The 57,671-nt window shown below is 58.0% G+C and carries 46 protein-coding genes, 1 tRNA gene and 2 pseudogenes (2 of these 49 running past the window's edge); 21 read left to right on the top strand and 28 right to left on the bottom strand.

The annotated features are described in order from the left end of the window. Positions 1-823, bottom strand: the 5' portion of a protein-coding gene (locus ACFO5Q_RS05540; RefSeq protein WP_197421323.1) for an MFS transporter. The gene continues 473 nt to the left of window position 1, outside the view; the window shows 823 of its 1,296 coding nt (coding positions 1-823); it begins with the start codon at positions 821-823; its stop codon lies off the left edge, out of view. 172 nt (positions 824-995) lie between these two features. On the opposite strand from ACFO5Q_RS05540, the gene ACFO5Q_RS05535 reads away from it, so the two are divergent. The 5 genes from ACFO5Q_RS05535 to ACFO5Q_RS05515 all read left to right on the top strand — a co-directional run bounded on the left by ACFO5Q_RS05535 (position 996) and on the right by ACFO5Q_RS05515 (position 7,034). Beyond that, entirely contained in the window at positions 996-3,122 is a 2,127-nt protein-coding gene (locus tag ACFO5Q_RS05535; RefSeq protein ID WP_068152645.1) for a molybdopterin-dependent oxidoreductase, read from the top strand. Between the two features lie 85 nt (positions 3,123-3,207). Further along, positions 3,208-4,098 carry a sulfotransferase domain-containing protein gene (locus tag ACFO5Q_RS05530; protein WP_068152642.1) on the top strand — a complete coding sequence of 297 codons (891 nt, stop codon included), beginning with the start codon at positions 3,208-3,210 and terminating at the stop codon, positions 4,096-4,098. A 271-nt stretch (positions 4,099-4,369) separates the two neighbouring features. Next, positions 4,370-5,749: a beta-1,3-glucanase family protein gene (locus ACFO5Q_RS05525; protein ID WP_068152639.1), complete on the top strand. Its 1,380-nt coding sequence runs from the start codon at positions 4,370-4,372 to the stop codon at positions 5,747-5,749. A gap of 186 nt (positions 5,750-5,935) precedes the next feature. After that, positions 5,936-6,547, top strand: a complete 612-nt coding sequence (locus tag ACFO5Q_RS05520) for a hypothetical protein (RefSeq protein WP_156432070.1) — start codon at positions 5,936-5,938, stop codon at positions 6,545-6,547. 58 nt (positions 6,548-6,605) lie between these two features. Continuing rightward, positions 6,606-7,034: a hypothetical protein gene (locus ACFO5Q_RS05515; RefSeq protein WP_068152635.1), complete on the top strand. Its 429-nt coding sequence runs from the start codon at positions 6,606-6,608 to the stop codon at positions 7,032-7,034. Between the two features lie 90 nt (positions 7,035-7,124). Here ACFO5Q_RS05515 and katG read toward each other — a convergent pair whose 3' ends face one another. Both katG and ACFO5Q_RS05505 read right to left on the bottom strand, forming a co-directional pair. Further along, positions 7,125-9,365, bottom strand: coding sequence for a catalase/peroxidase HPI (gene katG, locus ACFO5Q_RS05510; RefSeq protein WP_068152632.1), 2,241 nt, complete (start codon positions 9,363-9,365; stop codon positions 7,125-7,127). 270 nt (positions 9,366-9,635) lie between these two features. Then, positions 9,636-9,992: a YigZ family protein gene (locus ACFO5Q_RS05505; protein WP_068152628.1), complete on the bottom strand. Its 357-nt coding sequence runs from the start codon at positions 9,990-9,992 to the stop codon at positions 9,636-9,638. Between the two features lie 167 nt (positions 9,993-10,159). Between ACFO5Q_RS05505 and ACFO5Q_RS05500 the strand changes: the two genes are divergently transcribed. After that, positions 10,160-10,411: a helix-turn-helix domain-containing protein gene (locus tag ACFO5Q_RS05500; protein ID WP_068152626.1), complete on the top strand. Its 252-nt coding sequence runs from the start codon at positions 10,160-10,162 to the stop codon at positions 10,409-10,411. A 91-nt stretch (positions 10,412-10,502) separates the two neighbouring features. Beyond that, positions 10,503-12,224 (top strand): SulP family inorganic anion transporter, encoded by a 1,722-nt coding sequence (locus tag ACFO5Q_RS05495; protein ID WP_068152623.1) that lies wholly within the window; start codon positions 10,503-10,505, stop codon positions 12,222-12,224. A 157-nt stretch (positions 12,225-12,381) separates the two neighbouring features. Here the strand turns inward: ACFO5Q_RS05495 and ACFO5Q_RS05490 are convergent, their stop codons facing one another. The 3 genes from ACFO5Q_RS05490 to ACFO5Q_RS05480 all read right to left on the bottom strand — a co-directional run bounded on the left by ACFO5Q_RS05490 (position 12,382) and on the right by ACFO5Q_RS05480 (position 14,268). Continuing rightward, on the bottom strand, positions 12,382-12,891 hold the full coding sequence (locus ACFO5Q_RS05490; RefSeq protein ID WP_068152620.1) for a hypothetical protein: 510 nt from the start codon (positions 12,889-12,891) through the stop codon (positions 12,382-12,384). A gap of 85 nt (positions 12,892-12,976) precedes the next feature. Continuing rightward, the gene (locus ACFO5Q_RS05485; RefSeq protein ID WP_068152617.1) at positions 12,977-14,020 is read right to left on the bottom strand and encodes a helix-turn-helix transcriptional regulator; all 1,044 of its coding nucleotides are present in this window, start codon (positions 14,018-14,020) and stop codon (positions 12,977-12,979) included. Between the two features lie 171 nt (positions 14,021-14,191). Beyond that, positions 14,192-14,268 (bottom strand) — tRNA-Met (locus ACFO5Q_RS05480). 249 nt (positions 14,269-14,517) lie between these two features. Between ACFO5Q_RS05480 and ACFO5Q_RS05475 the strand changes: the two genes are divergently transcribed. Beyond that, complete coding sequence (locus ACFO5Q_RS05475) at positions 14,518-14,985, top strand: OsmC family protein (protein ID WP_068152615.1); 468 nt, start codon at positions 14,518-14,520, stop codon at positions 14,983-14,985. Between the two features lie 20 nt (positions 14,986-15,005). On the opposite strand, the gene ACFO5Q_RS05470 is transcribed toward ACFO5Q_RS05475, so the two are convergent. Continuing rightward, entirely contained in the window at positions 15,006-15,245 is a 240-nt protein-coding gene (locus tag ACFO5Q_RS05470; RefSeq protein WP_068152611.1) for a hypothetical protein, read from the bottom strand. A gap of 39 nt (positions 15,246-15,284) precedes the next feature. Continuing rightward, the gene (gene arsB, locus ACFO5Q_RS05465; protein ID WP_068152608.1) at positions 15,285-16,358 is read right to left on the bottom strand and encodes an ACR3 family arsenite efflux transporter; all 1,074 of its coding nucleotides are present in this window, start codon (positions 16,356-16,358) and stop codon (positions 15,285-15,287) included. 189 nt (positions 16,359-16,547) lie between these two features. On the opposite strand from arsB, the gene ACFO5Q_RS05460 reads away from it, so the two are divergent. Then, positions 16,548-17,843, top strand: a complete 1,296-nt coding sequence (locus tag ACFO5Q_RS05460; RefSeq protein WP_068153463.1) for a M20/M25/M40 family metallo-hydrolase — start codon at positions 16,548-16,550, stop codon at positions 17,841-17,843. Positions 17,844-17,861: 18 nt separating this feature from the next. On the opposite strand, the gene ACFO5Q_RS05455 is transcribed toward ACFO5Q_RS05460, so the two are convergent. Beyond that, positions 17,862-18,983: a site-2 protease family protein gene (locus ACFO5Q_RS05455; RefSeq protein ID WP_068152603.1), complete on the bottom strand. Its 1,122-nt coding sequence runs from the start codon at positions 18,981-18,983 to the stop codon at positions 17,862-17,864. 156 nt (positions 18,984-19,139) lie between these two features. Here ACFO5Q_RS05455 and hrpB point away from each other — a divergent pair, with 156 nt between their 5' ends. Continuing rightward, the gene (gene hrpB / locus ACFO5Q_RS05450; RefSeq protein ID WP_068152601.1) at positions 19,140-21,602 is read left to right on the top strand and encodes an ATP-dependent helicase HrpB; all 2,463 of its coding nucleotides are present in this window, start codon (positions 19,140-19,142) and stop codon (positions 21,600-21,602) included. Positions 21,603-21,688: 86 nt separating this feature from the next. On the opposite strand, the gene ACFO5Q_RS05445 is transcribed toward hrpB, so the two are convergent. Next, positions 21,689-22,801: a zinc-binding dehydrogenase gene (locus ACFO5Q_RS05445; protein WP_068152598.1), complete on the bottom strand. Its 1,113-nt coding sequence runs from the start codon at positions 22,799-22,801 to the stop codon at positions 21,689-21,691. Between the two features lie 182 nt (positions 22,802-22,983). Further along, positions 22,984-25,061 (bottom strand): annotated as a pseudogene (locus ACFO5Q_RS05440) (DEAD/DEAH box helicase). A 396-nt stretch (positions 25,062-25,457) separates the two neighbouring features. Here ACFO5Q_RS05440 and ACFO5Q_RS05435 point away from each other — a divergent pair. Further along, positions 25,458-26,498 (top strand): hypothetical protein, encoded by a 1,041-nt coding sequence (locus ACFO5Q_RS05435; RefSeq protein WP_156431898.1) that lies wholly within the window; start codon positions 25,458-25,460, stop codon positions 26,496-26,498. Positions 26,499-26,502: 4 nt separating this feature from the next. Here the strand turns inward: ACFO5Q_RS05435 and ACFO5Q_RS05430 are convergent, their stop codons facing one another. Beyond that, positions 26,503-27,117 (bottom strand): TetR/AcrR family transcriptional regulator, encoded by a 615-nt coding sequence (locus ACFO5Q_RS05430; RefSeq protein WP_068145231.1) that lies wholly within the window; start codon positions 27,115-27,117, stop codon positions 26,503-26,505. Positions 27,118-27,390: 273 nt separating this feature from the next. Here ACFO5Q_RS05430 and ACFO5Q_RS05425 point away from each other — a divergent pair, with 273 nt between their 5' ends. After that, on the top strand, positions 27,391-28,569 hold the full coding sequence (locus ACFO5Q_RS05425) for an alkane 1-monooxygenase (RefSeq protein ID WP_068145228.1): 1,179 nt from the start codon (positions 27,391-27,393) through the stop codon (positions 28,567-28,569). Between the two features lie 46 nt (positions 28,570-28,615). Here ACFO5Q_RS05425 and ACFO5Q_RS05420 read toward each other — a convergent pair. The 3 genes and pseudogenes from ACFO5Q_RS05420 to ACFO5Q_RS05410 all read right to left on the bottom strand — a co-directional run. Beyond that, positions 28,616-29,056 (bottom strand): annotated as a pseudogene (locus tag ACFO5Q_RS05420) (DEAD/DEAH box helicase); the annotation flags it as partial. Positions 29,057-29,457: 401 nt separating this feature from the next. Further along, positions 29,458-31,218, bottom strand: a complete 1,761-nt coding sequence (locus tag ACFO5Q_RS05415) for an amidohydrolase (protein WP_156431993.1) — start codon at positions 31,216-31,218, stop codon at positions 29,458-29,460. A gap of 38 nt (positions 31,219-31,256) precedes the next feature. After that, on the bottom strand, positions 31,257-31,823 hold the full coding sequence (locus ACFO5Q_RS05410; RefSeq protein ID WP_068149560.1) for a phosphohydrolase: 567 nt from the start codon (positions 31,821-31,823) through the stop codon (positions 31,257-31,259). A 182-nt stretch (positions 31,824-32,005) separates the two neighbouring features. On the opposite strand from ACFO5Q_RS05410, the gene ACFO5Q_RS05405 reads away from it, so the two are divergent. After that, positions 32,006-33,196: an MFS transporter gene (locus tag ACFO5Q_RS05405; protein ID WP_068149563.1), complete on the top strand. Its 1,191-nt coding sequence runs from the start codon at positions 32,006-32,008 to the stop codon at positions 33,194-33,196. A 21-nt stretch (positions 33,197-33,217) separates the two neighbouring features. Here ACFO5Q_RS05405 and ACFO5Q_RS05400 read toward each other — a convergent pair whose 3' ends face one another. Then, positions 33,218-34,642 carry an aldehyde dehydrogenase family protein gene (locus tag ACFO5Q_RS05400; RefSeq protein WP_380084311.1) on the bottom strand — a complete coding sequence of 475 codons (1,425 nt, stop codon included), beginning with the start codon at positions 34,640-34,642 and terminating at the stop codon, positions 33,218-33,220. Between the two features lie 10 nt (positions 34,643-34,652). Beyond that, positions 34,653-35,537 (bottom strand): fumarylacetoacetate hydrolase family protein, encoded by an 885-nt coding sequence (locus ACFO5Q_RS05395; RefSeq protein ID WP_068149569.1) that lies wholly within the window; start codon positions 35,535-35,537, stop codon positions 34,653-34,655. Between the two features lie 169 nt (positions 35,538-35,706). Between ACFO5Q_RS05395 and ACFO5Q_RS05390 the strand changes: the two genes are divergently transcribed. Further along, positions 35,707-36,510 carry an acetoacetate decarboxylase family protein gene (locus tag ACFO5Q_RS05390; protein WP_068149572.1) on the top strand — a complete coding sequence of 268 codons (804 nt, stop codon included), beginning with the start codon at positions 35,707-35,709 and terminating at the stop codon, positions 36,508-36,510. After that, entirely contained in the window at positions 36,507-36,839 is a 333-nt protein-coding gene (locus ACFO5Q_RS05385; protein ID WP_068149574.1) for a DOPA 4,5-dioxygenase family protein, read from the top strand. The genes ACFO5Q_RS05390 and ACFO5Q_RS05385 overlap by 4 nt, the downstream gene beginning before the upstream one ends. An 85-nt stretch (positions 36,840-36,924) precedes the next feature. On the opposite strand, the gene ACFO5Q_RS05380 is transcribed toward ACFO5Q_RS05385, so the two are convergent. Genes ACFO5Q_RS05380 through ACFO5Q_RS05370 form a run of 3 tightly spaced genes read right to left on the bottom strand, consistent with a single transcriptional unit; the run spans position 36,925 to position 40,998 of the window. After that, the gene (locus ACFO5Q_RS05380) at positions 36,925-38,385 is read right to left on the bottom strand and encodes an aldehyde dehydrogenase (RefSeq protein ID WP_068149578.1); all 1,461 of its coding nucleotides are present in this window, start codon (positions 38,383-38,385) and stop codon (positions 36,925-36,927) included. An 18-nt stretch (positions 38,386-38,403) separates the two neighbouring features. Then, on the bottom strand, positions 38,404-39,699 hold the full coding sequence (locus tag ACFO5Q_RS05375; RefSeq protein WP_068149581.1) for a type I glutamate--ammonia ligase: 1,296 nt from the start codon (positions 39,697-39,699) through the stop codon (positions 38,404-38,406). Positions 39,700-39,717: 18 nt separating this feature from the next. Continuing rightward, entirely contained in the window at positions 39,718-40,998 is a 1,281-nt protein-coding gene (locus ACFO5Q_RS05370; RefSeq protein ID WP_068149584.1) for a cytochrome P450, read from the bottom strand. 174 nt (positions 40,999-41,172) lie between these two features. Between ACFO5Q_RS05370 and ACFO5Q_RS05365 the strand changes: the two genes are divergently transcribed. Continuing rightward, positions 41,173-42,072 carry a DODA-type extradiol aromatic ring-opening family dioxygenase gene (locus ACFO5Q_RS05365; RefSeq protein ID WP_068149588.1) on the top strand — a complete coding sequence of 300 codons (900 nt, stop codon included), beginning with the start codon at positions 41,173-41,175 and terminating at the stop codon, positions 42,070-42,072. 93 nt (positions 42,073-42,165) lie between these two features. On the opposite strand, the gene ACFO5Q_RS05360 is transcribed toward ACFO5Q_RS05365, so the two are convergent. Both ACFO5Q_RS05360 and qhpR read right to left on the bottom strand, forming a co-directional pair. After that, positions 42,166-42,999 carry a type 1 glutamine amidotransferase gene (locus tag ACFO5Q_RS05360; protein ID WP_068149901.1) on the bottom strand — a complete coding sequence of 278 codons (834 nt, stop codon included), beginning with the start codon at positions 42,997-42,999 and terminating at the stop codon, positions 42,166-42,168. Between the two features lie 96 nt (positions 43,000-43,095). Beyond that, a complete protein-coding gene (gene qhpR / locus ACFO5Q_RS05355; protein WP_068149590.1) occupies positions 43,096-44,106 on the bottom strand; it encodes an AraC-like transcriptional regulator QhpR in 1,011 nt (336 codons plus the stop codon). 118 nt (positions 44,107-44,224) lie between these two features. Here qhpR and ACFO5Q_RS05350 point away from each other — a divergent pair, with 118 nt between their 5' ends. From ACFO5Q_RS05350 to ACFO5Q_RS05335, 4 genes are all read left to right on the top strand, one after another. After that, positions 44,225-45,274: an AraC family transcriptional regulator gene (locus ACFO5Q_RS05350; protein ID WP_068149593.1), complete on the top strand. Its 1,050-nt coding sequence runs from the start codon at positions 44,225-44,227 to the stop codon at positions 45,272-45,274. Between the two features lie 86 nt (positions 45,275-45,360). Next, the gene (locus ACFO5Q_RS05345; RefSeq protein ID WP_068149597.1) at positions 45,361-46,605 is read left to right on the top strand and encodes an NAD(P)/FAD-dependent oxidoreductase; all 1,245 of its coding nucleotides are present in this window, start codon (positions 45,361-45,363) and stop codon (positions 46,603-46,605) included. Between the two features lie 7 nt (positions 46,606-46,612). Next, positions 46,613-46,933 (top strand): 2Fe-2S iron-sulfur cluster-binding protein, encoded by a 321-nt coding sequence (locus tag ACFO5Q_RS05340; protein ID WP_068149599.1) that lies wholly within the window; start codon positions 46,613-46,615, stop codon positions 46,931-46,933. Positions 46,934-47,066: 133 nt separating this feature from the next. Next, a complete protein-coding gene (locus tag ACFO5Q_RS05335) occupies positions 47,067-49,391 on the top strand; it encodes a TonB-dependent receptor (protein ID WP_082719956.1) in 2,325 nt (774 codons plus the stop codon). 158 nt (positions 49,392-49,549) lie between these two features. Here ACFO5Q_RS05335 and ACFO5Q_RS05330 read toward each other — a convergent pair whose 3' ends face one another. Next, complete coding sequence (locus ACFO5Q_RS05330; RefSeq protein WP_068149906.1) at positions 49,550-50,182, bottom strand: protein-methionine-sulfoxide reductase heme-binding subunit MsrQ; 633 nt, start codon at positions 50,180-50,182, stop codon at positions 49,550-49,552. 153 nt (positions 50,183-50,335) lie between these two features. Beyond that, positions 50,336-51,298 (bottom strand): protein-methionine-sulfoxide reductase catalytic subunit MsrP, encoded by a 963-nt coding sequence (msrP, locus tag ACFO5Q_RS05325; protein WP_068149605.1) that lies wholly within the window; start codon positions 51,296-51,298, stop codon positions 50,336-50,338. Positions 51,299-51,725: 427 nt separating this feature from the next. Here msrP and ACFO5Q_RS05320 point away from each other — a divergent pair, with 427 nt between their 5' ends. After that, a complete protein-coding gene (locus ACFO5Q_RS05320; protein WP_068149611.1) occupies positions 51,726-52,334 on the top strand; it encodes a PAS domain-containing protein in 609 nt (202 codons plus the stop codon). A gap of 95 nt (positions 52,335-52,429) precedes the next feature. Here the strand turns inward: ACFO5Q_RS05320 and astB are convergent, their stop codons facing one another. The 4 genes from astB to ACFO5Q_RS05300 all read right to left on the bottom strand — a co-directional run. Continuing rightward, the gene (gene astB / locus ACFO5Q_RS05315) at positions 52,430-53,764 is read right to left on the bottom strand and encodes an N-succinylarginine dihydrolase (protein WP_068149613.1); all 1,335 of its coding nucleotides are present in this window, start codon (positions 53,762-53,764) and stop codon (positions 52,430-52,432) included. Next, entirely contained in the window at positions 53,764-55,242 is a 1,479-nt protein-coding gene (astD, locus tag ACFO5Q_RS05310; RefSeq protein ID WP_068149617.1) for a succinylglutamate-semialdehyde dehydrogenase, read from the bottom strand. The genes astB and astD overlap by 1 nt, the downstream gene beginning before the upstream one ends. A gap of 10 nt (positions 55,243-55,252) precedes the next feature. Continuing rightward, a complete protein-coding gene (locus tag ACFO5Q_RS05305) occupies positions 55,253-56,299 on the bottom strand; it encodes an arginine N-succinyltransferase (protein WP_068149620.1) in 1,047 nt (348 codons plus the stop codon). Between the two features lie 114 nt (positions 56,300-56,413). After that, on the bottom strand, positions 56,414-57,671 hold the 3' portion of the coding sequence (locus ACFO5Q_RS05300; RefSeq protein ID WP_068149623.1) for a hydrolase. Its footprint extends 5 nt past the window's final position; only the last 1,258 of its 1,263 coding nucleotides appear in the window; its start codon lies off the right edge, out of view — the gene reads right to left on this strand; the stop codon is at positions 56,414-56,416.

The following is a 57,671-nucleotide window of genomic DNA, read 5'->3' as shown; positions in this document are numbered from 1 at the left end:
TGGCGATGGCCACAAAGCCGATCACGATCCGGCGGTCCATCCGGTCGGACAGGCGCCCGAATGGCCACTGTGTCACCACGCCGCCCAGCACCAGAAGCGTCATGAAGATGGCGATATCATCAGACACAAGCCCCTTGGCCTGCGCGAACACGGCACCAAGCCCCCAATATCCCCCGGTGATCACCCCCGCAGCCAAGGTGCCCACCACCCCAACGGGCGAGACGTTGTAAAGCCTTTTGAAGCTCATGCGGTCGGGTTCTGAAATTTCGGGGCTCGGTGTCGATGTCAGCGCGATCGGCACCAGCGCGAGCGACAGAATCACAGACACGAAAACAAACAGGTCATAGCCAGATGGCGGCGCCATCATCAGGAAGGCCTGGCCCGCCGCCGTCATCGCAAGCATCACGACAAAATAAATCGACACCACAGTGCCGCGGTTTAGGTTGCTGGCCCGGGCGTTGAGCCAGCTTTCCGCCACAAGGCAGAGGGCCGCAAAACAAAAGCCCGTCAGCGCCCGGAAGATGATCCAGCTGATGGGATCAACAAACACCGCATGGCAGATAGCCGCTGCCGACACCATGGACGCGAAGGCCGAAAAGGTGCGGATATGCCCCACCCGCGCCACCACCTTGGGCGCATAGAGGCTGCCCGCGACAAAGCCAGCATAATAGGCCGACATGATCACACCGATCAGCAGAGTCGGGAAATTTTCCATGCCCGCGCGAACACCCAGAAGCGAGGCTTGCAACCCCATTCCCAGATTGAGGGCGCCAGCCCCCAGAAGCAGGGCGGCAATGCCCAATAGTGTCGCGCGTAAGGTCACACATCCTCCTAAACTGAAACAGTCGATTCCTTTTTTCGGCATAAAGGCCTATCAGGCAAAACCGGATAAGGCAACGCCTGCCGATCCTAGCTTGAAACATCGCCCATTCACCATAGCTCACAAGTCTAAAGCATGATTTAATCATGACCATGTCAAGCGGGAGGGGAAGGCTGTGACAGACGTAAGGAAAACCCATTACCGGTCCTGCCATTTGTGCGAGGCCATCTGCGGTATCGCGATTGAGACGGAAGGCGACAGGATCGTCTCCATCAAGGGAGACAAACAAGACCCATTCAGCCGCGGTCACATCTGCCCCAAGGCCACGGCGCTGCAGGATCTGCACACAGACCCGGACCGCCTGACCAAGCCCATCAAGCGCGTGGGCGACGACTGGCATGAGATCAGCTGGGATGAGGCGTTCGAGCTGGTCGCGGACAAGATCACGGCGATCCAGGAAGCGCACGGCGAAAACAGCATCGGCTTTTTCGCGGGCAACCCCAGCGTTCACAATTATGGCACGCTGACCCACGGCGGGGAGCTCAGGCGCACGGTAGGCACGGAAAATCATTTTTCCGCCACGTCGCTTGACCAGTTGCCGCACATGCTGGTTGGCCACCTGATGTATGGCCACCAGTATCTGGTGCCGGTGGCGGATATCGACCACACCAATTTCCTGCTGATCATCGGCGGCAACCCGTTGGCGTCAAACGGCAGCATGATGACCGTGCCGGATGTGAAGAACCGGCTGAAGGACATCCAGAACCGCGGCGGCAAATTTGTGGTGATCGACCCGCGGCGCACCGAAACCGCCATGATCGCGGACGAGCATCATTTCATCCGCCCCGGCAGCGATGCGTTCCTTTTGCTGGCCATGATCCGGACTGTGTTCGAAGACGGCCTTGTGGACCTTGGCCCAATGGCTGACCATGTTGCGGGGCTTGAGGAAGTGCGCGAGGCCGTTAGGCCGTTTACGCCCGAGCTGGCGGCCGGGCAAACAGGCATCGATGCCGATGTGATCCGGGGCCTGGCGCGCACCATGGCTGAAACCGACGGCGCCGCAGCATACGGGCGCATGGGGGTTTCCACCCAGGCCTTCGGCACCCTCTGCCAGTGGGCAATCCAGGTCCTGAATATCATCACCGGCAATATGGATGTGCCCGGCGGCATCATGGTGCCGACGCCTGCGTTCGGCAATGTCACGCCCGGCGCGCGCGGTGCCGGCTATTTCGCCACCAAGCACAGCCGTGTCAGCGGCCTGCCGATCTTCTCGGGTGAATATCCTGCTGTGGCCATGGCAGAGGAGATCATGACCCCGGGCGAAGGCCAGATCAAAGGCCTGGTTACCATTGCGGCCAACCCCGCGCTTTCCGCGCCCAACGCGCAGGACCTGAACGAGGCGTTCGAGGGGCTGGATTTCATGGTGTCGATCGACATCTACCTGAATGAAACTACGCGGCACGCCGATGTGATCCTGCCGCCGACTTCGGCGCTGGAGCATGACCATTATGACATCAGCTTCAACCGGCTGGCGGTTCGGAACATCACCCGCTACAACGCGCCGGTGTTCGACCCACCTGAAGGCACAAAGCATGACTGGGAGATCATGATCGGTCTCGCCAGCGCCATCGCCAGACGCAAAGGGCAGGACTATAAGCCCCTGCCCGCACCCCATATCCTGCTGGATCAGGGGCTACAATATGGCCCCTACGGCAAGGCTGTAGGCGCAGAAATGGGCCTGACGCTTGAGAAACTGATGGAACATCCGCACGGGCTGGACCTTGGCCCGCTTCAGCCCAGCATGCCAGAGCGTCTCTCCGGCCCCGCAAAGCTTGATCTTGAGCTGATGCTTGATGACCTGAAGCGCCTGATGGACAGCCGCCACAGGGTGGCCGAAGGCGAACTGCTCTTGATCGGGCGGCGGCATGTCCGCTCCAACAACAGCTGGATGCACAACAGCACCCGGCTGACCAAGGGCCCGGCGCGCTGGCAACTGATGATGCACCCGGATGACATGGCGGCCCGCGGCATTGAAAATGAGGCGCGCGTGCGCATTGCCTCCCGCGTGGGCGCGGTGGAGACAGTGGTAATTGCCAGCGAAGACATGATGCCCGGCGTTGTCAGCCTGCCCCACGGCTGGGGCCACAGGGAAAAAGGCGTGAAGCTTTCGGTGGCCAGTGAACAGGCGGGCGTCAACTGCAACATCCTGACGGACGATAAGTTTTTTGACACCGTCAGCGGCAACGCGGCACTCAACGGTGTACCTGTATCGGTTGAACCAGCCAAGCCGCAAGCGGTCTAAAGAGCCATATAATGGTTCAGCACCACCGACTTGACCAGCTTTCCGCCATGTGCTTACGTAGAGCGCCATATGAAGGAGAGGTAACTTGGATAAATTTCAGGTGCTTTATCAGTTGGTGCAGCAGCTCCCCGAGCAAGATGGCGAGATAAATGCTCAACTCAAAGAAGCAATCGCCAGAAACCCGAGCAGAAACCTGATGACTACGATGAATTTTCCCCCGAAAGTTGGGGGAACTTTTCTGCGGACCGCACTTACGATATTGCTTAGAAAAAATTATACCGCCACCTTCAAGAGAGGGTCTTACGCATCCACCAACCAGGCCCGTGACCTCTATTTCCCCAGCTTGCTGCATTTCCACTTTGCCTCTGCACAGAAGCCCTTTGCCGTGATAACCCACAATCACATGATCGCCACACGGCCGGTCACTGCCTTGTGTGAACTTTTCAACATACGGCTGGTGATCAATACGCGGAACATATTTGATACGCTGGTCAGCCTCTATAACCACCAGCAAAAGCTTGAGGCTGAAGGCAAATATATTGACGACGCACTTTTCCTGCAAAGCGATCAGGACTATTCCGCCATGACGGAAGAGGAAAGGCGCTGGAACCTGATCAATGTTGGGACTGTCTGGTATTCTCGCTTTTACGCCAGCTGGATAAAGTACGACAATGACAGCAAAAACACTGAAAAACAGCCCATTCTCTGGTCGCGGTACGCGGAATTGGTTGAAGAGCCTCGCGAGCTCTTGCGGAAGATCGTCACGCATGTTGATCCCAAACACGAATATTCAGATGAAGAGATACAGGCCGCTCTTGATGAGAGCATGAAGCACAAGGCATCCCTCCGGTTCAACAAGGGCATAACCGGACGGGGAGATGCCTTCTTCTCTGACGACGAGAAGGAACAAATCCGCACCATCATGGCGCGGCGTGATGAGCATCGCAAAGTGCTGGAAAAACTGGAAATTCTCTGACCCCCCACGACACGTGCTGTTTTCGCCCCTTCCCCGAGAAAGATGGGCACCACGGATAAACCGTGTACCGGTGCGCGTGATCGCTGCATAGGCCGAAAAAGCCCTTCACACATTGCGGCCTGCCCCGTCGTCAGTGCGATAAAGGTATCGTGCTGGCGCGCAAACTCGCGCCGATACAACCTAATGTTTGTAATTAAAAGTAACTGGCGCTTTCCTGCCTGAATTTTTCGCGCAATGATTGCACCTTGGCAATCATTAGCAGGAGGACTTAATGGCCGCTCTGGACTTCACTTTCACCAACAACAGCAGCCTGCCGGAAGGCGACGTGTATATCGGTTTTATCCCAGGTGCCGGCGCACCGCTCGATATCACCAACACAAAGACAGGGGACGCGATCGCGTCCGTCTATTCCGTGACCGACGGCAACTGGTACACGCTTGAGGAGCTTTCAGACGGCATCAGCATCAGCCATTTCAGCGGCCGCATCTATGTGTGCTATGGCACGCCCTGGACGCCGCAATATGAAGGCTATGAACCCGGCCAGGCGGTCACAGACCCCAATTTCTACCTGCGCTACGACAAGATGGAAATCACCTTCAACGGCAGTCCATATGACGCCGCCAACCTGACCAGCATCGACTATTGGGCCATCCCCATGTCGCTCACCAGCTACAATTCAGGCGGCACAGTGGTTCAACAGGACAGCGGCCTCAAGGGAAGCACGACGTCTGAGCAGGTTTACACCGAGCTTAAAGCTCTGACGACACCGCCAGTCTCAGGGCTGCCGGGCCCCGGCGGGACTGACGGTGCGCCGCTTCCCGCTGTGGTGCCCGGCGATTTCAAGCAGTATGGCAAAGGCCCCAAACCAGGCACCAATTTTGCCCGCGTGATCGGCCCTTCGTCTTACCCTTCGGTCTATCCCACAATCGGTATTCCGGTGATGCCCTATAACCTGATGGAAGACTATCTTGGTTTCCTGAAGGAGACATACGGCCCCGGAACATCGGTGGGTGGCGTGGTGCCCAACCTTGGGGACGGCGTGATCGCCATCATCAAGGGCGAGTTCGCGGGCGTTGGCCCGAATGTGCCGCCATCAGGCCCGCAATCGAAACAAAACTACCAATATCTGGCCACGATCGACGCAGGCCTCAATATCCTGCTGACGCAGGCCGACCTGGTCGTTCAAGGCCCCGTAGAGAAATTTGTGCCCGTGAAAGACGGCACCACCATGCTGTTCAAGAAGGATGATCTTCTGAACCCAAGCGGTATCTATGGCGGCAATGCGCCCTATTATTTTGACGGCGCCAGCACGTCCACCGCGCCAGGCAACGATGTGTATGGCTGGATCAGCGGGGACCTGTTCTCCGGCATCAATATCGGTGCCGTTGGCAGCCAGACCAAAACCGATGGCGGCGTTGTCGGCTCCTTCTTCAGCCAGAAGTGGTTCACGCTGGACAGCAGCCTGTTCTTCGAAGGCATGCAGAAAGACAAGCCTTACTTCAACCAGTGGGCGGCCACGTTGGCGCCGCTGTCGGAGGCCTATAACTTCGCCTATTCCGACCGCTTCGCCCATGTGCTGGTGAACCTCAACCCGGCGAATGTGGCAAAGCTTGAACTGACGCTGGAGCCAACAAAGCTGACATACAGCTGACACTCCTGAAGCATGTGGGGCGATGGCGGCGCCCCATGTGCTCCGCCCCGGGGACGGCCTATTGCGGCCACCACCCCCGGGGCATTATTTTAGCGCCCGCAAAGCCCACTGCTGCCGAAAACCATTGCGCGCCCGCGCGGCTTTCGCTTTACTGGTCTAATGATCAGGGTGGAAAACAAGCGTGCCTTGGCGGCTGGAACGGCAGTGATCCTGGTGGGGTTGCACCTGTCCATCATCATGGGGAATTATTTCCTGCCCTGGACCGGCCAGCAAGACCTTATCGGCACGCGCTGGTTCTGGGATTTCTCCTTTTACCTGCAGGCCTTCTGCATCTGCCTGATGATCCCTTTTCATACCGGCCGTATCAGCCTGCTTGAAGGCTGGCGCAAGGCGCGCGCCGTCTGGCGCTTCTTTGTGGCGCTTGTGGGCGTATCGGCCCCGCTGTTCGTAATCATAACCGCCGCCTTGAACAACTGGCTCACCGTCACCCCACCCCTGGAGGCCATGATCCTTTTTGGCAACACGCTTTTCATCGTGTGGGTGTTTATCGATTATGCATTGCCGCTTGTGCTGCGCTGGCTGGCGGGGAAGAAAGCGCCAAGCGCCAGCCGCTACAGCCGCCGCGCGGAATATCTGATTCTGACGCCGCTTGTGATACTGGTGGTGATAACCTTGGGGAACCTGGTTTTCGGTGGGAACCTGTATCTGGCTGTATGGCCTTTTCTTCTGTATCTGCACAGAAGCCTTGGCTATTTCCTCGTGGCCATCACACCAGACCGGGAAACGGCAGCCGGATGATATTCATCAGAGGTCCATATAAGGCGGACTATTCTTCTTGCGGGAGGTACCAAAAACCATGAAACGCACAGTCACCACAGCCTTTCTCGCTGCCATACTCATAGGCCCTCAGGCCGCAGCCTTTTCGGGCGAACGCGAGCTTGAGATAACAGCATCGAGCATCGAAACCTTCCCAACCTTCAGCTTGGGCGACCTTGCAAGGCTGGGTACGTCAGCCCGCTATATCGGGTCTGTGGGGGAATGGCATATTTTCGGCGAACATCTGGTGTCGGATGAAGGCGGCATGCCCTTCAGTTCTGTCTATGGATATAAGGTGCCCGCATCCCTCCTCTCGGCTCAAGGCGGACGCACGATTGACCTGACAAAATCCTATTATGCCTTCGTGCAGGACTGCAGCAGCTTCACTGTTCGGCCTGTTGAGTGTGGCCGTGCACGCATGACGGTCGACAAAGGGGCCAAGTGCCTTTACCCCAAAGATGGCGACTAGCTTGCAACGGACCAGACATTGATGGTGGTTGCCAAGAAAAACGGCGGCGCATGATGCACCGCCGTTCCTGTTTTCTAACCTCTTGGGCGCTTAGAAGCGGTCCAGGTTCATCACTTTGGTCCAGGCTGAGATGAAGTCGTTTACGAACTTCTCTTCAGACCCGTCGAGGGCATAGACCTCAGACACAGCGCGAAGCTCGGTGTTGGAGCCGAAGATCAGGTCAGCCGGTGTTGCAGACCATTTCTTGTCGCCGGACGTGCGGTCGAAGCCTTCATAGATACCGGCGGTATCAGACTTCTTCCACTCGGTGCCCATGTCCAGGAGGTTGACGAAGAAATCGTTCGTCAGTTGGCCTGGCGTATCGGTGAAGACACCGTGCTTGGCACCGCCTGTGTTGGCATCCAGTGCGCGCATGCCGCCCACCAGCACCGTCATTTCAGGCACCGAAAGCTTCAGAAGTGCGGCTTTTTCAACCAGCATTTCTGCAGGCGACCGGTCGTTGCCTTCCGCGAAATAGTTGCGGAAGCCGTCTGCTTTTGGCTCCAGCACGCTGAAGGAAGCAGCGTCCGTCATCTCAGCCGTCGCGTCACCGCGACCTGGAGTGAACGGCACCGTCACCTTGTGGCCTGCCTTCGCAGCTGCATCTTCAATCGCTGCCGCACCGCCAAGGACGATCAGGTCAGCCATGGAGATTTTCTTGCCGCCACGAGCCTTCTTGTTGAAGTCAGCCTGGATACCTTCCAGCACGTCCAGCACGCGGGAAAGCTCAGCCGGATCGTTTGCAGCCCAGTCTTTCTGAGGCGCAAGACGCACGCGGGCACCGTTTGCACCGCCACGCATGTCCGTGCCGCGGAACGTGGAAGCAGACGCCCATGCTGTGCGCACCAGCTCGGCGTGGCTCAGGCCACTGTCGAGGATGGTTTTCTTCAGCTTGGATACGTCGCGGCTGGTCACCAGCTTGTGGTCAACTTCCGGAACCGGGTCCTGCCACACGTAAGTTTCGTCCGGCACCCAGGCACCCAGATAACGGGAAGTTGGGCCCATGTCGCGGTGCGTCAGCTTGAACCAGGCACGGGCGAAGGCTTTTTCGAACTCTTCCGGGTTATTCAGGAAGCGTTCGGAAACCTTGCGGTACGCCGGGTCTTCCTTCAGCGCCAGGTCGGTCGTAAACATGATCGGCTTGTGGCGCTTGTCCGGGTCGTGCGCGTCAGGCACCATTTCGCTGGTGGCGTCATCAGCAGGAACCCACTGGGTTGCGCCGGCCGGGCTCTTGGTTTGTACCCAGTCAAAGGCAAACAGGTTCTGCAGATAGTTGTGCGTCCACTCAGCCGGGCTGATCGTCCAGGCGCCCTCCAGGCCACTGGTGATGGTGTCTGCACCTTTGCCGGAACCATATTTGTTCTTCCAGCCCAGGCCCTGCTCTTCAAGGCTTGCAGCTTCAGGCTCCGCACCCAGGTTCGACCCTTTCGACGCACCGTGTGCCTTACCGAAGGTGTGACCACCGGCGATCAGCGCCACAGTCTCTTCATCGTTCATGGCCATGCGGCCGAACGTGTCGCGGATTTCCTGCGCGGCCAGAAGTGGATCCGGCACGCCGTTCGGGCCTTCCGGGTTCACGTAAATCAGGCCCATGCGCGCTGCGGAAAGCGCACCTGTGAGCTTGCCCATACGGTGGCGGCTTTCAGCGCGGCCAAGCCATTCGCCTTCGGGGCCCCAGTTTACTTCTTCAGGCATCCAGGCGTCTTCACGGCCAAAGGCAAAGCCCGCAGTCTTGAAGCCCATATGCTCCATACCGATGGTACCGGCGAGCACGATCAGGTCAGACCAGCTAACCTTGTTGCCGTATTTCTGCTTGATCGGCCACAAGAGACGCTGGGCTTTATCAAGGTTGGTGTTGTCCGGCCAGCTGTTGAGCGGCGCGAAACGCTGCATGCCGCCATCAGCACCACCGCGACCATCGATCATGCGGTAGGTACCGGCGCTGTGCCAGGACATACGAATGAAGAACGGACCATAATGGCCATAGTCAGCTGGCCACCAGTCTTGCGACGTGGTCATCAGCTCTTCCATGTCTGCGCGAAGCTCATCCAGGTTCACATCCTTGAAGGCTTCTGCATAGTCGAAATCAGCCCCCAGCGGATTGGCATCCGGCAGGTTGAGCCGGAGCGGATCCAGGTTCAGGCGGTTCGGCCACCAGTAATCATTGGTTGGCGCTGTTTTCATCTCCGCGCTCATGCCGCCATGGTTGTCCATGGATGCGGCTGCAGGCGCAGTGGCAAGGGCAGTGCCCATAGCCAGAACAGCAATCATTGGTAGAGTTCTCTTCAGCATTACCTACCTCCTTCAAGTTGGGCAAAAGGCTGCCAGCCAGCCTTTGCAGCTGAAACATACTTGTTGGAGAGTGTGGACCTGTCCCGTCTGCTCGCTTCTTCTTGTTGGTGGCGATGAAGACGTTCCTCACGCAGGCCTGCGCTCCCTTCATGGTAGAACAGATCATACACCTGTTTCATGACACTTGGGAAATTGGAAGACCAGATTCCTGCAATCGCCTAAATCGATTATTAAGCCTTTTAGAAATCGCCTTGAGCATTTTCGGCAGACTTAACCCAGATCCGCGTGATCCAGATAATAGCGCACGCTGTCCTGCACGTGGCGGAAGCGGTCGCCGCCCAGATGCTTGCCGCCGTACCAGCGGGTGACCACCACGATATGGTGCATCAGCCCCTCGCGCTCCAGCATCTGCGCCATCAGCATGCCGGCGCCGGTTTCGCCGTCGTCATTCTTCACCGGCCCCTCGGGCGTCATATAGGCCCAGGTATTGTGCGTGGCCTTGGCGAACTTCTTCTTGCGGCACAGCTGCTTGATGAAGGCCTTGGCCTCGTCCGGGCTGGCGCACGGCCCGCCCGACACGGCGTATTTGGACCCACGGTCCGATATGATTCCGTCAAAAATCTGCATGCAGCTGGGTATAGGCGGCATCGCCCCCAGGATCAAGAAGCCATAAGGATCAAGGGCGCGCCATAGGCGCTGCCCACATATCTTTACTTTTCATAAATATATTCATTTATTATATATCATTATAAATATTTCATACTGCTATATAGATACCTGAACAGGAAGCTTTCATGATCACATCCGGGCAAATGCGGGCCGCCCGCGCGCTTCTGGGCATAGACCAGAAAAAACTGGCCGAACTGGCAGGGGTGTCCGTGCCCACGATCCAGCGCATGGAAGCCAGCGACGGCAATGTCCGCGGCGTGGTTTCCACGCTCACCAAGGTGGTGGAAGCGCTGGATGCTGCCGGCGTCGACCTGATCGGCGACGGACAGCAAAGCACAGGCGGCGGGCGCGGTGTGCGGCTCAAGGCCGCCCCATAGCAGTATCGCGACACCACATTCAGCACGCGACGGCGCGCGCCGACAAGCATTCGACGACACCGCCGCCTTAACTCTAAGGCTTAATGGCACCATGACGACCACCACCCGCCCCTCATCAGCCCCGGCAAGCACCCGGCCAAGCTTCGCAGACCTCTTCACGCCCAAGCTTGTCACCATCTTCCGCGAAGGATACGGCCTCGGCCACCTGCGGGCCGACATGATCGCGGGCCTCACGGTCGCCATCGTCGCCATTCCGCTGTCGATGGCCATCGCCATCGCGTCCGGCGCCACGCCTGCGCAGGGGCTTTATACCGCCATCATCGGCGGCTTCATCATCTCGCTCCTGGGCGGCAGCCGCTTCCAGATCGGCGGCCCGGCGGGTGCCTTCATCGTGCTGGTCGCCGCTACCGTGCAGGCGCACGGCATGGACGGGCTGATCATCGCCACCATGCTCGCGGGGCTGATGCTGGTGGCCGCCGGATACCTGCGGCTTGGCACCTATATCAAGTTCATCCCCTACCCCGTCACCGTGGGCTTCACCGCCGGGATTGCGGTGATTATTTTCGCGAGCCAACTGAAGGAATTGCTGGGCCTCAGCCTCACGGGGGCAGAGCCCGGCCCGCTCGTGGACAAACTCATGGCGCTATGGCACGCGGCCCCGAGCGCATCGACACCCGCGATTATCCTGTCGCTCGCGACCGTCCTTGTCATCATCGTGCTGAAGCGGCTCAGGCCCAACCTGCCGGTGATGCTGATCGCCGTTGCGGGGTCTGCCGTCGCGGTCACGCTTCTGGGCCTGTCGGTGGAGACCATCGGCACCAAATTCGGCGGCATCCCGCAAAGCCTGCCAACGCCCGCGCTGCCGACCCTCACGTTTGAGAAGGTCATCACCATGCTGCCAAGCGCCGGGGCCTTCGCGCTTCTGGGCGCGATCGAAAGCCTGCTGTCTGCTGTGGTGGCAGACGGCATGACCGGCCGCAGCCACCGCTCCAACTGCGAACTGGTGGCCCAGGGTTGCGCCAATGTGGCGTCAGGCCTGTTTGGCGGCATCTGCGTGACCGGCACAATCGCCCGTACCGCCACCAATATCCGCGCCGGTGCGCACGGGCCGGTGGCGGGCATGATGCACGCGCTGTTCCTGCTGCTGTTCATCCTGATCGCCGCGCCGCTCGCCAGCTTTATCCCGCTTGCGGGGCTGGCCGCCGTGCTGGCCATTGTGGCGTGGGACATGGTTGAAAAACAGGCCTTCGCCACGCTTGTGCGCGCGTCAAAGGGCGACGCTGCGGTGCTTTTGGTGACCTTCCTTCTGACCATCTTCCGGGACCTGACGGAAGCCATCATCGTGGGCTTCGCGCTCGGCTCGCTCGTGTTTATCTACCGCATGTCGAAAACCACCATGATCGAACAGCACATGCCGCTCGTGGCCGAAGACACAGCCGACGCCAGTGCCGAGGACCGCGTGCCTTATGACAGCGCCAGCGCCACAGACCCCGATATGGTGATCTACCGCATTTCGGGCGCTTTCTTCTTCGGGGCTGCGGCCTCTATCGCGTCTGTGCTTGACCGCATCGCAGACCATCACCGCGCGCTGGTGATTGATTTCTCGGCCGTGCCGTTTGTGGATTCAACCGCTGTCAGCACCATCGAAGGCCTGGCGCGCAAAGCCGCGCGAGGCGGCATCACCGTGTATCTGACCGGCGCGTCACCAGACGTAGCCCAAACCCTCCGCCGCTTCGGGCATATCACAGAGGCCGTGCAGTTCGAGCCCAGCATCAATGCGGCGACGGAGAAATGGCGGCAGCGAGGGGAATAGGGACCAAAAAGCAAAAAACCGCTGGCCCAACTGGACCAACGGGTCTTTTGATTGGCAGCCGAGGACAGTTAAATATGAGGCGGTTGCCGGCGCACTTAATAAGACGCACACGACTACCCATTTCCGCCTTTCAGCGCGAATATTCTGGCTGATCCGTTTATTCGTTTTTTGCGTCCACCATCTGATCAAACCAAGCCTCAAACATGGGGGCGACGCTTGGAGCATAGAACAGCACTTCGGCTATATCTTTCCTGAGCGCAGTATGGGCGTGGGTGAAGGCTGTGGCCGAGCCTGCCTTGTGACTGGGAGTGCCAAACAGTTTGGTCATTCGGGCTTCAATCGCCTGTTCCTCTACCTTGTCTGTAAGCACCCAGACAAGCGCAAGCTCGTCATCCCGAAACACAAATTCCGCCAACCGGAGCTTTCCGCCGAAGGAAAGGCCCGTGCAATCAATCTGGGTTTGGGCGCGGCGGGTACCTGGAATCTCGATCGGGTCGATGTTGCGTTCGGTCGTGCTGCTGCACACGGCTGACAACACCGTCCGCATGGACGGAAGAGACTGGTCAAAATCAATAGCCTCAGGCTTGAAATCGTCTGCATGGGCAGTGGCTGTGGTGGCAATGGCTATCACGCCTGCGGTGATTATGTGTTTCAGGGTTTTCCTCATCGTCGAATCCTTTTTTCTGGTTATTGGATGAGGGATATATGCCGCTGGCGTGCGCCTATTGCGTCCAGAAACAGGAATTTGGACGCTATTCTTCACGCTGGCGCACGCGGTACTCGGTTGGCGTGATTCCCGAAACCTGTTTGAAAGCCAGATTGAAAGCGGATTTTGAATTGAACCCTGCATCATAGGCAATCCTGAGGAAATTACATTTTTCAGGGGCGGCCTCTTCAATCAGCTTCTGGGCGTGAGCAACCCGCAGGCGGCTCACGATCTGTGGGAACCGTTCGCCTGTGTGTCCGCGGATCAACGACGACAGGCGTCGAGGTTCGATGCCACTGGCATCTGAAAATTGCTCGAGCCGAAGCTGGGGCGTAAGGTAAAGTTTCGATGTTTCCAGAAGGCGCAGCGCCGCCTCGGCCTCCTTCACCTCCTCAGCACTAAGGGGCGCGGTTTCCTTCGCGGGTGGGACCGCCAGAAATTCACTTGTCCGCAGACCGTCAAACATCAGGTGATACCGGAAGCTTTGCAGGATCAGCCAGTTCATCACCATAAAGGCGCCCATCAGCGTGATGATGTAGAATATATCGCTGTTGGCGGCGGCGAAAACATAGCCCATGAAAATGCGCCCGGCGTCATAGAGGCCAACGATGATCAGCGCGATGAAGCCTTGGGCAAGCCAATCCAACCGCGCCTGACGCTCATTGGCCTGATTTTCGGACACGCTCCTGTGGTAGGCCCGGATATAACGGTAGGTGGCATAAAAATAGGCCGCGATGCTTGTGAAACCGAGCACGTCGAACAATAGGTTCGAGGGCGAAAAGGGCATGGCAGCCAGAAAGGGAATGCCGTGCACCAGGTCCCGCCTGCCCAGAAGCGGTGTCTCGTGCGTGATATCCCGCACATAGAGATACACAAGCGGCCCATAGGCGAAACCGAAGGCAGACGTGATGTTCGGAAAGGCGCCGAGGTTACCGGTTTCAGCCAGCAGGTTGAGGGCCATATGCAGCGCGAAGGCAAACAACAGGAGGGCAAAGGCCCTCAGCCGCGCGCGGGGCATGGCAAGCACGCCAAAAAAAGCGGTTTGGAAAACAAACAGAAGCTGGATGATATTTGCGGTGTCCAGTGTCATGTCGGATGGTCATGCCGGTTATATGGCGTCAGAACATGTGAGACACTTTGCCTCCATTGATCACCAAGGGTGCTATGCCGTCAGCGTGCCAAATAACAGATCAGGGGTCCACAAAAGATTGCACCAGCGCAAATACAAAAAGCCAGCCCCGCAAGGGACTGGCTTTTGAATTGGTAGCCGAGGAGGGACTTGAACCCCCGACACGCGGATTATGATTCCGCTGCTCTAACCAGCTGAGCTACTCGGCCAAAATATACAGGCTTCCGACGCGTCTGTAACAACTCAAGACTACTCAAAACGGCTACACTGCCGCCGAAAGCTGCGCCGGTATAAAATGCGCGCGGGCGAAGGTCAAGCCGATTTTTGACTGATTTTTGACAGGCATCGATTTTTTGGCGGAAAATGCCACTGGCCCCACGCCCATCTTGTAAATTGGCACTGGTGCGCAGGGCCGCGGGCGCGTAGTTTCGCCCTACCGAACCGCGAGGAGGCGAAACATGGCACAGCACACCTACAACACCCGCACCACTTGGACCGGCGCGCTTGAGCACGGCACAAAAAATTACAAAAGCTACAGCCGCGACTATACCATCAGCATGGACGGCAAGGCCGACATCCTCGGCTCATCAGACCCCGCCTTCAGGGGTGACCCGGCCCGCCACAACCCGGAAGACATGCTGGTGGCCTCCGTCAGCGCCTGCCACATGCTGTGGTACCTGCATCTGTGCGCGGTCAATAATGTGGTGGTGACAAGCTACACAGATGACGCCGAAGGCGTGATGGTGGAAGGCAAGGATGTGATCGCGAAGTTTGAGAAAATCACCCTCCGCCCGCGCATCACCATCTCAGGCCAAAGCGACATGGAAACGGCCATGAGCCTGCACGCGGTGGCCAACAAGGAATGCTTCATCGCCAACAGCCTGAATTGCCCGGTGGCGCATGAACCCGTGATCGAGCGGGGCTGACACGCGCCGCTCCCGGTTTTCTAACGTATGGCGGTTTCCAGCATCAGTTTGGCGGCGCACAGCTTGTAGCAATGCTCGAACTCCTCGCACGCCACGCAGTCGTCCCATTGTTCCATCTTCACGCTGACCGCCCGGTCTGCCGTCCCCAGCCCCATGGAGCTCAGCTTGAAATCGAAGGCCTTGCCCTTCATGTCTTCATTGTCATGGACATGCAAACTGTCGTGAAACATGGTGCCGTAACAGTCTTTGTGTTTTTGCATCTCGTCATCTTTCCTGGAATTCAGCCCTAAGGATACAGGTCAGTCGCCCTTCGGGAAATGACCCTGCGTTCGGTTCGCGAATGCCACCAGCGACAGCATCACAGGCACCTCCACCAGCACCCCGACCACAGTTGCCAGCGCAGCACCGGAATTCAGGCCGAACAGGCTGATGGCCACAGCCACGGCCAGCTCAAAAAAGTTGGACGTGCCGATCATGGCGCAGGGCGCCGCAATCCGGAACGGCACCCGCATGGCCCAGGCCGCCCCATATGCCACCGCGAAAATGCCATACGACTGGATCAGAAGCGGGACGGCGATCAGCGCAATCAAGAGCGGCTGCGCCAGGATCACCTGCCCCTGGAAGCCGAACAGCAGCACAACGGTGACCAAGAGCCCCAAAATCGAGAAGGGCTTGAGCCGGGCCGTGAAATCGGACACCGCCTCCTCGCTGGCGTTCCCGCGCAAAAGCCTGCGCCGGGTGAACCAGCCCGCCAGCAGCGGAACAACCACATAGAGAAGCACTGAAAGAACCAGTGTGTCCCACGGCACGGGAATGTCCGTCACGCCAAGCAGCAGCACAACAATGGGCGCATAGGCGAACACCATGATCAGGTCATTCACGCTGACCTGCACCAGCGTATAGTTCGGGTCGCCCTTCGTCAGGTGGGACCAGACAAACACCATCGCTGTGCAGGGCGCCGCGCCCAGAAGGATCAACCCCGCGATATAGGAAGACGCATCATCCGCCGTCATGAAATCGGCAAAAACATAGCCAAAGAACAGCACACCCAGCGCCGCCATGGTGAAAGGCTTGATCAACCAGTTGACCACCAGCGTGATCAGAAGGCCCTTCGGCTGGTCCGCCACATGGGTGATGCTGGAAAAATCGACAGACACCATCATCGGGTAAACCATCGCCCAGATCAGAACGGCGACCGGCAGATTGACATTGGCATATTCAAGCTTGGCCAGAAGGGCGAACACATCCGGCAACAGCTGCCCCAGAAGGATGCCAACACCGATGGCGAGCGCCACCCACAGGGACAGCCATTTTTCGAAAATGCCGATGCCCGCCCCTTCGGATTCGGATACGGATTTAGTCTCTTCGGTCATAAAGCCCCCTGACATTTCACGTTTCGCAGCCTGCGCGTGCGCCCCAAAGCAAGGTAAGCAGCCGCCCCGAAAAAATCAAAGCCAGAAATGGCCCGACACATTAATTTCAAAAACCGTTCCGGCGTGAAAGCCATTGCCCTTCGCGGCGTCTTTTGGCAGGGTCTTGGCGTCCAACCAGAAGGAGCCACCATGCGCGCACCCTGCCTTGCCCTCATCGCCACCCTTTTCTTTGCCGCCCCTGCCCTGCAGGCAGATGACGCAGCCGAGAATGCCATCCTGAGCGCGATTGACGCGAACCTGCCGAAAGCCGAGGTGCTTCTGGAGAAGGCCGTGGGTATCAACAGCGGCACACTGAACTTTGAAGGCGTAAAACGCGTGGGGGACCTGTTCAGCGCGGAACTTGACGCCATCGGGTTCACGACCGAATGGGTGGACGGCACGGAATTTGGCCGGGCCGGACATCTGGTGGCCTCACACGGCACGCGCGGCCCGAAGATCCTGATGATCGGGCACCTGGACACGGTGTTCGCCAAGGACGACGATTTCCAGAATTTCACCCCGCTTGCGGATGGCCGCATCAAAGGCCCCGGCATCACCGACATGAAGGGCGGCGACGTGATCATCATCGAGGTAGTCCGCGCCCTGAAGGCCGCAGGCGTACTGGATGACGTCAGCATCCGCATTGTCATGACCGGGGACGAGGAATCCAGCGGCAAGCCGCTTTCGGCCTCCAAGAAAGCCATCGTGGACGCCGCCATCTGGGCGGATATCGCGCTCGGCTTCGAGGACGGCGACGGCAATATCAAGACCGCCGTCACAGCACGGCGCGGCAGCGTAAACTGGACGCTTGAGGTCACAGGCCGCCCCGCGCACAGCTCCCAGATTTTCACAGAAAACGTGGGCTACGGCGCGGTGTTAGAGGCCGCGCGCATCCTGAATTCCTGGCGCGTTGAACTTGAAGGCATGGAGAACCTGACCTTCAACCCCGGCCGCATTGTGGGCGGCACGCGGGTGAAGGATGACAAATCCACCGATACAGCCTCCGGCTTCGGCAAAACCAACGTGGTCGCCAAGGAACTGTTTGTCACCGGCGGCATCCGTGCGCTCTCGCCCGAACAGCTCGCGGAAGCCAAAGCCAAAATGCAGGCGATTGTGGCCGCGAACCTTCTGCACACCTCAGCCACGCTGACGTTCGAGCCCGGCTACCCGCCCATGGCACCAACGGCAGGCAACGCCAAGCTTCTGGCGCTCTATAGCCAGATCAGCGAAAAGCTGGGATACGGCGCCATTGAAGCCGTGAACCCCAGGAAGGCGGGCGCGGCGGATATCTCCTTCGCGGCAGACCATGTGGACATGGCGCTGGACGGCATGGGGCTGATGGGCAAGGGCGGCCACACCAAGGACGAGACCGCCGACATGACCAGCTTCAGGAAGAACATCCAGAAAGCCGCGCTCCTGATCCACGCGCTTGCGGGCCAACAATGAGATTTAGATAAAGGCGGGTTAACTCGCCGCGTCGATCAACCGTTTTAGCTGGGCGAGGTCTTGCTCTGTCAGGGGAGTAAGGGCTGAAAAGCGCGCCTTAGGCAGCGCCGCCACAGCCTTTGCATGCTCCGACAGGGCCGCACCCACTTCCCCGCGTGCGAGGGCTGCGATGGAACGCACTTGATGCCTGCTGTGTTTATCCTGCAGTGCTGTGGGTTTGGTTTTTGCGAGCGCAGGGGCTACCTCCTCCAAGCCTCCCTCATAGAGGGCCTGAAAAACCAGCTTTTCCTGCACATAGCCATCACGCGCAAAGGCTGTGAGCCCTTCAATATCGCTGGTCATATGCTCAAGATGCTGCCGGGCGGCCCCATGATCATCCGCATCTCTGGCCTGATAATATCTGAAACAGTGCCCGGCGCGCCATTCGGGGCTGCCCTTGGGCGCCTGTATCAGCGTTTTCACGGATTCATCCGGCCAACTTGAAATCGCGGTCTTCCCAATCACCAGTGCAGACATATGAAACTGGGCAACCGCAACACGGTACCCTGCCGTTTCCCGTAGTGCCTCAAGAAACCGTTTGCCATCGGTATGGAGCCCCGCAATGGTGATGGGCATAAGATTATACACGCCAATGAAGGCTGTGATCAGCAAGGTACACATCAGCGGAAAGAAATACAGCGCAGGTAGCGCCCCAAGCCCCAAAGCGCACAAAACCAACAAAAGAAGCGACGCAATGGGGCCTCCTGCAACAAAAACCATATATTGCCGCCTTGAAACCTGCTCTCCGTGCTCAGGCAGGCAATAGGCAAAACCGCCGGGAAAAAAGCCCCGCACCTCAAAGGAGGGAAGCTGCCGCCCTTTGTCAAAGGACCAGACAAAAGGCCCCACAACGAAAGCCAGTGGCCGCATGCCGACAAGGCGCCCAGCAAGCATATGCCCCAGTTCATGAACGAGGATTGACAAGAAATATCCAATGAGCAGGGAAATGATCACCAGTGGAATGATCGTCGCCTTATTGAGCCCCATTTCCGACAGGCTCGGCAGAAAATCATCACCGTATCTGGCCACCATCGCACCAAACACCGCCCCCACCAAAGCGCAGAGCATCAAGGACAAAACTGTTTTCCAGGTGATTTTCATATGCTCTCCCCCATCAAGCCAGAACCCTGTGCCCCAACCATACACATGCACCATCAGGCACACAATCCGGGTGTTCGCAGAGCTCCGCCCGTTCAGTGGTTGCTCTGTCGCGCAATAGGGCTTTGCACTATGGGGCGTTTCACTTATGTAAGGGCTATGACCAAGGCACCCTCCCCGCTTCCCATTGACGCCGTGCTGCCGCAGCTGCAGGAAACGCTGCGCGAGAGTGCCTTTGCCGTTCTGGTGGCAGCACCGGGCGCGGGGAAGACCACACGTGTGCCGCTCCATCTCCTGAGTGCGAATTGGCGCGCAGGTGGCCGCATCATCATGCTGGAGCCCCGGCGCATCGCGGCGCGGGCCGCCGCGCACTTTATGGCGCGAACGCTGGGGGAAGAAGTCGGCGAAACGGTGGGCTACCGGGTGCGGCTGGACACCCGCGTGAGCGCGAGGACACAGATTGAAGTGGTCACGGAAGGCGTTTTCACCCGCATGATCCTGGATGACCCGGAGCTTACTGGCGTCGCGGCGGTCATTTTCGATGAGTTTCACGAACGCAGCCTGGACGGCGACCTCGGGCTGGCGCTTGCGCTCGACAGCGCCGTCCTAAGGGATGACCTGCGCATCCTGATCATGTCGGCCACGCTGGATGCTACGCGCATGTCCAAGCTGCTCTCAGATGCGCCCTTGATTGAAAGCGAAGGCCGCGCCTTCCCCGTCGAGACCCGCTATGTGCCCATGAGGCCGGATGTCCGCATGGAAGACCATGTCGTCTCCACGGTAATGAAGGCGCTTCGGGAGGAGCATGGCTCCATCCTTGTATTCCTGCCGGGGGAAGCCGAAATCCGCCGGGTTGCCGAGCGCCTCATGGGCCAAGTGGCGGACACTACAGACATCGCCCCGCTTTATGGCCGCCTAACGCCCAAGGAGCAGGACCGGGCCATCGCGCCCGCGCGCGCAGGCCGGCGCAAAGTGGTGCTGGCAACCACCATTGCGCAGACATCCTTGACCATAGAGGGCATCCGCGTGGTGATCGACAGTGGGCTGGCCCGCGTGCCGGTCTATGAGCCCGCAACGGCGCTGACGCGGCTGGAGACCAGGCGCATTTCACAGGCCGCCGCCACACAGCGGCAGGGCCGCGCAGGCCGCACCGAAGACGGCGTCTGCTACCGCTTGTGGGCTAGGGGCCAAACAGCAGCCCTCCCCGCCTTCGACACGCCTGAAATCCTGGCGGCTGATCTGGCGCCGCTGGCGCTGAGCCTAGCGTCATGGGGTGTCACGGACCCCGCGCAAATGCAGTTTGTGGACCAGCCGCCCGCGCCTGCGTGGGCAGAGGCCACTGCGCTTCTTTCAAGCCTGGATGCCACCGATGGCAGTGGGCAGATCACCGATGAGGGCCGTGCGCTGGCGGCCTTCCCGCTCCACCCACGGCTGGCGCATATGATCCACCGCGCGGGCACGGGCAGCAATGCGCAACAGGCGGCAGAACTGGCGGCGCTGGTGTCAGAACACGGGCTGGGTGGTGACGCCATCGACCTTGAAGAAAGATTGCACCGTTTCCTTAATGACGGTAGCCCGCGGACCAAGGACGCCAAGGCGCTCGCCCGTCGCTGGGCCAAGCTGGCGGGGTGCGGACAGGGGCCGCGCGAGACTATGAGCATCGGGCAGATGCTCGCAAACGCCTACCCCGACCGGCTGGCACAGGCCGCAGGGTCGCGAGGCCGTTACAGGCTGGTGAATGGCCGCGCCGCAAGCCTGCCTGAGACGCACGCGCTGGCGAAGCACAAGTATCTGGTGGTGACAGACATCACAGGCCAGGCGGCGAACGGCCGCATCCGCGCAGCCGCACCGATTGATATCCAGGAAATCGAAGAGACCTTCGCCGGGCATATCACGGAGGAAACGCGGCTTGAGTTTGACGCCGGATCAAGGAGCGTGCGCGCGCGCCGCGTGCGCGCCATCGGCCAGGTAATCCTCGCGGACGCCACTGCCCGGGTTGAGGACACCGAAGCCGCCGCAGACATCCTGTGCCAAGGCATCCAGGACCTGGGTGCCGGTGCTTTGCCGTGGAGCAAGGGACAGCAGGCATTGCGGGCGCGGGTGACCTATTTGCATGAGAAGCTTGGCGCGCCCTGGCCGGACCTGAGCGACAAGGCCCTTGGGGAGGACGTCGCAAGCTGGCTCGCGCCTTATCTTTCCGGCGTCACCGCCATCTCGAAAATCACGCCGGATATGCTTGAAGGGACGCTGTCTGCCCTCTTGCCGTGGGAGCTGAGGTCACAGATCGATACGCTGCTGCCGTCCCATTTCCAGGCGCCGACCGGGTCGCGCATTCCCATCAATTACGCCCATGAAACCGCGCCCGCGATTGAGGTGCGCGTGCAGGAGCTGTTCGGGCTGACCACCCACCCGGCGATCATGGGCGGCAAGGTGCCGCTTCTCCTTATCCTGCTGTCGCCCGCGCATAGGCCGATACAAATGACGCAGGACCTGCCGGGCTTCTGGCAGGGCTCGTGGGCTGCGGTCGCCAAAGATATGAAGGGCCGCTACCCGCGACACTTCTGGCCCGATGACCCGGCAGGCGCTGAGGCCACCGCCCGCGCCAAGCCACGCGGCACATAGCCAAGACAATTGAGGGGCGACCACCGGGATGGTCGCTCTCGCTCTTTGTGTCTGTGTCTGTGTTTGTGTTTGTGACTGGGCTGCGCCTATGACCAGGGCGTTACCAGATATTTCTCGCCGGTTCGCATCGCGCGGTAATCCGTCACTGCTTCCTTGGTCAGCATTTCTTCCAGATTGACGCGCTTCTTGTAGCTGCTCGCGAATGTCGTGGTCAGGCTTTCAAGCACGCGCTTGCGCATGCGGCCAACCGTTTCCATGCCCACCGACTGGAGGAACGGGAACAACAGCCAGCCAGACAGCGTCCAGCCGAAGCCATAGCTTGGCGACAGGATTGTCGGCCCAACATCCAGCCGCCCATAAATGAACATGCGCTTTGGCTGGTTGGAGCCATAGCGCGAATATTCTGTCATTCTGCCCACAGCCACCTGTTCCATCGCCTTGAAGGCAGTGTCGACCGACTGCCCACCACCGATCGGGTCAAAGCCATAGAAAGCGCCCGTATCATCAATCGCAGCCCGCAGGTTGCCCATGAAACCGTCCGCCGCGGAATTGACAACGTGGGTTGAGCCCAGCTTCTCAAGAAGCTCGACCTGTTCATCCTTGCGCACGATATTGACAAGCCCAAGGCCGTCTTCCTTACAGATGCGGGTCAGCATCTGGCCCAGGTTGGATGCGCCCACCGTGTGCAGGATGGCGTCCTGGCCGTCCATCTTGGCGTTTTCAGCAAAGCCAAGGGCCGTCATCGGATTCACAAAAGCGCTCGCGCCGTCTTCCGCCGAATGGTCGCCAAGCGGAAGGCACATGCCCGCATCCGCGATTGCATATTGGCTGTAGGCATTGCCCGGCACACAGGCGACGCGCTGGCCCACAAGGGCCTTGGCCATGTCGCTGTCACCCGCGGCAACCACTGTCCCCGCGCCCTCGTTCCCCGCGGGCAGCTTGAGGCCGTGCCGCGCTTTCGAGCCCGTATTGAAGGGCTCAGGCATTTGGGCGACATATTTGCCGGGTGAATAATCGGCATTCTCAAGATCAGCCGCGCTGGTCAAGATGGCCAGGTCAGACGGGTTGATGGGTGCTGCTTCCATTTTTACCAGCACCTGATTGCCGGTGGGATCAGGGAAGGTCACATCCTCGATCGCCACGGTCAGCGTGCCGTTGCTTTCAAGCGTGGTGAAAAGTTGCTTACCCGTTGTGCTCATGCTGGTGTCTCCCTTTTGCGATGGCGGCTAGTGGCACGCCCGCCGGATATCGGCCCGGCGCACACCGTGTTCCTTAATGGTCATGTAGGACGGCTGCGATAAAGGCAAGCTGGCCTATCACATTAAGGCCAGGCAGCTTTCAGCCAAAGGGGACGATCGCAAAGCCACCCGCTATCGCCGAGTTATTTGCGCTTTAACTTCGCATTTGCACCAGCTTCATTAGCCTTTTTAGCTTCGTCCCGCGCGCGTTTCTGCGCCGCAGTCCATTTGGGCTTTTTCTTGGCCCCTTTAGCTTTCTTGGCCTTCGGCTTGCTCTCCGCTTTTTTCACCGCACTTGTTTTTGTCTCAGTGTCCCGTGCAGCCGTGGCGTTTTTCGCCTTTTCCTCAGCGGGCTTGTCCTCGCTGTACCTCGGCTTTGAACGGGCCTTGCCGTCCCCCTCCGGCATGCTGCGCCGCTCCTTCCGGTCATCACGCCTGCCTTCAGGTGCCCTTGCCGGGCCGCGCTTGTCGAAGGCTCTTTTTTCCCGGACAGGTTTTCTGCTGCGGCTGCTTTCGGCTTCAGGCACAGGACCGCGGAGTTTGTCGACAGTGATCGTCTTCTCCAGTTTGCGGCTGGGGCCAAGGGCCTCAAAAAACTTGTCAACGATATCGGGCGCGAGCTCGACATGCGTTTCATTTTCATGAATGCGGATCGACCCAATTTCCTGTTTCGTGATATGGCCATGACGACAAAGGGTTGGCAAAATCCAGCGTGGTTCGGCGTTATGCTTGCGCCCAACCGACAAAGACACCCACGTCCCATCACTAAAGTCCTGACGGTTCTTTTGGGGGCGCTCTCCCCTGTCTCTGCCTTTCGATCTGTCGCGGGCATTGTCCCTGTCCCGGCCATAATCACCTATCGGGCCGGTGTCCGACAGCTCTTCCGCCACTGGCCTGCCTGTTTGCTGCAAGCGAACCAGGGCTGCGGCGATCTGTTCCGCGCTATGATGGTCAAGAAGTTCCTGGACATGAGGGCGTTCCTCATCGGTCACAGCTTCAGTCAGCACGGGATCATTCAGGAAACGCTCGCGGTCGCGGGCGGCGATTTCCTCCATCGTTGGCGGCTTGGCCCACGCCGCATCAATCTGGGCGTTGCTGAGCAGCCGTTCTGTGCGCCTGCGTGCTGGATAGGGGACCATCAGGATACAGACACCTTTTCGCCCGGCCCGGCCCGTACGCCCGCTTCGGTGGAGCAAAATTTCCTTGTTCTTCGGGATATCCGCATGGATCACCAGCTCAAGTCCTGGCAGGTCAATCCCGCGGGCAGCAACATCAGTGGCAACACAGACGCGCGCGCGCCCATCCCGCATCGCCTGCAGGGCGTGGCTGCGTTCGTTCTGGCTCAGCTCACCCGACAAGGCCACCACTGAGAAACCACGGTTATTAAGGCGGCTCGTCATATGGTTCACTTCAGCCCGCGTGCTGCAAAAGATGATGGTGTTCGGCGCTTCGAAATAGCGGATCACATTGATGATGCCGTTTTCTTTGTCATTCGGTGCCAGCATCAGGGCGCGATATTCGATGTCCTGATGCTGCTTCGTATCGCTTTTGGTTTCAATGCGGATGGCATCGCGCTGATAGCGTTTGGCAAGCCCCATAATCGATTTCGGCACGGTCGCAGAGAACAAAAGCGTCCGGCGGTGATCCGGCGCTGTATCCAGCATATATTCCAGATCATCCCGAAAACCGAGATCAAGCATTTCGTCAGCTTCATCAAGAACAACGGCCCGCAGCNATCAAGCATTTCGTCAGCTTCATCAAGAACAACAGCACGCAGCGCTGTCATATCAAGCGAGCCCCGTTCAATATGGTCGCGCAACCGGCCGGGTGTGCCAACCACAATGTGCGCGCCCCGGTCCAGACTGCGGCGCTCCGTGCGCATATCCATCCCGCCAACACAGGTGGCAATGGTTGCCCCAGCCAGTTCATAGAGCCATTCAAGCTCGCGCTTCACTTGAAGGGCAAGCTCACGCGTGGGCGCGATCACGAGCGCCAGTGGCGCGTGTGCCTGGGTGAGCTTTTCAGCCCCCTCAAGAATATCGGGCGCAAGGGCAAGGCCGAAAGCAACTGTTTTGCCAGACCCCGTTTGTGCAGAAACGAGAGCGTCAGCGCCAACAAGGCCCGGGGCCAGCATTTCTTTCTGCACGGGTGTGAGAGAAGTATAGCCGCGTTTTGTTAACGCTTGGCCGAGCGCCGGAACGACACCATCAAATTCTGTCATTGTATACTTTCGGAAACGGGGTTTAGCCGCAAAACTGCCAGCTAATCGCATTAAGAAGACCGCACGGATACTGCGAAGCGTGCGCCGAGACAAGCTCAATTTAGCCTGCCCATTGTAGACTGAGTTCAGGCAGTGTCAAAATAATCCCATTTCCTGTGCCCGGCGGAGCCCCAGAAAAGGCGCGCACTATGTATAGTCCGTCACCCTGAACTTGGTTCAGGGTCCATTGCACAAGCCTTTCCTAAGCGTAGCTGCGCCAAGCATTGTGTGGATGCTGTTTGCGAAGCTGGCGGCACGCCAAACAAGTTCAGCATGACGGAGGATTTGCCCTACTTCTCATCCTTGTAAGACAAACAAAAATGTTGTGCAGTGCCCGCAAATTGCTAACGTGTCGCAATGACACCACGCCTTCAATTTGTTCGTGACACACATCCCTCTTCCCTGAATTTGGCCGGGGATGGCGATGACGTTGAATTGATCGAAAAAATAGAAGCCTCTTTTCAGACAACATTTGCAGACGCTGACACTGCGCAATGGCACACGGTTGGCGACATCTACACCACGCTGAGAAAAGAGGTTGGGAAAAGTACCGCCTATCACTCCAAATGCGCCGGACAGATGGCGTTCTACATAGTTCGCCGCATTCTCAAAGAGTTGGCACCAACCATAAAGGTTACGCCGCAAACAAAGTTTTCAGACCTGCCTCATCGCTGTCACCCCAAACTTCGCAAGGTTCTGCTGAACCAATACAAGCTATATGCGCCGTCGCTAGAGCTTTCCGGGCCGGGCTGCCTGCTGCTTCTCATCACATGGCTGGGGGCTGGTGTTTGGTGCATTCTTAGAGACGCCAATGCCCTTTTCTGGGTATTTCTCGCTATAGGCAGTGCTGGATTTGTCTATCTCTTGCCCCAAAGATATCGCGGCTCAATCGGTGAGTTTTCTTCGACAGTAGCCGACATGAACTATGATTATCTCGTTAAACGCGGTGCACGCTCAGATGGACTTCGAATATGGGAAGCGTTGGGATACATTATTGAAGACGAAACAGGTGTGGACCGATACCTCGTCAACAGAAACACCCTCCTGCTAACAAAAGAAGCTTACGAAAAAGAGTGGATTACGCAATTTGAAGCCACTCAAAACAGCAAATTCGCGGGCCTAGTGGGCTTACTTGAAGAAGCAAAGGACATCACTCGCGATTTTTCGGGCGACATTGACTTGAAGAATGCCGCGAACACCTTTAACCACTGGCTGGACGCAATGCACTCGGCACCGGAAGATATCTTGTCAGAAATCCAGACATTCTTCTATCCCACAGGGACTTGGGACGATTTATCAGCACGCATGACGAAAAGATACTCAGATGCCGCATCCGCAATTGCCCAGTATATTGTTGAAGAAATCAAAAAGATTAAATCGGGCAAACCGTCCTTGTAGCCCCCTATTTCTCGCCCGTGTAGGCCAGCACCACGTCGATGGTGTGTTCGGTAAAGCGGTCGCGGCGTTCTTTTGAAATGCCGTCCAGCTTCATCACGGTCAGCATCTGGCTTGCGGCCAGCAATATGCGCGCGTCGTCCCGCGCGCCGCGGCCCTTCTGGCGGCCCGGTGTGGCGGCATCCAGGATCGCAGTGAGGTTATCGAGCACGATATTCTGGCATTCCAGGAATTTTTCGCGGATGTGCGGCGCGAAGTTGGTGGACCAGTTCAGCCAGACCTGGGCAAAGGCGCGCTCATCATCCAGGCGGCTGGTGGCATGCTCCGCCAGCGCGGTCAGCAGTTCGGCGGTCGAAAGCCCTGTGGGGTCCACCTCCGCAAAAATCGCCAGGTTTTTCTCCGCCACGTCATCCAGCACCGCGTCAATCAGCGCCTCGCGCGTCGGGAAATAAACAAAGGTGGTGGCAACCGAAACACCCGTGCGCTTGGCAATGTCCGCGTGCTTGGCTTCGCCGATGCCGCGTTCGGCAAACAGCTCCACCGCCGCGTCCAGAAGCTGGCGGCGTCGCTCTTCCGGGTTCAGCCGGGTGCGTTTCTGCGTATCTTTCTGTCGGTCACTCATACATGGCCCTTTTAACCCCTTCCCTTTTCTACCCGGCGGGCGGGGGCTGGATCAAGCGGCAATAGCGGGCCTTGGGAAAAAGGGCACACCTGCAGGACGTGTGGGCACAGGGCACTTCCGGTGTGCCCACGCCGGAACCGCAGAAAACCGTACCCAAATGGGCCCTATGAGTGTGCCCCTTTTGTGCCCTTTTTGCTAACCGCACCGCCACTATTGACAATATTATCAATAAATGAGAGAGTCGGCCAAATTGTGATGCGAGGAGGGAAATCCATGACTGCTGAAACTGCCGCCGCCGAGTGGCGCGACACCAAAAGATATCTGTGGCCGCTGCCGGTGCTTTTGACCGCCATACCGCTTATCAGTTGGTATCTTTATGCCAAATCGGGCCATGAAGCGGTGCTGTGGCTGTCGCCTGTTTTCTTCTATGTCCTTATTCCGATTATTGAAATCGCGTTCGGGGAAGACACATCCAACCCACCGCGGGAGGCCATCCCGCGCCTGCGCGATGACCCGTTTTATCGCTGGTCGGCCTTCGCCGCCCTCCCGGCCGCCTATCTGGTGTGGGTTGTCGGCGCCTGGTATGTGGCCAACATGGATCTCACCATCACCGCCTATATCGCTGTCACCATCGCCAACGGGCTGATGGGCGCGGGCGCCCTGAACACCGCCCATGAAGTGGGCCATCGGCGGGATAAAACCTCCATCAATGTGGCGCGTTTCCTTCTGTGCCTTTGCGGCATGGGACACTTCCGGATCGAGCATAACCTGGGCCACCATGTGCAGGTTGCCACCCCTGAGGACAGCGCCACCGCCATGATGGGCGAAAGCTTCTATGCCTTTGTTTTGCATGAACTTCCTGGCGGCTTCAAGCGCGCCTGGAACATCGAGAAAACGCGTCTTGGCCGCAAGGGCAAGTCTGCTTTCCGCCTTGAAAACGAAGTGTTTTTGAACACGCTGATCACCATCGGCATGTATGCGGCGTTTGTTCTGTGGCTTGGCTGGGTTGTGCTGCCGTACCTGCTCATCGGTGCACTTCTGTCGAACCTGATGCTGTCATCCGCCAACTATATTGAGCATTACGGATTGATGCGCCCCAAGCGCGACGACGGAAAATACGAGCGCGTTCAACCACATCACAGCTGGAACGCCAATCATATCGTGTCGAACGTGATGCTGTATCACCTGCAGCGGCATTCAGACCACCATGCGCATGCGGAGCGCCCGTACCAGTGCCTGAGGCATTTTGATACCGCACCGCAGCTGCCGGCAGGCTATTTCACCATGTTCATGGCCGCCTGGAACCCGCCCATCTGGTTCACTATTATGGACAAGCGCGTGGCCGAACAGCATGGCTATGACATGACAAAAGCCTATATCCATCCTGCGAAGCGGGACAAGATCATGAAGCAATTTCATCACCCTGAAGGCCTGATGCAGGCTGCGGAATAAAGCTTATGTAACTCTTGGGAGCGGGAAGCCCCTGGCTGGTTGNCGCTGTCATATCAAGCGAGCCCCGTTCAATATGGTCGCGCAACCGGCCGGGTGTGCCAACCACAATGTGCGCGCCCCGGTCCAGGCTGCGGCGCTCCGTGCGCATGTCCATCCCGCCGACACAGGTGGCGATGGTCGCCCCAGCGGTTTCATAGAGCCATTCAAGCTCGCGCTTCACCTGAAGGGCAAGCTCACGCGTGGGCGCGATCACCAGCGCCAGCGGCGCGTGCGCCTGGGTAAGCTTTTCAGCGCCCTCGAGAATATCGGGCGCAAGGGCAAGGCCGAAAGCAACTGTTTTGCCGGACCCGGTTTGGGCAGAAACGAGTGCGTCAGCGCCAACAAGGCCCGGGGCCAGCATTTCTTTCTGCACGGGTGTGAGAGAAGTATAGCCGCGTTTTGTTAACGCCTGGCCAAGCGCCGGAACGACACCATCAAATTCTGTCATTGTTTTCTTTCGGAAACGGGTTTTAAGCGCAAAACTGCCAGCTAACCGCCTTAACCAGCTCATCGCATTAGGAAGACCGCAGGGATACTGCCAAGCGTGCGCCAAAACAAGCTCAATTTTGCCTGCCTATTGTAGACCGAGTTCAGGCGAAGCACCATGAAAAGCTGCGCCCTATGACTAAGATGTTTCATTACCTATGAAATTTTTCGATTGATGTAGAATAAAGGCACGAAACCGCAAGGGTGGAAAAGCAGCCAGTCCATGACAACGGGTTGAATGTCGGCTATCGGCCAGAAGCGGACGTGAGGAAGCCACATTATCTTGTCGTAAGAATAGTCACTTTCTGACCCAAAGAAGACGTGTGATGTCGGCTTTTCGCTATAAACCGAGTACCAACAAAACTAATCATTGCGCTCAAAAACCTTGCTTCCATCGATATAGACCTGCAGCGTAGTGGTTTCATGGATGCGGTTGCTCTGCACTTTATAGGGGTTCTGGCCCACCAGGATCATGTCGGCCTTCATCCCAAGGTCGAGGATGCCAACCTCATCGGCATCACCCATCGCCCGAGCGCCATTTTGGGTCATGATCTTCATGGCCTCTTCGATGCTAATGGCCTGCCCTGTGTTCAGCGGTTCTCCTGTGCCCGGTGTGCGCCTGGTCACCATCGTCTCAATCGCCAGCCAAGGGTTAACGGACGGCACCACGGACCAGTCCGATCCAGCGATCACGTTGGCGCCGCTCATCAGCGCGTCGCGAATGGGAACAAAGCGATCCATCCGGCCCCAGCCAACCGCCTTGGCGACATCAGCTGTGATGGGTGTCGGGTACCAGATGTAGGGAGAAAACTCCCACGTCACGCCCGCCTGTTTGGCTTTTGCGAAATCTTCTGGTGCCACGAAACTGGCGTGCGCCACCGTATGGGCGGGACCGCCATCGCCATTTTCCTGTCGAGCGTGCGCCACCACCTCTATGGCGGCCCGCACGGCTGCGTCCCCCGTTGCATGGAATTTGACATGCAGTCCCTCCCGGTCAAAGCGAGTTACAACATCCCGGAGCATGTCTGACGGCACAAAAAGGATGCCTTTTGTTGCCGCTTCGTCGTGGCTTGCGCGCACATAGGGCTCCAGCATCGCGCCTGTGTGGCTTTCCGTTGGCACACCGTCGAGGAACATTTTCACGCAGTCCAGCTTCAACCGGCCTTTGGCATAGTGGAAGCGGTCACGGATCAAGGCTTCGGTTGCCGTGCGGGAAAATTCGGGCGCAGGGTTCCAGACGATACAGCCGCGCACGCGCTGCTTGATGGCGCCCGATGCTGCAAGGTCAGACAGGGCCTGGATATCGCCGTAGCGTGTGGACGCGTTGGTGAAAGACGTGATGCCGTACGAAAGCATGGTCTGGCTTGCGTATTCAATAGCCTGCCGCTTGGCTTCAAGACTTGGCGGCGGCATATGGCGGATCACCAGGTCAACCGCAGTTTCACGAAATACACCTGTCGGCTCGCCGTTTTCATCGCGTTCGATCACACCGCCCGAAACTTCCGGCGTATCGCGGCCAATACCTGCCTGTTTCAGGGCGGCCGAGTTGACCCAGATGCTGTGGTGCGCCTCGTCATTCAGGACAACCGGATTGTCAGGCGACACGTCATCAAGATATTTGCGGTGCATCTCGCCCTGCGCAAAAGCGCCCGCGACCCAGTTTCCGCCTTCGATCCAGTCGCCAGCATTTGACCGCGCCACACAGTTCCGCACAATTTCCGTCACGGCCCCAAGGCCCGCCGAAGATGGCAACGAACAGGAAAACAGTTTCTCCATGCCGGCGAACTGGGCGTGCACATGCATGTCGTAAAGGCCGGGCAGCATCGTTTTGCCCGCAAGGTCGATCACTTGCGTATCCGGCCCGGTGAAGGCATCCACATCCTGACCCAGAGCGACAATAACGCCTTCCCGAACGGCGAGCGCCGACGTCCAGCCGGTTGCTGTCTTGATCTCGCCATTCAGGAACACCGTATCGGCCTTCACCGCCTGGCGGGCTTCATACATGTCAGGATCCACGACCGCAGACTGTGCCCAACCTAGCTGACTGGCCGCCAGAGGTGCCAGTGCCAGGGCAAGGCCGAAAAAGGTCTTAAGATAGCGTCTAGGTCTGATATCCGTGGTCATAACCAGCCTTCCTTTGCCCGTAGCGGTGCACCTGTGGTCTAGAATTTATATACTTTCAGAAGAACGGTCAAAAGCCCGCGTATTTTTGACCCTCCGGCCAGGTCGGTGGCAAGACGGTCCAATGTGTCATAGAAACCCAGGGCGGGTAACGCCTCATTGACCCGCGCAACCTGCGCAGGCTTGAGGCCATGCCTGACCTTGCCCTTGGTGGCATCCACCCAGTCCGCCTTCCTGACGGCATTCACCACGTCAGCATTCGGCCCCTTGTAGGCGGATATCTTGTGGTGCCAATGGATGATGGCCCGCAAAAGCCCCTCATCAAGACCCCAGCCGTGTTCTGCATTGGCTGCCAGCGCCGCCTGTTCTGAAGGCTCAAGATACGCCAGCGCATTGTCAGTCCAGAGGCCAATATCATGATACACAAGGGTAACCTCAACGGCCTTCTTGTGGGTTTCATCCCCTTGCAGAAAATGGAGGCTATAGGTCAGCACGCGGTAGATATGATTTCGGTAACCCGGAAGGTCGTCGCCGATTACAGGAGCAAGCTCCTGCAGCAGCGCCTCCACCACTTCAGACTCCGTGATAATCTGCAATTCTCCGGTCATGCCAGCCCCTGTATCTTGAGAATGTCTTCGCCGCAGACTAGCTGCACCAGCCATCTGATGACTTTGCAGACGCGGCCAAACTGGTACGATCAACGCCCTAAGGCGAAAATTGACCGGAAATGCCATGATCTCCGGGCCAGTATCGACGACGTTTGGAAACGTAAAACAACCGGAGCCCGCGAATGTCCCTTTTTCGAGCCAGATCGGATTTCGATCCTGATCGCACATCGTCTATTACAGCTGCGGTCCTCCTCAGCATATCCGCCAACATCTCCTTCATTATCCAGCCGGGGCTGGTTGGCGGTTTCGTTGAAGTGCTTGGCCTGAGCGAAGAGGCTGCGGGACAACTGGCGGCCATGGAAATGTTTGGTGTTGCGAGCGCCACCATTGTACTCGCGATTGCCAGCCTTCGGGTGAACTGGCGTACGAGCCTCGCGCTTTTTGCCCTGATCGCTGTAGTGGGGAACTATTTTTCCGCCAATGCGGACGGGATGGAACAGCTGTCACAAGCGCGGTTCGTCGCTGGGTTCGGGCACGGAGGGCTGATTTCGCTCAGTTTCTCTGCCATTGGCCTGACGACAAGAACAGACAGGAACCTGGGCATCTATCTGACCGTGCTTTTGTCCTATGGTGCACTAGGCCTCTTGTTCATGCCGTACCTATTGGACAGTATCGGCATCAACGGCTTGTTCATCGCGTTCGGCGTTGCAGCCCTGATGGCCCTGTTCGCCCTGCCCTTCATGCCGTCAGGCCCCAAGAAGGCAGAGGAAATTGAAGTACCAAGCGGGCCCATGCGCTGGAAGCTTTTGCTTCCCACGCTATTGGGTTTTCTGGCCTACAATATCAGCCAGGGTATCGCCTGGGCCTATCTGTTCCTGATCGGGCTTTCTGGCGGCCTTGAAGAACAGGCCGTGGCCAATGCCATGTTCATCTCGCAGGTATTTGGCGTAGTGGGTGCCATCCTCGCCGTTGTTATTTCCGCCAAGGTGTTTGGCCGCTTTGGGCCGATCACCCTGGGCGTGCTGGGTGGGGCGGCCTTTATCGCGCTCCTGATGCCTGGCGTTACCTTCGTGACTTACCTGGTGGCCGTCTGCGGCTTTAACCTGGCCTGGAACAAGGTGCTTCCCTTCATTCTGGCCGCCATTGCTGATTTCGACGTGCGCGGACGCGTGATGAGTTTTGCGCTGGCGATCCAGATGGGCGGGCTTGCCATCGGCCCCTATATCGCATCGCGTGTAGTCGGCGATGGCAACTTTTTCGCAGTCGAGCTTGCGAGCGTGCTGTTCTTTATTGTCGGGTATGTGCTTCTGATCATCCCCATCATGGCGCACCAGAAAGTTCTGCGCGTCCATCACACATCAGCAGAAGCGTAGGAAAATGGGATCGGTGCCAGCCTATGCGCTGGCACCGTAAACGGATTTGAGTTCCAGGAATTCTTCAAGGCCGTATCGGCCCCATTCCCGCCCATTGCCGGACATCTTGTAGCCACCGAACGGTGCGGCGCTATCAAGCCCTGCACCATTGATGTGGACCATACCGGACCTCAGTTCATTCGCGACAGCGACAGCCTCTTCCCGGTTTTCCGCCCATACGGCACCAGAGAGGCCATAATCTGAATCGTTGGCAATCTCGATCGCCTCTTCCTTACTGTCGTAGCCCATCAAGGCAGCAACAGGCCCGAAGATTTCTTCGCGGAAGATTGTCATATCCCGGCGCACATCACCAAACAGGGTTGGAGCTACGAAATAGCCCCGGTCAAGCCCTGCCGGGCGGTCAGGGCCGCCCGTGAGGCATGTAGCCCCTTCCCTGATGCCCGCTTCGATCATGCTGACAACCCGGCCATACTGGGTTTTGTTGGCGACGGGTCCAAGGTCGACATCCTCATCGGGGTTGCCCACCTTCAGCGCCTCTGCAGCTTTCACCGCAATCGTCACCGCTTCTTCATATCGGTCATTGGGAACGAGAATGCGGGTTCTGGCGTTGCAGGACTGGCCGCTGTTGTCCATCACGCCCTGAACGCATTTGGTAACGGCCGTTTCAAGGTCTGCGCTGGGCAAGATGATGGCCGCGGACTTGCCGCCCAGTTCCAGCGACACCCGCTTGATGGAAGGTGCTGCTGCCTGGGAAATGGCGACGCCCGCGCGGGTAGAGCCCGTGAAGGAAACCATATCCACGTCCCGGTGGCTGGTGAGCGGGGCACCAACCCCGACACCATCCCCATGCACCAGGTTGAACACGCCCTTCGGCACACCAACTTCATGCATGACTTCGGCAAGGATCACCGCGTCAAACGGCGCGAGCTCGCTAGGTTTCAGCACCATGGTGCAGCCGGCGGCCAACGCCGGTGCCACCTTGGTCGCGATCTGGTTAAGCGGCCAGTTCCAAGGCGTGATCAGGGCACAAACCCCAATAGGCTCATGCCTGACCGTCGTGGTACCAAGCTTTTCTGAAAAAGCGAAGCTATCCAGCTCCCTGATGACCTGACCGAAATGCTGGGGCCCGGAAGGCGCCTGCGCGCCCTTGGCCAAGGCCATCGGCGCACCCATCGCCTGCGATATGCCGTAAGCGATCTCATCATTGCGCTCGATCAGCTTGGCGTTGATGGCCTCAAGCAGCTCCCGGCGTTCTGCCACACTTGTGCGCGCGAAAGCCGGGAACGCGGCTTTGGCGGCCGCGACTGCCCGGTCCACATCCGCTGCTGTGCCGAATGCAATCTCCGCCACCGATTCCTCGGTGGCGGGGTTGATCACCGCGTGGGTTTCACACCCCCCGGGCTGGTACCAGGCACCATCAACATAGAAGCGGGTGGCGTCAGGCAGCTGCATTGGGTCAATCCTCCAGCTTGGATTTGTAGAATTTGGCGCCCTGGCCACCAGCTGCGCGCTTGCCGCGGTGCTCCCAGTCGCCACCCATGGCTGTGGAAATCACCTCTTCCGATTCCGTTGGCTGGGCGCCAACATCATCGCGGATTGGCGCCGGGCCTTCAACAATGCGGTTCGTCAGCTTGCCAAGGCCTTCGACTTCCACTTCAACCACATCACCGGGCTGGACCGGGCGGCTGTTCGCGGGCGTGCCGGACAAGAGGACATCGCCCGGTTCCAGCGTAATGGTACGCGCGATATCGGCCACCAGATAGTGCATGTCCCATTCCATGTTGTCGGTATTGTCTTCCTGAACCACCTTGCCGTTCACGATGGTACGGATCACCTTGTTCTTGAAATCCCACCCTTCCACAAGGCCGGGGCCCAAGGGGCAAAGCGTGTCAGAGCCTTTGACCCGCAGCATGGAGCCGGCATCCGTATCGCGGAAGTCATGAAGGCCATAGTCGTTCGCGACGGTATAGCCCGCGATATAGTCACCGGCTTCATCGGGCGAGATATTCTTGCAGTGCTTGCCAATGACAATAGCGATCTCACCTTCATAGTTCAGGTATTTGCAACGCTTCGGCCGCACGATGTCGCCCTTGTGGGTATTGAGGGCCGTCAGCGGCTTGTGGAAATAGGTTGGCGAGCTGCCAAGCTTGGTCATGAACTCATCTACCCGGCTATGGTAATTCAGGTGCACACAGATAATCTTGCTGGGGGCAACAGGCGGCAGATGAACGGCCTCGTCCACATGCACTTTCCTGCCATCCTTGGCCACCAGCCAGTCGCCGTCACGCGTTGTCAGAATCGGGTAACCGTCCAGCAGAATTTTGCGATACTCAGTTGTCATTTTCTTCACCTTGGTCGGGACAGAGATAAAAATTCAAGCTTACCTTAAGTCGATCCTGTTCCCACTTTCTTGGCTAATGAGGACAAAAACAGTCCCCCCAGTAGCCAGCCCCCGGAAGTTCAGGGATAGTTGCAGTCGAAGTTTCAGTTCCAAATACAAGGGAATGCACATGACTGGTTTTTACTATCCCCGGACACAGTCCGGCAAATCGGCGATCCTGCCCCCGGTGCCATGGCACTATTCCGGTGAGTTGATCACCCTGGAATATCGCACACACCCGGAAGCTGTTGCAGCCCTTCTGCCGGAAGGGTTCGAGCTAGCCGACGACGATCCGGGCGCTGTTGCTGCCATCTGGGCAGACTGGCAAAGTTGCTCAGACGATTTCAATGAAATCCTTGACCCCGTGCGGTGCCAATACAAGGAAATGTTCATCGTGATCCGGTGCAAGTACAAGGGCAAGCATTATTCCCGCTGCGCCTTTATCTGGGTTGATAAGGACTTTGCCATCCTGCGCGGCCAGCACCAGGGCTACCCCAAGAAGCTGGGCTCCATTCACATGAGCCGCCCGGTTACCCTTGGCAAAGCAGGCCCGCGCCTTGAAGCTGGTGGCAAATTCGGCGTAACGCTGGCGGCTTATGACCGGCGGCTGGCGGAAGGTGTCTTCACCATTACGGAAGAAGCCGAAAAGCCAGGCTTCGTCAATGGCCTGCCGATGGCGCACAATCGCTGGTATCCGGCGATTGAGACCAATGGCACCGACAGCCTTTCCGAAGTGGTGACCATGTCCGGCTTTGACGGCGAGATGGGGCGTTGCTTCATGGGCGATTTCGACTTGACGTATTTCCCGTCACCGGTCGAGGAACTGGTTGACCTGCCAATAGTTGAGAAGATCGCCGGCTATTGGCACGAAGTGGGCGTTTCCTGGAAGGCCGGCACCACTCTTTCCCGCAAGACACTGCCTGACTTTCGGTGATAACTAACCCCAGCATCTGTCATGCCCATGTCTATTTTGATGTGGGCATGACGCACGTTGCCACAAACGTTTGCCGCAGGGCAGCCGAAAAGTTTTCGCTTCAGATGGGGCGGGTTCATCAAAAGCCAGTCGGCCCGCATTCAAAGCCCAGCTGCCAACTGATCATTCCCCTCCCCAAACTTGAAACAGTCCTTCCCTGGCTGGACCATCACCGGCAGGGTCTGTCCGTCCTCATCCATTCGGTAACCGGCGATGACCTGGCCGACCATACGGACGGCTGTTTCTGGCTGGGCACGCCGCACCCTCTAAAGCTCAACATCTTCCAGTGAAAAAGCAAATGGGCGGAGAGCCATGTTTGGCGCTCCGCCCAATCATTTCGGGCCGCTAGGAAGGGGAGGAAGTGAAAGCCCGAAACTAGCTTGTAGACCCTTCCAGGATCTGCAGCGTCTTGAGATCCGAATGGAATTCAAGCGCATAATGCCCGCCTTCGCGCCCAAGGCCGCTCTGGCCAATGCCGCCGAAGGGCGCCGTCAGATCACGCACCAGGAAGGTGTTCACCCACACGGTACCGCCCCGGACCGCACGGCCAACGCGCTCGGCACGCTCGCGCGAGCCGGTGTAGATAATGCCTGAAAGGCCGTAGACGGTGGAGTTCGCCAGCGCCACGCCCTCTTCTTCGGTTTTGAACGTCTGGAACGTGAGGACGGGACCAAAGATCTCGCTTTGAACGACCTCAGACTGGTTGCTTTTCGGCTTGATCAACGTGGGCTCGACCCACAGGCCGCCTTCCTTGTAGAGCTTGCCGCCACGGACGATATCATCGCCATTGGCGCGTGCGCGGTCGATAAAGCCCAGCACACGGTCCACATGCACAGGGTGGATCATCGCCGACATTGTGGTGTCCGCATCGCGGCTGTCGCCCATCACGTGCTGGTCGGCATATTTGTGGAACAGGGCTTCGAACTCCGCCGCCACGCTTTCTTCCACGATGATGCGCGTGCCCGCCATGCAGACCTGCCCGCTATCGTCAAACTGGCCCGCTGCTCTCTTCGCCGCTGCATCGATATCCGCATCCGCGAACACCAGAAGGCAGGATTTCCCGCCAAGCTCAGCAGTAAAGGGCACGATGTTTTCCGCCGCTGCCCTACCAATCACACGGGCGGTCGGCACCGAACCGGTGAAGGAAATCCGCTTCACTCGAGGGTCGTTGACCAGATGGTTGCCCAGTTCGCTCCCCAATCCCTGAACGATGTTGAACACGCCGGGCGGGAACCCGGCCTTATCGATCAGGTCAGCGAGAACGCTGGCCGACAGGGGCGACCATTCGGCAGGCTTCAGGATCACCGTGTTACCGGCTGCAAGCGCTGGCGCACACTTCCAGGTCGACAGCATGAAAGGCGCATTCCACGGCGTGATGATCACGGCCGGTCCTGCAGGCATCCGGATCACCCTGTTGTGGGTTCCCTTGCTATCCCAAACACGTTCTTCGTGCTCAACCGCCAGGTCTGCATAGTTTCGGAAATTCAAGGCGCCACGCGGAACGAGCCGCAGTTCAAGGCTTTCCTGCAGCATGGCCATATCAAGGCATTCGACCGTCGCGATGTCTTTCTTATGCTCGTCAATCAGGTCCGCCAGCCGGTGCATATAGGCGGCGCGTTCCTTGGGCGAAAGTGCTGCCCAGGCAGGGAATGCCGCCTCGGCCGCCGCCACGGCCTGCTCAGCGGTGTCCGCGTCCCCGCGTGAGATGTTGCCAAGCAGCATCGACCAGTCCATCGGGCTTCGCGTCTCAAAGGTCGTGGGCGACGACACGCGTTCCCCGCCGATATAATGATCGGGCGATACGGATACATGGCCAACGGTAAATCTGTCTCTCATCGTATGGTTCCTCGTCGCCTAGATATAGTGGCCGTAATAATCGAACTGGCCCGCGGCATCCTTGCCGTCCAGTTCCTTCACTTCCGCTTCCTTGATCGCAATATAGTTGTCGATCATCAGCTGGCTGATAGCAGCTGTGAGGGTCGTATCATTCTTGAGCGCATCAAGGGCGTCGGTCAGGTTTGTCGGCACATGGCGCTCCGTGTTGACGCTCTCAAGCCCATCACCGGTTTCGGCAGGCGGCAGGTCATACCCTTTTTCAACCCCGAGAAGAGCTGCGTTCAGGACCGCCGCCACCGCAAAATACGGGCTTGCCGCACAGTCGCCCACCCGGTGTTCGATGCGAGCGGCCTTGCCCGTTTCGGCTGACACACGCACCGCGACACCCCTGTGGTCATAGCCCCAGTTCGCCCAATAGCCGCTCAAGCTTGCGGGGGTCAGGCGCTCATAGGAATTCACAATCGGCGCCAGAATACCACACATGCTCTCATGATGGTGTATGAGGCCGGCAATACAGCCCTTCACCAGATCAGACAAGTTGTCCTTGTCTGTGCCGCCCGCGAAAGCATTTTCGCCCTTCTCATTGAGGAAGCTGATGTTGACATGCAGGCCGCTGCCCGCAAGGCCTGGTATCGGCTTGGGCAGGAAACTCAAGAGGTAGCCCTTCTTGTACATCAGCTCCCGCGCCATGGTTCGGAACAGGAAGAAGTTGTCGCACGCCGCAAGCGCATCGGTGTACCCGAGCGTCATCTCGAACTGCGGGCTGTCATATTCGGCATTGAAGGATTCCACATTCAGGCCGATGGACTGTGCCACCGCCCAGACCTCATCCGTCAAACCGGCCGGGTCTGTGAAGGGGCCGGTGCCATAAACAAAGGCGCCCGGCGTGTCATACGGAACCCAGCCACCGTCTTCACCGCGCTGGAAGATAAAGGCTTCACCTTCAAGGCCGATCATGGGCGTCAAGCCACGCGCCTGCCACTTGGCAATGACATTCTTGAGCGCGGTGCGACCACAAAGCCCGCTCGGGCCGTTTGCGTCACGGATGTCCGCCAAGGCAATCTTCGTGTTGGGCTCCCACCCATCGCGCAGCGACTTCGGATCAAAGACGCCTTCAATATCCGGCAGCCCCCCTTCAACGCCTGCCCCAGGTGCTGCGATCAGATCACGCGAATAAGTCACGGCATAGGCACCAGCGCAGAAGCGGGCATGCCCGCCTTCAGCAAAAGCACTTGGCAAATATTTACCGCGCGCCAGGTTCAGTTGGTCTGAAAACAGAACCCTTACACGGCTCATGGCATCAGGCGTATTCATGTTGAACCCCTTTTTGATTTAGACGGCAGTCATGCGAACAGGCAGGCGCTTCAGGCCCAGAATAAAGTTTGACCGCAGATAGTCGTGGTTCTTGGTTTGCTCGATGGTCGCAACCCGGCGCGCCAGTTCCTCAAGAACGATCCGCACCTCAAGCTTCGCCAGCCACATACCAAGGCACACGTGCGGGCCGCCCTGCCCGAACGACACAAAGCGGTTCGGCTTGCGCTCAAGATTAAGCGTGAAGGGTTCATCAAAAGCCTCTGGGTCGCGGTTGCCAGACGCAAACCAAAGGACGATCTTGTCGCCTTCCTTGATCTGCTTGCCTTCATATTCGAAATCCTTGGTGGCCGTCCGGCGGAAGTGCGTGGTCGGCGACGCCCAGCGGATCATCTCATCGGCTGCGGAAATCATGAACTCTTCATTGTCGAGGTTGTCCTTGATCTGCTGGAAAAGATGCGGCTGGTTCGCCAGGGCGTGGATGGAGGCCGCGATACTGTAGCGCGTTGTGTCATTTCCCGCCGCCACCAGAAGACAGAAGAAATTGCGGAATTCATCATGAGTCATCTTGGTGCCGCCCTTGGTTTCACCAAGTACGAGGTTCAGCACACCGAAGCTCTCGCCCGCTTCCATGCGGTTCAGAAGATCATTGGCATAATCAAACAGCTCAACAGCCGCGGGCGACCGGAACGGCAACAGCCGGTATTCTTCAGTATCGACCTTGTCGACGACGAAATCGGTATAATCAGGGTCGGAGTTTGAGATCAGGGCATCGCCCTTTTCCACGAGCCACCCAAGGTCTTCCTCCGGCACGCCGATAATCTGCCCCAACATACGCATGGGCAACTGGCGAGCGATCATTTCAGTGGCATCGAACTCACCTTTTTCAAGCGCTTTATCGATAAGGCTGCCCGTGATTTCCCGGATCTGGTCTTCAAACTGGGCCACCGAATTGCGGGAGAAGGCTTTGTTCACCAGCATCCGGAAGTAGGTGTGCTGCGGGGCATCCGTTTCCTGGAAGGTTTTGCGTGCTTCATACTCTTCCTCGGACTGGTCCTCGATCCGGATACCCTTTGCGGAGCTGAGGAGATCAGGCTGGCGGTTCAGTTTCATGATATGCTCATGGCTGGTGACCGACCAGAAACCGCGCCCGCCGGTCTCTTCAGTCCAGGTTACACCGCCTTCGCCGCGCATGCGCTCGAAGGTTTTGTAGGGTGCGCCCTGATTGAAGGCATCAAGTGATGATAGATCGACGTTTGAATCTTCGGATTGCGAAAACGGATATTGCCAAGCGTTGCTCATTGCCCATTCCTTGTCTTTATGGGGATAGGTCACCGACCATTCCAATTTCCATCAGACTATCTGCTGGCAGGCGGAGCATCTTGGCAGATGTGGACATTGTAAGCCCCCCTGGTACCGAAGTCCCGGGAAATGAGTATTGTTAGAGAGAAGAATTTAATCATTTAGGAGGTCGCCATGGGCGAAATCGTGGGTGCAGGGCTCGTCTCGCATGTACCAACCATCATGACACCGGACGAAGATCGTCTGGAAATCTATGATGGCAAAGACACCACCCTTATCAAGGGGCTGGAGCGGATCAGGAAAGAGGTGCTGGACGTATTGAAGCCAGACGCTGTGATCGTCTTTGACACGCACTGGGCAACGCTGATCGAATTTATTGTTACCTCCCATGAACGCCGCACCGGCAAGTTCACATCGGAGGAACTGCCGAGGGGCATGAGCCAGGTTCCTTACGACCTGAAGGGCGACCCTGAGCTTGCCCTGCTGATTGAACGGGAAGTAAACGGCGTCGGCACCCGCTGCACCGCAATCGACGACCCTTACCTGCCCATCAACTATGGTACCGTCAATGTGGCCCATCACCTGAAGAAGGATGAAGCGTGGCTCAGTGTCGGCGTGTGCATGTCTGCGGACGCCAATGACTATCTGTCGGTTGGCGAAGGCATCCGCTGCGCCATCGAAAAATCGGACCGCAGGGTCGTCCTTTTGGCCAGCGGTTCCATGAGTCATACGTTCCGCCCCTTCCGGGACATCAGCATCGGCAAATATGAAGCCGCAAACCCTGAGTTTGTCTTCTCCGCAGAAGCCCGCGAGGCAGACTATGAACGCCTGGCCTGGTTCAAGGAAGGCAACCACGCCGCAGTCATCGACACCATGGGGGACTATTACAGGCACAGACCTGAAGGCGGCTTTGGCCATTACCTGATGATGGTGGGCGCACTGGGCGCGCGCAACTGTCGGGCAAAAGGGCGTCAATTCAGCGAATATGAAAACTCTGTCGGCACCAGCCAGGTACACGTATGGTTCGACCGCCCGGAAGACGGCTGGAACGGACTGGACAACAACGAGTCCTAAATCTTCAGCCATTCCAAAAAGAAAATGAAAAGCCGCGGAGGAATACCCTTCACGGCTTTTTTCTTTGCTGGTAACCTGTCGCCGAACAACACATCAGCGCAGGCAGTGGGTCACCCAATTGATGATCTCAGCCCGCCGGATGTGGGGGTCAAGAATATCTTCGTCGATCCCCAGCTGCCAGGCGATGGCCTTGTTGGATGGATTTTCAATCAGCGCATCAATCTGGGCGCGGTAGCCATCCGCAGCAACTTCCGTGTGGAAGAAATCCTGCTCCAGCAGGTCCTGCTTATACAGCCGGAAAAGCATGGACAATTGTTCCAGATCGAACTCCGGGTGATACTGGACCGCCCAGACCTCGGACCGCCCAACAGGTATCACCGCACCCTGGATTTCGCTGTGGCGGTTGGTACATAGAAGCGTCGCGTTCGCGGGAAGCTTTGTCACCTCGTCATAATGGATGCAGGGCGCGTCGAACGTGTGCCGCTTGCCGCGGAAATAAGGGTGTTCCCTGCCCGCATCAGTCAGCAGGATTTTCCGCGCGAAACCGATCTCGCGGCCGTTCGGGCTGGCCTCCACCGTGCCGCCGGCGGCAATGGCGGCAATCTGAAGCCCCCAGCAACTGCCAAGCACGGGCTTGCCCGTTTCGCCAAACTTTTTCAGGATCTCGATCTGGTTTCTGACCGCGAATGTATCGTCGAACGCGCGCAGGCTGGAGCCGCTGATCACCATGCCGTCAAAATCGTCGAAGCTGGCGCCTTCCGGCAAGGCGGCGTCCTTGTCAGCACCATTCAGGACCGTCATTTCAATGTCAGGGAAATGGGCGCTAATGGCTTCCGCATACACCTGGCTTGCGGCACGCACGCCGATACTGTCTGCGCGCACGCGGACTTTCCTGGGGTTTCCCTCCAGCAGCAATAGATGGGGCATTTCCGCCTCTTTCAAAAAAATCCGGGGTGCAGATATAGCAAAGCCCGCTTGCGCGGGCTTTGCCATTGAGGACATTTTGGGAGGACATTCTAGTTTTTACGAAGCCAGTTGCCTGAACTGCTGTGGCGCCATGCCGGCCCAGCGCATGAACGCGCGAGAGAAGGTGCTGTGTTCCGAATATCCGAGCTTGAGCGCCATTTCGGACAACGACTGCGTCTTGCAGATCTTGAACTCAAGCGACGCCGCGCGCATCCGGCACTCATCGAGGATCGACTGAAAGGATTCGCCCTCGCCCGCAAGTTTGCGCCGCAGGGTCCGGCGGGACATGCCAAGTTCAAGGGCAATATGATCCTGGTTGACCTTGCCTTTACTCAGCCCCTCGAAAATCTTCTGCCGGGTCCGGTCGCTTGCAGGCATACGGCGCTTCTGCTCTGACAGAAGCCGCGACAATCTTTTCATATGATCACCATCCACCGCCGGCAAAAGATCAAGTTCCCTGTTCAGAAGGCTGGTCGGGAAGCGGAAACCATTGCTTTCAGCTTTGTATTCGACGTTGGTTTTCACAATGTCGCTGACATCCCGTTTGATGGTCTCGGCGTCACATTCAACAAACATCTCAACCGAATGCCAGGCATCTGGCGCGGCCGACTTGATGAAAGTTGCGAAAATGCCCAGCGAATAAAGCGCATCTTCGGTCCGCGGCCAGATATCCGGGTCCAGAATACGGTAGCTGAGTGTGGACCATTGTTCGCCCACATCGAAGGTTACTTGGGTATCATCCTGGATCAGCGGGTAATATTGCGCCAAACGGCTGAAAGCCGTTCCCAGGTTCTTTGCCCCAAGGACAGCGCGCCCAGCATAGCCCCGTTTGGAATAGTTGGAGGCATGCCCTACGGCCCACGACAGGCCCGCACTGTCTTTTACCTGCCCGACCTGCTCAAGAAAGGAGACAAACTCTTTCAGGTCCACAACCAGAGAGCCGCCGTCCTCGCTGTGGTCAGACGCTTTCAAAGACAGGTTACCAAAGTTTCCTGCGTCCAGCCCGCGTGAGGCCAGAACGCCTTGCCAGTCGGCCACGGCCGAGGCGTTTACAAAGGAGTTTTTCATTTCGCTTCCCCGTTTCATCTCTGGATCAGACGATGATGGGAAAGCCGATCTTGCGCTTGTCAATTTCTATCAATATTATGATAATCTCTATCACGCGAAAGAATTGGACCCTTGCCAGATGTTGGAAGCAGCAAAATTACAAAAAATTAAGCAAGAACCACATATCTGGTCATCTGTTATCCGAAGCCTGCGCGCCCCCCTGAAGGAAAACGACATCGACGCTGATCAACTGATGGCAGAGGTTGGCATCTCCAAACATGACGTCGATCTGACCAATGGGGAAATCCCCCTAAAGGGTTGGATGAATTTTATGGAAAAAGCGGCAGTCAATGCCGGAAATCCATTGCTAGGGGTGGACCTGGCCCGCACGGCCGGGCCTGAAACATTGGGTGCCGTCGGCTTCCTGTTTCTGTCGTCACCCACCATTCACGAAGCCTTCTTGAATATGTGCCACTATATGAATTTGCTACAGGGCGTGACCAACGCCCATCTGGTTATAGACGACTATGAGACCGCTTGGGTTTACCAGATCATGCATGTGGATGAGCTGAAGTGCATCCAGGACGTGGAGTTTTCACTGACCCTCACGAAACGCATGATCAAGATTTTCGCCGAAGACAAGATCGATGTCCTTAGCGTCAACTTCCGTCATTCCCCACAAATGGATCGCCGCGAATATGAAAAGCGCATCAAGGTGCCGGTTCACTTCAACCAGGAGGTAAACAGCGTGGTCATCCCTACGCAGCATTTGAACATGACAGGCAAAATCCTGGATTCGAGCCTGGCGCCTATCCTGAAAGCATACCTGGACGAAGAACAGGCAAGCTTCAACAAGATCAAGACACTGTCAGACCAGGTCCGATACGTCCTGTACGGCCAGCGCATTCCCCTTCCCATCACGGCAAAGAAGGTGGCTCGCCATGTTGGCCTCTCTGAAGCCAGCCTGTATCGGAAATTGAAGAGCGAAGGCGTGCGTTTTTCCGATCTGCTGGAAGAAAGGAATTTCGGCCTTGCGAAGGAATATCTCTCGACATCGGATATGACTGTCACTCAGGTTGCCCACATTATCGGCTTTGCCGATTCCTCAAGTTTCTGCCGCGCTTTCACGCGCTGGTCGGGTGGCATCACACCGTCTGAATTTCCGAAAAGCGAGAATTCCGGCCTCTAGACACAGCCCATCTCTTTGGCCGGATTTGCACGGCAGGGCCTGCGACAATCCCTTATCACCCTTGGGGAAGATAAGGAGACCGTCTTATGTCGCTTGCATCCAAAGACCGGATCGTCATTGTGGGGGCTGGGCAGGCTGCGATCCAGCTGGCCCAAACCCTGCGCATGAAGGGCCACGCCGGCCCCATCACATTGCTTGGCGAGGAGTCTGCGCCTCCCTACCAGCGGCCACCGCTTTCCAAAGCCTTTATGAAAGGCGACCTGGCCGAGGAAAAGCTATTCCTCAAGCCGCTCTCATTTTACGAGAACAAGGATGTCGGCCTTTGCCTGAACACGCGCGTAACCGGCATAGACCGTGCGAATAAAACCGTCACCTGCGCGGACGGCACAAGCCATGACTATGACCGGCTGGTCCTGGCCACCGGTTCACGTCCGCGTATGCTCGATAGCATCGCACACCTTGAGAATGTTCAGGTACTTCGGGGCCTTGAGGACGCAAAAGCACTGAAGGCACGCCTTTCTGATCTCAAGCATGTCACCGTGCTGGGGGGCGGCTATATCGGGCTTGAGGCCGCGGCCGTGCTGCGCGGCATGGGGATTGACGTGGTTGTCCTTGAACGGATGCCGCGCCTGCTGGCACGTGTAACCGGCGAGACAATATCAGACTATTTCCTGCGCCTGCACAGGCATCACGGCGTGAATATCCTGTGCGATGTGGAAGTGACCGAGTATGTATCGTCCGATGACCGACTAACTGCGGTCAAGCTTGCCGATGGCCGTGACATTGCAACGGACCTTCTTCTTGTGGGCATTGGCGTACTTCCGAACCAGGAGCTGGCAGAAGAGGCCGGGCTTGAGTGCGGCAACGGCATCATCGTCGATGAAGACAGCCGGACAAGCGACGAACGCATTTACGCTATTGGCGACTGCAGCATGCGTCCCCTTCAGGGCCAGCCGCAGAAACTGCGCCTGGAGAGCGTGCCCAACGCCATCGACCAGGCAGATATTGTGGCGGCCCATATTCTTGGGGCCGAACGCCCCGGCTATAACCCGCCCTGGTTCTGGTCAGACCAGTATGACATCAAAATCCAGACAGCAGGCCTGTTCACAGGCCACACCCACACGGTCGTGCGCGGCGATATCGAAGTCGGTCGCTTTGCCGTCTTTTATTTTGAAAGCGACCGCTTCATCGCGGTCGACGCTATCAACGACCCACAGTCTTTCATGGCTGGCAAACAAGTCCTGAAATTATCAATCCCGCTCAAGCGGCATCACCTGGAAGAAACGGATGAGCCGATGATGAGCATCGTCAAGAAACTGCAGCAGAAGTGAGAAGACCATGACGAAAATTACCTTTGTAAGCCCTGACGGCGAAGAACGGATCATTGACGCAGAGGACGGCGATACCGTCATGGATGCGGCGATCAACAATGATGTGCCCGGCATCCTGGCCGAGTGCGGCGGTGCCTGTGCCTGCGCCACATGCCATGTTTATGTGGATGACGCTTTCATGGACAAGGTGGGCACCCCGAGCGAAATGGAAGAATCCATGCTGGAATTTAACGAACACCGGCAGGAAAACTCGCGCCTGTCATGCCAGATCAAAGTATCCCCGGACCTTGAAGGTCTGCGAGTGACAGCGCCTGAAAGCCAATATTGAATGCTGAACAAGGGCTAGGATCATTTTTGACCGGTATTGCCAATCGCGGCTGAGTGATCCTAGCTAATATATCCCTTTCAACGTAGGCGATAGATGACCTTCGCCGTGGAGACCGTTGTTAGGGGAAGCACATATGAAACGTCTTAGTAAAGCAAGCCTGCTTGCTTCATGTTCAATAGTCTACGCCGTAGCCGGCGGACAAATGGCGCAAGCGCAGGTATTTGAAGAAATCGTGGTCACCGCCCAGAAGCGGGACCAGTCGCTGTCGGATGTGGGGGTATCTGTTACAGCATTTTCCGGCGAGTCACTCAGGAATTTTGGCTTCACGAACAGTGTCGATGTTGCGGCCCAAGTGCCCGGACTGAACATCGGCACTCCAGTAGGTGAAGGCAACAACCCTTCCTTCACGCTGCGCGGTGTGGGGCTGAATGACTTCAACGACAACAACGAAGCCCCGATCGCAATCTATCAAGACGGCGTCTATATGGCTGCCCTACCTGGCCTGACCTTCCAGCTTTTTGACACGGAGCGCGTCGAAGTGCTGCGCGGGCCCCAGGGTACGCTCTATGGCCGGAACGCAACCGGCGGCCTGATCCATTTCATTGCCAAGAAACCAACTGATGAGTTTGAGGCCTTTGGCCAACTCACCTATGGCAGCCACAACGAGCTGTCGTTTGAAGGCGCCGTCAGTGGCCCGCTTTCTGACAGCATCCGCGGCCGCCTCTCTGTGGCGCGGAAAAGCTATGACGGTTATGTTGAAAACCGGATTGGCAAGGATGCAAACGAGGCAGACAGCTACGCCCTTCGCGGCCAGCTTGATTTCGACCTCAGCGATACAGGGTCGCTGCTTCTCAAGGGCAACTATGCGTCCTCAAACACGGTAGCACCGCAGTATCAGCATGAAGCATCTGACGGCGTCGCCGACATTTATGGCTATGCCGACACTGACGGCGATAATTTCGCAGGCGATTATAGCCGCGAAGGTGTTCTGGACATCGAATCCTGGGGCGGCTCGGCAACCTATACCGACACATTCGGCAATGTGGATGTGACCAACATCCTCTCCTATAGCAAGACTGAAAAGCTGCACAAAGAGGACACCGATGTCGGCCCGAATGCCGGTATCGAGCCAACCTTTGCCTCAAACATCAAAGTCTTTACCGAGGAACTCACGCTCAGTGGCGGCGACAACGACTTCAACTGGACAGTTGGTGCCTATTTCTTTGATTCCAAGGTTGAAGGCGACCTTGAACTGGCAGTGAACTGGTTTGCCGGCTTCGCCCAGTTCCTGGACAGCGACCCAACGGTCTTTGACGGCCTCCTCGGTGCAGGCACTCCGTCACTCGCGACAGCCGACCCGGATGCTCTGCTCCCAGCCATCCTTTATGACGTGAACTATGAGCAGAACACCCAGTCCATCTCTGGCTACGGCCAGGTCGAATATGCCCTGAGCGATACCGTCAAACTGACAGGCGGCCTGCGCTACAGCAGCGAAGACAAGGACATGGAATATCTGAACGATATGCCCTCCGGCTATCTGCTGAACGATGCGTTCGGCGGCATTCTCGGTATGCAAAGTTGGATGGACTTCCGCACAGGTGGCAACAACAACGCAACCGGCATCCCTGACCTGGATGCGGGCGCAGTCGGCGACCTGAACAACATTGATGCCAGCAACCTTTCCGGCAAGATCGGTATCGATTTCACGCCAAACGACAACACGCTTTTCTATGCAAGCGTAAGCCGGGGCTTCAAGAGCGGCGGCTTCAATGCCGGCTTCTCTGACGCCACAGACGGCATCAAGACCAGCCAGATTCCGTATGACGAGGAAATCCTGACGTCCTATGAAGCCGGTGTAAAATGGTCAAGCGAAGGCGGGAAAGTATCGGTCAACGCCGCAGCCTTCTACTATGACTATAAAGACTTCCAGGCACTGACGTTCCAGGGTCTGTCGCAGGTGATCACCAACTCAGATGCCACCTACAAGGGCGCTGAAATCGAGATTGGTGCCCGTCCGACAGACGGCCTGAGCATGCAACTGGCAGCGAGCTTCCTGGATGCCAACGTTGACGGAGTATCCGTTAACGGTGAATTCCTGCCTGACCGCCGCCCTGTGCTTGCACCCAAGTTCACGGCCAGCGGCTTCATCCAGTATGAAAAACCGGTTGAGTCCCTCAAAGGCTATCTATCTGGGAACGTAAGCTTCAACCACCAGGGCGCCCACTATTTCGATATCACCAACAGCCCACAGTCGCGTGAAGAAGCCTACACACTCGTTGATGCCCGCATCGCCTACCGAAATGACGATGACACCATCGAGGTGGCCGGCTTCGTGAAGAACCTCTTCAACACCGACTACCGGGTCTATACATTCGATTTTGGTGCCATTGCGGGCTTCAACCAGCAGTTCTTCGGCAAGCCACGCTGGTTCGGAATCCAGCTCACCCTGAGGAACTAAGCCTCTTCCCGCACATGTGCGGGGAGCCCCTAATGACAATCAAGACGGCCGCTGATCCCACAAGGAACAGCGGCCGCTTCTGGCGAAGGGCGGATATCCAGCCGCGTCTGAATGTTCATCGCTCAAACGTCCGCTTTGGGTCGAAAACTACCAGCCTACTATGCGGCCTTCACCCTCTTGCCGCCCCTTCGCTTCCACCGCAGCGCCATCAGGCCCAGATAAATCGCGCCGTAGATAAGCGGCTCAAGCTGGAAGCCCTTGCGCATCATGAAGAAATGGATCACGGCCAAAGGGGCGATGACATACACAAGCTTATGAAGCCGCTGCCACCTTTTCGCGCCCAGGCGTTTGATCATGCCCTTGGTGCTTGTGATCGCCATGGGGGTAAGCATGAGGAAAGCGGCCATTCCCACGGTGATATAAACCCGCTTGATGATATCCGCCCACAAGCCTGCCCAGTCCCACAACAGGTCCAGCCACAGGTAGCTTAGGATATGGGTGCAAACGTAAAAGTAGGCGAACAGCCCCAGCATGCGCCGGAACAGGATCGGCTTTGGCGACTTAAGCACGCGCGAGAGCGGCGTTACCGCGAGTGAAATCAACAGAAACCGAAGCGCCCAGTCGCCCGAAAAGCGGTTGGATGTCTCATTTGGGTTGAACCCCAGGTCGTGCGGCGCGCCCGCAAACGCCTGCCACCAGTTGAAGGCCAGCCAGGCGAACGGGATAAGGCAGGCGGCAAACACCAGTGGTTTGCCAAAGCGCCTGAGGTTTGGGACACTAAAAATCTGCATCAAGACATCCGGCCTTTTCGACAATTCATATTTCTGGTCATATTTCTGGCCATGCCCACCCCAATCGTCACTCGCCGACCCGATCGGCGAGTCCACGCCACGCTCTTACCGCATGGATTCGCCGGTCAAGCCGGCGAATGACGACAACACTATTCAATAATATTTCGCCAAATCCATGCCGTCATACATATGCGCCACCTGATCCGCGTAGCCATTGAACATGAGCGTCTTCCTTTTGCCGAACTCGCCAATGCGGCGCTCGGACGCCTGGCTCCAGCGCGGGTGGCTCACGCGCGGGTTCACGTTCGAATAGAAACCATATTCCGATGGCGCGGACATGTTCCAGCTGGTCTTTGGTTCCTTGTCAGTGAAATGGATGCGCACGATGGATTTGATGGATTTGAAGCCGTATTTCCACGGCACCACAAGGCGGATGGGTGCGCCGTTCTGGTTCGGCAGTTCCTTGCCGTAAAGCCCCACGGCCAGGAAGGTCAGCTCATTCATCGCTTCGTCCATCCGAAGCCCCTCGCGGTAAGGCCAATCGAGCACGTTAAAGAAGCTTTTCACGCCCGGCATCTGGCCCTTGTCCGCCAGCGTTTCAAACGCAACATATTTGGCGCCCGACTGTGGAGCGACCTTCTTGAGGACACCCGAAAGCGGCACGCCAAGCCATGGGATCACCATCGACCAGGCCTCCACGCAGCGAAGCCGGTAGATGCGTTCTTCGAGTGCCGAATAGTCGATCAGGTCTTCAAGCGCATAATCGCCCGGCTTGTCGGTCATGCCGTCCACTTTCACCGACCATGGCGCAACCTTCAGCCGCCAGGCGTTCTCCGACGGGTCACCCTTACCGGTACCGAATTCATAATAATTATTATAGTTGGTCACCGCGTCATATGGCGTCAGCGTCTCGCCGGGGTCAAAGGCAGTTTTGGTGTGCGCCAGTGTCTTGAGCTGCCGCTCTGTCGCCGCCTGCAGTGCTCCTGTGCCCGCAAGTGCTGCCGCACCCGCAAGCGCGCCCGCGCCCGTCATGAAGCGCCGCCGGTCCAGATAGACCGCCTCGGGGGTGACTTCACTTTCGCTCAAGTGCCAGCTTTTTGTCCGCTTGATAAACATGCCATACTCCGGTTTCTGCTTAGCTTAAATCTAGCAAAGGTCTTGATCCGGTCCAGTCACGCTTTGGTGCACGCGGCGTGAGCGAGCCGGGAAATCCTTTGTATTTGCGCAACACAAAACCAAAACACCCCTGGCTTTACGCGCAGCGGGGGCCAACGGATGCACCAAGGCAACGCAAAATAAGGGCGAAACATGTGTTCTTTTGGTTGAAAAGGCTTGCAAATACCCCCTCATTCGCTAACTATCTGGTCACTTGTCGAGGGGTCGACATCGTGGAAAAATGCGGGGATGGGCCGTATTCAATCACGTTTTGGCCTGTACCGCGCCAAGAAGGCTTGCGGCACGCCCTGCACTGGGCACTTGACGGAATTGTGACTTTCGCCAATGGATTTGGCCTCAAGTTTAGGGTTTAAAGGCCAGTAACTGGATGACTGACGCGCTCGAAAAGCTGCAACATTCGAAGGCAACGCAACAGCTTGTTCAATTCTGGCTGAATTTGCCCCGCCCTGAAGGACAGGTTTGCCCCCGGCGATCCGACTTTTCTTCCGCCCAGATTAACGGGTCAATTTCCGAAGTATTCCTGAGCGAATGGGAAGACAGCGAAGTCCTGCGGGTCGTACAGGCTGGTACCGTGCTGGACCGCCATATCGGCATTGACATGACGGGGACAAATATTTTCGACATGACGCCAGAGGAACTGGTTGAAGACGAACGCACCTACTATAAAGCGCTCCGCGACCAGCCTTGCGCCGGCATGATCACGCGCAGCATGATCAATTTCGCCGATGTGCCGTTCGTCTATCGTACCATCCAGCTACCGCTCCTCGACCCGTTCGGCAAGGTCGTCTATTTTGTCGGCACAGGGGTGGTAATCGAAGGCGATGACCTGGTGGCGCAATTCGGCCGCAGAAGTTTCCGGCGCACCCGTCTGGTGGAACGGCATTTCTTCGACATTGGCGCCGGTACGCCGCCGCCGGAAAAAGCAGGCCAACTGAGCCTGGGCGGTCCGCTGCATCCGCCAGCGCCGCGCGGCTAAACTCACCGACCATCCGCCAACAGCAAAACGGGCACAACCAGTGTGCCCGCCGTGTGCCTTTTTTTTACTGAGCTGTGCCCTTTTCCAAGGCGCGCTTAACGCTGGAAATCATAGACGCTGCCAAGCTTCAGGATCTGCGTCAGCTCGTCCAGTGCGCTGAAGCTTTCCTCCATCAGCTGCGGGTCCGCCAGATCGTCAACCGCAAGGCGGTCACGGTAATGCTTGTTCGCCCAGGCTTTCAGCGTTTCCGTGAGCGCGTCATCAAGGATGCTGTTCGATCCCATGGCATTGATATCATCGTCAGACATGGCCACGCGAAGGCGCAGACACGCCGGGCCACCGCCGTTACGCATGCTTTGGCGCACATCCAGATAGTCCGCGTGGGCAATCGGCCCGCCAGAGCTAACCAGCTGATCCACATAGGCTTTTGTGGATGGCGTTTCCGCAACTTCCGTCGGTAGGATCAGTGTCATACCTTCTCGTTTCGGTGCCGAAATAAGCTGGCTGTTGAACAGATAGCTCTTGACCGCGTCCGCAATTGGCACTGCGCTGGCGGGTACGCGCACGAACTGCATCTCCACATCGCCCATCGCCGCCTGGATATCGCGGTCCAGCTGGTCCGGGTTCTCAAACGCCTGCTCGTGGTAGAAATGCACATTCTTGTTCGACACCGCCACCACATCATTATGGAAGGCGCCGGCGTTGATCGCCGCCGGATTCTGCCGCACGAACAAGGTCTTATCGCCGCGTGTCGCATGCATGCGCGCGATGGCGCGGCTTGCTTCCTCGGTTTGGCGCCCCGGGTATGTGAGGTCTGCTGCCGTCTCGAACGCGCCCCGACCATAGACATAAAGCGCCACACCGGCCTCGCCGTAATCAGCGCAGAAGCGGCTGTGGTTGGCCGCGCCCTCGTCGCCCATGTGGGTGCCGCCGACAAGCGGGTCATGGTGCTTGAACCGCTCACCTTCCGGGAACATCACCTTCAATATCCGCCCCGTCACCCGTGCCTCGATGGACCGGTGGTACATGGCCGCCAGGTTTGCAGGCGTAAAATGCGTGCGGCCGTCCGCCGTGTCGGGCGCCGGCGAAATGGTCGCCGCGTTCGCCGTCCACATGGTTGCTGACGAACATATATTGGCTACTAGCGCCGGGCTTGCCTTCCAGGCAGCCGCCAGCATTTCGGCGTCAGAGCCGGTGAAGCCGTGGTCTCGAAGCGTCTTCAGGTGCGGCCGGTCATGGGGTGGCAGGACGCCCTGTGTCATACCCAGGGACTGCAAATGGTTTGCCTTTTCAAGACCTTGCAGCACGCCTTCGCGCGGGTTCGCCACCATGCCCTTGTGCTTCGCCGACGCCACGTTGCCGTAGGAAAGCCCCGCATAATTGTGGGTGGGGCCAACGATGCCGTCGAAATTTACTTCACGCCAAGCCATCAGCCTTCTCCTTCATTGAAATTGAGCCCTGTTGGCAGCGCGCCCACAGCAACCTTGCCCTCTGCCTGCTCCATCGTGGCCACGCCGTAGGAGCAATAGTCCGCCGCATAATAGGCGCTTGGCCGGTGGTTGCCTGAAAGGCCAATGCCGCCGAACGGCGCGGTAGAGGCCGCGCCCGTCAGCTGCTGGTTCCAGTTAACGATCCCGGCTTTGGCACGCGGGTAGAAGGCGTCATAGTTGTTACGGTTGTCTGAAATCAGGCCAGAGGCCAGCCCGAACCGGGTGTTGTTAGCCTCACGGATGGCGCTCTCGAAATCCGGCACGCGAATGAGCTGCAGGAACGGCCCGAAGACTTCCTCATCCGGGCGGTCAGCTACATCTGTCACATCCATCAGGCCTGGCGTGAGGTATGCGTCGCCGCGCGCAAGCTTCTCAACCCGGCGGATCACCTTGCCGCCCGCAGCTTCCAGCGCTTCCTGCGCTTTCAGAACATTATTCGCAGCATGGCCGCTGACCACCGGCCCCATGTAGGGCTGCGGGTCATCGTTCCAGGCACCAACGGTGATGCCGTCGATCGCGCGGGTGAGCGTGTCGATAAAAGCATCACCTTCTGCACCAACCGGCACAATCAAACGCCTCGCGCATGTACAGCGCTGGCCACTTGAGATAAAGGCGCTCTGCACCGTCATCACTGCCGCTGCGGCATGGTCTTCCACTTCATGGACGATCAGCGGGTTGTTGCCTCCAAGTTCCAGCGCCTGAATGACATTCGGTCGGTCCACCAGTTCGCGTGCGATGATCTGCCCGGTACGGGCGCTGCCAGTAAACAGAAGGCCGTCGATATGCTTGTTGGCGATAAGCGCCGCGCCCGTGTCGCGGCCGCCCTGCACCAGATTGAGCACGCCTTTCGGTAGTCCTGCATCATCCCAGCATTTCACCATCAGCTCTGCCACGGCTGGCGTCAGCTCGCTGGGCTTGAACACGATGGTGTTGCCCGCGATCAGCGCCGGTACAATATGGCCGTTTGGCAAGTGACCGGGGAAATTATAAGGGCCAAAGACCGCCATCACGCCGTGTGGCCGGTGCGCCAGCTTCGACCGGATCGCGCCGTTCACCGCTTCCTTGAAGCCTGTGCGCTCGTCATAGGCCTTGAGGCTGATCTCAATCTTGTTGGCCATGGCTGTGGCTTCGCCGGTGGCGTCCCACAGGGTCTTGCCTGCGTCCTTCGCCACCAGTTCAGCCAGCTCCGCCTTGCGCTCAACCAGAATTTCGGCATAGCGACGAGCGATCGAGACACGGTCTTCGAACGGCGTCATAGCCCAGGTGTCAGCCATGCGCGCCGCGGCGCTTACTGCCGCGTCGACTTGGTCGGCCGTCGCTTCACGGCCGGTCCAGATGACCTCGCCGTCTGCAGGGTTCACGGAACGAAATTCTTCACCGGCACCCTCAAGCCAGGCACCGTCAATAAAATGTGTCATGACAAACTCCCTACTCTGCCAGTTGCGGTGGCACGCGGCGACCGATAGGCGCATACATGATTGGGTCCCCAGCCTTGAGGTGCAGGGCCGCGGCTGCTTCTTCCGGAATCCAAAGGCCACTAGAGCCTTCAACCACGTTCGTGAGCACCACGCGGAAGTCATCCAGGGACGGATTACAGGCCATGTGCATCGGGTCATGCCCGCCGCCTTCAACGGTACCGCCAAGCTCGCCAGACACGCTTTTGCGCAAGGTCCAGATGCCGCGCTTGTGCACTTCCATCGCCGGGCCACCATCGAAGATGTCTACCGAGCGGGAGAAGCGGAAACCTTCTTTCTCAAGGAGCTTGATCGCCGGGCGCGCGCTGTCGTGTGGCTTGCCGATCACGGCTTTGGCTTCTTCAGGCAGCAGCGCCGTATAGATCGGGAACTTTGGCATCAGGTCAGAAATGAACTGGCTGTTGCCAAGGCCGTTGATCCGGTCTGCGGTCTTGAAATCCATGCCGAAGAAGTGACGACCCAAAGCTTCCCAGAACGGTGAGTTGCCGTTTTCGTCCACCCAGCCGCGGATTTCGGAAATCACCTGATCCGAGAAACGGTCCGGGTGCGCAGCCATAAGGAGATAACGCGCCTTTGACATCAGCTTGCCGACATTCTCTTTGCGGTAATCTTCATCCACAAAAAGCGTCGCAACTTCAGTAGCACCCACGAAATCGTTCGATAGCTGCAACAGTTCAGTATCCACCCGCATTTCGGGCTCGTGGCTCACCTGCGTCTGGTGCAGGATGCGGTAGCTATAGAAAGGCTTATCCAGGCCCACACCTACGAGGAGCGCGCTTGTGCCGACAATCTTGCCCTCCTTCGGGTCTTCCATGACCAGGAGATAGCTGGTCTTCTTGTTCATGTCCGGCGGGTTTGAGAAGGCCTCCATGGATTCCCTGACTTTTGCCTCAAGCGCCTTCTTGTCCACCGGCAGGGTTGTCAGCCCCGTGCCTGTTTTTTTGGCGAGCGCCTGCAGGCCATCAAGATCTTTCAATCGTGCTGGTCGCACCACATACATGTGCCATATCCCTTATTCTGTGTCCGGGCAGCATATCAGGGCCCCGGTTGCCTAAGTGGCCTTTTGGCCAAGTCTTCAAACCTCAGTGATGCGCGAAATCCCCTTCTGTGCGCATCATGCGGTTTTGGCTTTCACCACGTCGTCGAGCTGACCGCTCGCGAAAGCCAGAAGAATAAGAGCGGAAAGTTTAGCCCTTTCCGCAAAACTGTCCACGCAAACGAACTCGTCCGCGCTATGGATGTTCGCGCCGCGCACACCCAGTGTATCCACGTTTGGCAGGCCCGCAGCCGCCAGGTTATTGCCCTCGCAGCAGCCGCCAGTGGGCACGTAATCGATTTCAATCCCAAGGTCCGCGCCGCATGCCTTGATGGCGTCCATCAGCTTCTGGTTGGCGTCACTGAGTGCCTTGGGCGGGCGGTTGATGCCGCCATGAAGCGACACATCAAAGCCGTCCTCGGCCCCAAAGCGCGCGACAATCTTGTCCAGCTCAGCCTGGAACCATGTGGCGTCTTCCGGCTCCTTCAGGCGCACGTTGAAGCGGCACCATGCCATATCAGGCACAACATTCGGCGCCACCCCGCCACTGATCACCGCCGGGTTCACCGTCAGTTCCGGCCGACCGTCCGTAAGCGCCGCCAGGTCAGCAATGATCTTTGACAGGTGCACCACGGCATTACGACCCGCATGGAATTCGCGCCCCGCATGGGCGGCCTTGCCGCGCACCACGATGGTGAAATTGCCGCTGCCCTTCCGGGCGCCCGCCAGCGTGCCGTCCGCGAGCGCAGGCTCATAAGTCAGGCCGATATCCGCCGCCTTGGCGCGCTCTGCGAGCAATGGGGCCGTAGCCAGCGAGCCGGTCTCTTCGTCCGGCGACAGCAAAATTTCCCAGCCCACGCTTGAAGCAAGCGGCGTTTCCTCAAACGCCATCAGCGCATTGAGGATAACGATGATGCCGCCCTTCATGTCAGCCACACCCGGGCCATTGAGCGTGCCCGCGTCAAGCCACACAGGTTCCTGAAACGGGTGATCCTTGGCGAACACCGTATCTGTATGGCCTGTCATCAACACCTTGCGGTTGGCATGCGGGCGCTTGAAGATACGGATGGTTCGGCCATTCTTTACCGTGACCACCTCGCCCTTCTCATTGACCGCCTCGCCGTCCGCAAGGTCGATCAGCTCCACCTCAGCACCAAGGGGCTCAAACGCCTCAAGGATCAGCGCTTCCATTTCAGCCAGCCCCTCAAGGTTCCGACTGCCGCTGTTCACGCGCGACCAAGCAATCACCGTGTCGACCATATCTTGCTGGCGCGCGTCGATGCGGTCCAGGGCAGTCCTGGCTTCATCATAAGACGGCAGATTCTTCAGCAGGCTG

The organism is Kordiimonas lipolytica (assembly GCF_042651265.1).
GTDB classification, from domain to species: Bacteria; Pseudomonadota; Alphaproteobacteria; order Sphingomonadales; family Kordiimonadaceae; genus Kordiimonas; species Kordiimonas lipolytica.
This window is presented reverse-complemented; position numbering and strand designations above follow the sequence as displayed.

Coding starts and splice junctions, on each gene's coding strand:
- ACFO5Q_RS05525 (WP_068152639.1), top strand. CDS start 4,370: ATGGCCGCTCTGGACTTCACTTTCACCAACAACAGCAGCCTGCCGGAA.
- ACFO5Q_RS05515 (WP_068152635.1), top strand. CDS start 6,606: ATGAAACGCACAGTCACCACAGCCTTTCTCGCTGCCATACTCATAGGC.
- katG (WP_068152632.1), bottom strand. CDS start 9,365: ATGCTGAAGAGAACTCTACCAATGATTGCTGTTCTGGCTATGGGCACT.
- ACFO5Q_RS05505 (WP_068152628.1), bottom strand. CDS start 9,992: ATGCAGATTTTTGACGGAATCATATCGGACCGTGGGTCCAAATACGCC.
- ACFO5Q_RS05500 (WP_068152626.1), top strand. CDS start 10,160: ATGATCACATCCGGGCAAATGCGGGCCGCCCGCGCGCTTCTGGGCATA.
- ACFO5Q_RS05495 (WP_068152623.1), top strand. CDS start 10,503: ATGACGACCACCACCCGCCCCTCATCAGCCCCGGCAAGCACCCGGCCA.
- ACFO5Q_RS05490 (WP_068152620.1), bottom strand. CDS start 12,891: ATGAGGAAAACCCTGAAACACATAATCACCGCAGGCGTGATAGCCATT.
- ACFO5Q_RS05485 (WP_068152617.1), bottom strand. CDS start 14,020: ATGACACTGGACACCGCAAATATCATCCAGCTTCTGTTTGTTTTCCAA.
- ACFO5Q_RS05475 (WP_068152615.1), top strand. CDS start 14,518: ATGGCACAGCACACCTACAACACCCGCACCACTTGGACCGGCGCGCTT.
- ACFO5Q_RS05470 (WP_068152611.1), bottom strand. CDS start 15,245: ATGCAAAAACACAAAGACTGTTACGGCACCATGTTTCACGACAGTTTG.
- arsB (WP_068152608.1), bottom strand. CDS start 16,358: ATGACCGAAGAGACTAAATCCGTATCCGAATCCGAAGGGGCGGGCATC.
- ACFO5Q_RS05460 (WP_068153463.1), top strand. CDS start 16,548: ATGCGCGCACCCTGCCTTGCCCTCATCGCCACCCTTTTCTTTGCCGCC.
- ACFO5Q_RS05455 (WP_068152603.1), bottom strand. CDS start 18,983: ATGAAAATCACCTGGAAAACAGTTTTGTCCTTGATGCTCTGCGCTTTG.
- hrpB (WP_068152601.1), top strand. CDS start 19,140: ATGACCAAGGCACCCTCCCCGCTTCCCATTGACGCCGTGCTGCCGCAG.
- ACFO5Q_RS05445 (WP_068152598.1), bottom strand. CDS start 22,801: ATGAGCACAACGGGTAAGCAACTTTTCACCACGCTTGAAAGCAACGGC.
- ACFO5Q_RS05435 (WP_156431898.1), top strand. CDS start 25,458: ATGACACCACGCCTTCAATTTGTTCGTGACACACATCCCTCTTCCCTG.
- ACFO5Q_RS05430 (WP_068145231.1), bottom strand. CDS start 27,117: ATGAGTGACCGACAGAAAGATACGCAGAAACGCACCCGGCTGAACCCG.
- ACFO5Q_RS05425 (WP_068145228.1), top strand. CDS start 27,391: ATGACTGCTGAAACTGCCGCCGCCGAGTGGCGCGACACCAAAAGATAT.
- ACFO5Q_RS05415 (WP_156431993.1), bottom strand. CDS start 31,218: ATGACCACGGATATCAGACCTAGACGCTATCTTAAGACCTTTTTCGGC.
- ACFO5Q_RS05410 (WP_068149560.1), bottom strand. CDS start 31,823: ATGACCGGAGAATTGCAGATTATCACGGAGTCTGAAGTGGTGGAGGCG.
- ACFO5Q_RS05405 (WP_068149563.1), top strand. CDS start 32,006: ATGTCCCTTTTTCGAGCCAGATCGGATTTCGATCCTGATCGCACATCG.
- ACFO5Q_RS05395 (WP_068149569.1), bottom strand. CDS start 35,537: ATGACAACTGAGTATCGCAAAATTCTGCTGGACGGTTACCCGATTCTG.
- ACFO5Q_RS05390 (WP_068149572.1), top strand. CDS start 35,707: ATGACTGGTTTTTACTATCCCCGGACACAGTCCGGCAAATCGGCGATC.
- ACFO5Q_RS05380 (WP_068149578.1), bottom strand. CDS start 38,385: ATGAGAGACAGATTTACCGTTGGCCATGTATCCGTATCGCCCGATCAT.
- ACFO5Q_RS05375 (WP_068149581.1), bottom strand. CDS start 39,699: ATGAATACGCCTGATGCCATGAGCCGTGTAAGGGTTCTGTTTTCAGAC.
- ACFO5Q_RS05370 (WP_068149584.1), bottom strand. CDS start 40,998: ATGAGCAACGCTTGGCAATATCCGTTTTCGCAATCCGAAGATTCAAAC.
- ACFO5Q_RS05365 (WP_068149588.1), top strand. CDS start 41,173: ATGGGCGAAATCGTGGGTGCAGGGCTCGTCTCGCATGTACCAACCATC.
- ACFO5Q_RS05360 (WP_068149901.1), bottom strand. CDS start 42,999: ATGCCCCATCTATTGCTGCTGGAGGGAAACCCCAGGAAAGTCCGCGTG.
- qhpR (WP_068149590.1), bottom strand. CDS start 44,106: ATGAAAAACTCCTTTGTAAACGCCTCGGCCGTGGCCGACTGGCAAGGC.
- ACFO5Q_RS05350 (WP_068149593.1), top strand. CDS start 44,225: ATGTTGGAAGCAGCAAAATTACAAAAAATTAAGCAAGAACCACATATC.
- ACFO5Q_RS05345 (WP_068149597.1), top strand. CDS start 45,361: ATGTCGCTTGCATCCAAAGACCGGATCGTCATTGTGGGGGCTGGGCAG.
- ACFO5Q_RS05340 (WP_068149599.1), top strand. CDS start 46,613: ATGACGAAAATTACCTTTGTAAGCCCTGACGGCGAAGAACGGATCATT.
- ACFO5Q_RS05335 (WP_082719956.1), top strand. CDS start 47,067: ATGAAACGTCTTAGTAAAGCAAGCCTGCTTGCTTCATGTTCAATAGTC.
- ACFO5Q_RS05330 (WP_068149906.1), bottom strand. CDS start 50,182: ATGCAGATTTTTAGTGTCCCAAACCTCAGGCGCTTTGGCAAACCACTG.
- msrP (WP_068149605.1), bottom strand. CDS start 51,298: ATGTTTATCAAGCGGACAAAAAGCTGGCACTTGAGCGAAAGTGAAGTC.
- ACFO5Q_RS05320 (WP_068149611.1), top strand. CDS start 51,726: ATGACTGACGCGCTCGAAAAGCTGCAACATTCGAAGGCAACGCAACAG.
- astB (WP_068149613.1), bottom strand. CDS start 53,764: ATGGCTTGGCGTGAAGTAAATTTCGACGGCATCGTTGGCCCCACCCAC.
- astD (WP_068149617.1), bottom strand. CDS start 55,242: ATGACACATTTTATTGACGGTGCCTGGCTTGAGGGTGCCGGTGAAGAA.
- ACFO5Q_RS05305 (WP_068149620.1), bottom strand. CDS start 56,299: ATGTATGTGGTGCGACCAGCACGATTGAAAGATCTTGATGGCCTGCAG.